55 protein-coding genes and 3 pseudogenes (1 of these 58 running past the window's edge) are annotated in these 57671 nt (G+C 44.9%); 31 read left to right on the plus strand and 27 right to left on the minus strand.

The annotated features are described in order from the left end of the window. The 11 genes and pseudogenes from QUA99_RS08560 to QUA99_RS08610 form a co-directional block, all read left to right on the plus strand. Nucleotides 1–180, plus strand: a pseudogene (locus QUA99_RS08560) (IS630 family transposase); the annotation flags it as partial. Between the two features lie 422 nt (nt 181–602). Beyond that, a pseudogene (locus QUA99_RS08565) lies at nt 603–1127 on the plus strand (CHAT domain-containing protein); the annotation flags it as partial. A gap of 347 nt (nt 1128–1474) precedes the next feature. Then, entirely contained in the window at nt 1475–3478 is a 2004-nt protein-coding gene (locus QUA99_RS08570) for an FHA domain-containing protein (RefSeq protein WP_333235747.1), read from the plus strand. Between the two features lie 59 nt (nt 3479–3537). Next, nucleotides 3538–3966 (plus strand): hypothetical protein, encoded by a 429-nt coding sequence (locus QUA99_RS08575; protein ID WP_333235746.1) that lies wholly within the window; start codon nt 3538–3540, stop codon nt 3964–3966. Nucleotides 3967–4061: 95 nt separating this feature from the next. Beyond that, nucleotides 4062–5213 (plus strand): DNA cytosine methyltransferase, encoded by a 1152-nt coding sequence (locus QUA99_RS08580; protein WP_333235744.1) that lies wholly within the window; start codon nt 4062–4064, stop codon nt 5211–5213. Nucleotides 5214–5408: 195 nt separating this feature from the next. Next, nucleotides 5409–6752 (plus strand): tRNA (N6-isopentenyl adenosine(37)-C2)-methylthiotransferase MiaB, encoded by a 1344-nt coding sequence (miaB, locus tag QUA99_RS08585; RefSeq protein WP_333235743.1) that lies wholly within the window; start codon nt 5409–5411, stop codon nt 6750–6752. 264 nt (nt 6753–7016) lie between these two features. Next, nucleotides 7017–7244, plus strand: a complete 228-nt coding sequence (locus QUA99_RS08590; RefSeq protein WP_333235742.1) for a hypothetical protein — start codon at nt 7017–7019, stop codon at nt 7242–7244. Between the two features lie 186 nt (nt 7245–7430). Next, complete coding sequence (locus tag QUA99_RS08595) at nt 7431–8501, plus strand: D-alanine--D-alanine ligase family protein (protein WP_333235741.1); 1071 nt, start codon at nt 7431–7433, stop codon at nt 8499–8501. Nucleotides 8502–8762: 261 nt separating this feature from the next. Beyond that, nucleotides 8763–9845 carry an AI-2E family transporter gene (locus QUA99_RS08600; RefSeq protein WP_333235740.1) on the plus strand — a complete coding sequence of 361 codons (1083 nt, stop codon included), beginning with the start codon at nt 8763–8765 and terminating at the stop codon, nt 9843–9845. A gap of 572 nt (nt 9846–10417) precedes the next feature. Then, nucleotides 10418–11653 carry an HhoA/HhoB/HtrA family serine endopeptidase gene (locus tag QUA99_RS08605; RefSeq protein WP_333235739.1) on the plus strand — a complete coding sequence of 412 codons (1236 nt, stop codon included), beginning with the start codon at nt 10418–10420 and terminating at the stop codon, nt 11651–11653. Between the two features lie 248 nt (nt 11654–11901). Then, nucleotides 11902–12774, plus strand: a complete 873-nt coding sequence (locus tag QUA99_RS08610) for an MBL fold metallo-hydrolase (RefSeq protein ID WP_333235738.1) — start codon at nt 11902–11904, stop codon at nt 12772–12774. A gap of 11 nt (nt 12775–12785) precedes the next feature. Here QUA99_RS08610 and QUA99_RS08615 read toward each other — a convergent pair whose 3' ends face one another. The 6 genes from QUA99_RS08615 to acsF form a co-directional block, all read right to left on the minus strand. Then, entirely contained in the window at nt 12786–13421 is a 636-nt protein-coding gene (locus QUA99_RS08615; RefSeq protein WP_333235737.1) for a 4Fe-4S single cluster domain-containing protein, read from the minus strand. Beyond that, a complete protein-coding gene (locus QUA99_RS08620; RefSeq protein ID WP_333235736.1) occupies nt 13418–14233 on the minus strand; it encodes a radical SAM protein in 816 nt (271 codons plus the stop codon). The genes QUA99_RS08615 and QUA99_RS08620 overlap by 4 nt, the downstream gene beginning before the upstream one ends. Before the next feature lie 140 nt (nt 14234–14373). Then, nucleotides 14374–15204, minus strand: coding sequence for a fatty acid desaturase (locus QUA99_RS08625; RefSeq protein WP_333235735.1), 831 nt, complete (start codon nt 15202–15204; stop codon nt 14374–14376). Nucleotides 15205–15213: 9 nt separating this feature from the next. Further along, on the minus strand, nt 15214–16623 hold the full coding sequence (gene hemN, locus QUA99_RS08630) for an oxygen-independent coproporphyrinogen III oxidase (RefSeq protein WP_333235734.1): 1410 nt from the start codon (nt 16621–16623) through the stop codon (nt 15214–15216). Between the two features lie 86 nt (nt 16624–16709). Then, nucleotides 16710–17456, minus strand: a complete 747-nt coding sequence (locus QUA99_RS08635; RefSeq protein WP_333235733.1) for a heme oxygenase (biliverdin-producing) — start codon at nt 17454–17456, stop codon at nt 16710–16712. Nucleotides 17457–17467: 11 nt separating this feature from the next. Next, entirely contained in the window at nt 17468–18544 is a 1077-nt protein-coding gene (gene acsF / locus QUA99_RS08640) for a magnesium-protoporphyrin IX monomethyl ester (oxidative) cyclase (protein ID WP_333235732.1), read from the minus strand. 265 nt (nt 18545–18809) lie between these two features. On the opposite strand from acsF, the gene QUA99_RS08645 reads away from it, so the two are divergent. Continuing rightward, nucleotides 18810–19211, plus strand: a complete 402-nt coding sequence (locus QUA99_RS08645; protein WP_333235731.1) for a helix-turn-helix domain-containing protein — start codon at nt 18810–18812, stop codon at nt 19209–19211. Nucleotides 19212–19320: 109 nt separating this feature from the next. On the opposite strand, the gene QUA99_RS08650 is transcribed toward QUA99_RS08645, so the two are convergent. The 7 genes from QUA99_RS08650 to QUA99_RS08680 form a co-directional block, all read right to left on the minus strand. Then, on the minus strand, nt 19321–19572 hold the full coding sequence (locus QUA99_RS08650) for a hypothetical protein (protein WP_333343225.1): 252 nt from the start codon (nt 19570–19572) through the stop codon (nt 19321–19323). Nucleotides 19573–19721: 149 nt separating this feature from the next. Next, nucleotides 19722–20342: an RloB family protein gene (locus QUA99_RS08655; RefSeq protein WP_333235729.1), complete on the minus strand. Its 621-nt coding sequence runs from the start codon at nt 20340–20342 to the stop codon at nt 19722–19724. A gap of 5 nt (nt 20343–20347) precedes the next feature. After that, nucleotides 20348–21745 carry an ATP/GTP-binding protein gene (locus tag QUA99_RS08660; RefSeq protein WP_333235728.1) on the minus strand — a complete coding sequence of 466 codons (1398 nt, stop codon included), beginning with the start codon at nt 21743–21745 and terminating at the stop codon, nt 20348–20350. Nucleotides 21746–21931: 186 nt separating this feature from the next. Beyond that, nucleotides 21932–24931 (minus strand): aminomethyl-transferring glycine dehydrogenase, encoded by a 3000-nt coding sequence (gene gcvP, locus QUA99_RS08665; protein WP_333343224.1) that lies wholly within the window; start codon nt 24929–24931, stop codon nt 21932–21934. Between the two features lie 343 nt (nt 24932–25274). Then, complete coding sequence (gene gcvH, locus QUA99_RS08670) at nt 25275–25670, minus strand: glycine cleavage system protein GcvH (protein ID WP_333235727.1); 396 nt, start codon at nt 25668–25670, stop codon at nt 25275–25277. Between the two features lie 143 nt (nt 25671–25813). Beyond that, the gene (gene gcvT, locus QUA99_RS08675) at nt 25814–26968 is read right to left on the minus strand and encodes a glycine cleavage system aminomethyltransferase GcvT (RefSeq protein ID WP_333235725.1); all 1155 of its coding nucleotides are present in this window, start codon (nt 26966–26968) and stop codon (nt 25814–25816) included. Nucleotides 26969–27266: 298 nt separating this feature from the next. Further along, nucleotides 27267–27497 (minus strand): hypothetical protein, encoded by a 231-nt coding sequence (locus QUA99_RS08680; protein WP_333235724.1) that lies wholly within the window; start codon nt 27495–27497, stop codon nt 27267–27269. Nucleotides 27498–27663: 166 nt separating this feature from the next. Between QUA99_RS08680 and QUA99_RS08685 the strand changes: the two genes are divergently transcribed. The 15 genes from QUA99_RS08685 (at nt 27664) to QUA99_RS08750 (ending at nt 36037) form a co-directional block, all read left to right on the plus strand. After that, on the plus strand, nt 27664–27903 hold the full coding sequence (locus QUA99_RS08685; RefSeq protein WP_333235723.1) for a hypothetical protein: 240 nt from the start codon (nt 27664–27666) through the stop codon (nt 27901–27903). Between the two features lie 106 nt (nt 27904–28009). Beyond that, a complete protein-coding gene (locus QUA99_RS08690; RefSeq protein ID WP_333235721.1) occupies nt 28010–28378 on the plus strand; it encodes a hypothetical protein in 369 nt (122 codons plus the stop codon). Further along, nucleotides 28326–28895, plus strand: coding sequence for a hypothetical protein (locus tag QUA99_RS08695; protein ID WP_333235720.1), 570 nt, complete (start codon nt 28326–28328; stop codon nt 28893–28895). Before QUA99_RS08690 ends, QUA99_RS08695 begins: the two co-directional genes overlap by 53 nt. A 601-nt stretch (nt 28896–29496) precedes the next feature. Further along, nucleotides 29497–29709 (plus strand): hypothetical protein, encoded by a 213-nt coding sequence (locus tag QUA99_RS08700; RefSeq protein WP_333235719.1) that lies wholly within the window; start codon nt 29497–29499, stop codon nt 29707–29709. Between the two features lie 2 nt (nt 29710–29711). Continuing rightward, nucleotides 29712–29966 carry a hypothetical protein gene (locus QUA99_RS08705; RefSeq protein WP_333235717.1) on the plus strand — a complete coding sequence of 85 codons (255 nt, stop codon included), beginning with the start codon at nt 29712–29714 and terminating at the stop codon, nt 29964–29966. 5 nt (nt 29967–29971) lie between these two features. Beyond that, a complete protein-coding gene (locus QUA99_RS08710) occupies nt 29972–30433 on the plus strand; it encodes a hypothetical protein (protein WP_333235715.1) in 462 nt (153 codons plus the stop codon). Continuing rightward, nucleotides 30420–30860 (plus strand): GIY-YIG nuclease family protein, encoded by a 441-nt coding sequence (locus tag QUA99_RS33085; protein WP_445250992.1) that lies wholly within the window; start codon nt 30420–30422, stop codon nt 30858–30860. The genes QUA99_RS08710 and QUA99_RS33085 overlap by 14 nt, the downstream gene beginning before the upstream one ends. 2 nt (nt 30861–30862) lie before the next feature. Continuing rightward, nucleotides 30863–31216, plus strand: a complete 354-nt coding sequence (locus tag QUA99_RS08715) for a hypothetical protein (protein ID WP_333235714.1) — start codon at nt 30863–30865, stop codon at nt 31214–31216. Continuing rightward, on the plus strand, nt 31217–31444 hold the full coding sequence (locus tag QUA99_RS08720) for a hypothetical protein (RefSeq protein WP_333235713.1): 228 nt from the start codon (nt 31217–31219) through the stop codon (nt 31442–31444). Beyond that, nucleotides 31437–31802 carry a hypothetical protein gene (locus QUA99_RS08725; RefSeq protein ID WP_333235712.1) on the plus strand — a complete coding sequence of 122 codons (366 nt, stop codon included), beginning with the start codon at nt 31437–31439 and terminating at the stop codon, nt 31800–31802. The genes QUA99_RS08720 and QUA99_RS08725 overlap by 8 nt, the downstream gene beginning before the upstream one ends. 294 nt (nt 31803–32096) lie before the next feature. Continuing rightward, nucleotides 32097–32966, plus strand: a complete 870-nt coding sequence (locus tag QUA99_RS08730; RefSeq protein ID WP_333235711.1) for a hypothetical protein — start codon at nt 32097–32099, stop codon at nt 32964–32966. After that, nucleotides 32963–33280 (plus strand): hypothetical protein, encoded by a 318-nt coding sequence (locus QUA99_RS08735; RefSeq protein ID WP_333343222.1) that lies wholly within the window; start codon nt 32963–32965, stop codon nt 33278–33280. Before QUA99_RS08730 ends, QUA99_RS08735 begins: the two co-directional genes overlap by 4 nt. Further along, nucleotides 33198–33620 carry a hypothetical protein gene (locus QUA99_RS08740; RefSeq protein ID WP_333235710.1) on the plus strand — a complete coding sequence of 141 codons (423 nt, stop codon included), beginning with the start codon at nt 33198–33200 and terminating at the stop codon, nt 33618–33620. The genes QUA99_RS08735 and QUA99_RS08740 overlap by 83 nt, the downstream gene beginning before the upstream one ends. A 247-nt stretch (nt 33621–33867) precedes the next feature. Then, on the plus strand, nt 33868–35727 hold the full coding sequence (locus tag QUA99_RS08745) for a hypothetical protein (protein ID WP_333235709.1): 1860 nt from the start codon (nt 33868–33870) through the stop codon (nt 35725–35727). A 58-nt stretch (nt 35728–35785) separates the two neighbouring features. Continuing rightward, a complete protein-coding gene (locus tag QUA99_RS08750) occupies nt 35786–36037 on the plus strand; it encodes a hypothetical protein (protein WP_333235708.1) in 252 nt (83 codons plus the stop codon). A gap of 146 nt (nt 36038–36183) precedes the next feature. On the opposite strand, the gene QUA99_RS08755 is transcribed toward QUA99_RS08750, so the two are convergent. Then, nucleotides 36184–36429, minus strand: coding sequence for a hypothetical protein (locus QUA99_RS08755; RefSeq protein ID WP_333235707.1), 246 nt, complete (start codon nt 36427–36429; stop codon nt 36184–36186). A gap of 18 nt (nt 36430–36447) precedes the next feature. Next, nucleotides 36448–36870 carry a hypothetical protein gene (locus tag QUA99_RS08760; RefSeq protein ID WP_333235706.1) on the minus strand — a complete coding sequence of 141 codons (423 nt, stop codon included), beginning with the start codon at nt 36868–36870 and terminating at the stop codon, nt 36448–36450. Here QUA99_RS08760 and QUA99_RS08765 point away from each other — a divergent pair. Then, the gene (locus QUA99_RS08765) at nt 36869–37426 is read left to right on the plus strand and encodes an HNH endonuclease (protein ID WP_333235705.1); all 558 of its coding nucleotides are present in this window, start codon (nt 36869–36871) and stop codon (nt 37424–37426) included. The two genes, QUA99_RS08760 and QUA99_RS08765, sit on opposite strands and share 2 nt — an antisense overlap. On the opposite strand, the gene QUA99_RS08770 is transcribed toward QUA99_RS08765, so the two are convergent. The 3 genes from QUA99_RS08770 to QUA99_RS08780 form a co-directional block, all read right to left on the minus strand. Beyond that, nucleotides 37392–38012 (minus strand): hypothetical protein, encoded by a 621-nt coding sequence (locus tag QUA99_RS08770; protein WP_333235704.1) that lies wholly within the window; start codon nt 38010–38012, stop codon nt 37392–37394. The genes QUA99_RS08765 and QUA99_RS08770 overlap by 35 nt on opposite strands. Before the next feature lie 6 nt (nt 38013–38018). After that, the gene (locus tag QUA99_RS08775) at nt 38019–38531 is read right to left on the minus strand and encodes a thermonuclease family protein (RefSeq protein WP_333235703.1); all 513 of its coding nucleotides are present in this window, start codon (nt 38529–38531) and stop codon (nt 38019–38021) included. Between the two features lie 231 nt (nt 38532–38762). Continuing rightward, the gene (locus QUA99_RS08780; protein ID WP_333235701.1) at nt 38763–39578 is read right to left on the minus strand and encodes a hypothetical protein; all 816 of its coding nucleotides are present in this window, start codon (nt 39576–39578) and stop codon (nt 38763–38765) included. 107 nt (nt 39579–39685) lie between these two features. Here QUA99_RS08780 and QUA99_RS33090 point away from each other — a divergent pair, with 107 nt between their 5' ends. Continuing rightward, a complete protein-coding gene (locus QUA99_RS33090) occupies nt 39686–39829 on the plus strand; it encodes a DUF4346 domain-containing protein (protein WP_445250993.1) in 144 nt (47 codons plus the stop codon). A 471-nt stretch (nt 39830–40300) separates the two neighbouring features. Then, entirely contained in the window at nt 40301–40585 is a 285-nt protein-coding gene (locus QUA99_RS08785) for a hypothetical protein (protein ID WP_333235700.1), read from the plus strand. Nucleotides 40586–40594: 9 nt separating this feature from the next. On the opposite strand, the gene QUA99_RS08790 is transcribed toward QUA99_RS08785, so the two are convergent. Beyond that, on the minus strand, nt 40595–41065 hold the full coding sequence (locus QUA99_RS08790; RefSeq protein ID WP_333441850.1) for a transposase: 471 nt from the start codon (nt 41063–41065) through the stop codon (nt 40595–40597). A 32-nt stretch (nt 41066–41097) separates the two neighbouring features. On the opposite strand from QUA99_RS08790, the pseudogene QUA99_RS08795 reads away from it, so the two are divergent. After that, nucleotides 41098–41477, plus strand: a pseudogene (locus QUA99_RS08795) (transposase); the annotation flags it as partial. A gap of 21 nt (nt 41478–41498) precedes the next feature. On the opposite strand, the gene QUA99_RS08800 reads toward QUA99_RS08795, so the two are convergent. From QUA99_RS08800 to QUA99_RS08835, 8 genes are all read right to left on the minus strand, one after another. Beyond that, entirely contained in the window at nt 41499–44927 is a 3429-nt protein-coding gene (locus QUA99_RS08800) for a Tc toxin subunit A-related protein (protein ID WP_333235699.1), read from the minus strand. A 17-nt stretch (nt 44928–44944) separates the two neighbouring features. Then, a complete protein-coding gene (locus QUA99_RS08805) occupies nt 44945–53020 on the minus strand; it encodes a neuraminidase-like domain-containing protein (protein ID WP_333235698.1) in 8076 nt (2691 codons plus the stop codon). 33 nt (nt 53021–53053) lie between these two features. Continuing rightward, nucleotides 53054–53689, minus strand: a complete 636-nt coding sequence (locus QUA99_RS08810) for a Uma2 family endonuclease (protein ID WP_333235697.1) — start codon at nt 53687–53689, stop codon at nt 53054–53056. A 72-nt stretch (nt 53690–53761) separates the two neighbouring features. After that, on the minus strand, nt 53762–54115 hold the full coding sequence (locus QUA99_RS08815) for a DUF86 domain-containing protein (protein WP_333235695.1): 354 nt from the start codon (nt 54113–54115) through the stop codon (nt 53762–53764). Continuing rightward, on the minus strand, nt 54102–54449 hold the full coding sequence (locus QUA99_RS08820) for a nucleotidyltransferase domain-containing protein (RefSeq protein WP_333235694.1): 348 nt from the start codon (nt 54447–54449) through the stop codon (nt 54102–54104). The genes QUA99_RS08815 and QUA99_RS08820 overlap by 14 nt, the downstream gene beginning before the upstream one ends. A 47-nt stretch (nt 54450–54496) precedes the next feature. Then, a complete protein-coding gene (locus QUA99_RS08825) occupies nt 54497–54832 on the minus strand; it encodes a XisI protein (protein ID WP_333235693.1) in 336 nt (111 codons plus the stop codon). Nucleotides 54833–54946: 114 nt separating this feature from the next. Beyond that, complete coding sequence (locus QUA99_RS08830) at nt 54947–55081, minus strand: GxxExxY protein (protein WP_333235692.1); 135 nt, start codon at nt 55079–55081, stop codon at nt 54947–54949. A 244-nt stretch (nt 55082–55325) separates the two neighbouring features. Continuing rightward, nucleotides 55326–57671, minus strand: the 3' end of a protein-coding gene (locus QUA99_RS08835; protein ID WP_333235691.1) for a SpvB/TcaC N-terminal domain-containing protein. Its footprint extends 5157 nt past the window's final position; the window shows 2346 of its 7503 coding nt (coding positions 5158–7503); its start codon lies off the right edge, out of view; its stop codon occupies nt 55326–55328.

The raw sequence follows: 57671 nt of genomic DNA on the forward strand, positions 1-57671 counted from the left end.
AATTTGATTGAATTGGTCTGGCATTCAGCGAAAGAATATATAGCACATCGACTGTTTAAGTCAGTAGAAGAATTGTCAGAATTACTACATAGATTATTAAATGAAGGAGAAATGGTTATTAAATGGGAGCGAAAAATCAAAAATAAAGGCAATGCTATTTTATCCGGTTTAGCTGCGTAGCAGCTTACCTGTGATTTCCTGGAAACAGCTTTAATTGCTCAGCATAATAAAACCGATACAGTCCTAGAAATTGCCGCAGCGGAAAGGGCGATAGCTTTGGAAGCATCTCAATGAAAGCATCCCAGCTATAAATAGGACTTTTGAGACTCTATTGCTGCCAGGAAAGAGTCAGAAGCAAGGAGCCAGAAGAAGTGTTTTTACAAATATGAGATGCTCCCGCCGAGGCAAAATACTTAATAGCCCAACAAACTAATTGATAACACCAGCGATTCAAATATTGCAACTAACCCGAAAACCGAAACAGCGTACAGGATAAATTTATCAATTGCACTGATAAGTAAAAAAAATACTGATAGTAAGAAATCCGGCAATATCTCAGATTGGCAACTGGCGTCGGCAGTTAGTGGCAGCCAGGATCGGAAAAAGAAGCGATCGCAATTGCCCAAATTTTCAACACTCTATTCCTAATTGGCCGACAAGCAACAGAATCCGCGATTAAGCAACAGATGTTGAATGCTAAAATTATTCACCTAGCAACTCACGGGTTGCTCAATGAATTAAAAGAGAGCGAACTACCCGGGGCGATTGCCCAGGCTGCATCTCAAACGGATGACGGCTTGCTGACTTCCAATCAAATCCTCGATTGGCGACTGCAAGCTGAATTAGTAGTGCTGAGTGCCTGTAATACTGGTAGAGGTATCATTACTGGCGACGGCGTGATTGGATCGTCTGCTTCTGTGATGACCGCAGGTGTTACAAGTGTTGTTCTCTCACTTTGGTCTGTTCCAGATGCGCCAACCTGTTTGTTAATGATGGAGTTCGATCGCCAAATGCAGGCAAATCCTGACAAGGCGCAGGCACTGGGCCAAGCAATGCTGACAGTGGCGAAGGAATATCTTAACCGTACCAACAGGGCTGCATTTACTTTAAGGGGAAAATGCGAGTAAGCAATAGGCGAGTTTTTTGCAATTGAACGAGCAAAATACATTCACCAGTCCTGGACGCATCGGAACCGAGAAACCGGATTTTTTAGGTTGGGTGCGGTCTACAACGAGTCTGTTCGTAAAAAAAACCCGGTTTCTAAAGAATCGTGCGTCCAGGACTATTCACCTTAGGAATGAGAATTAAATAACTTACAATTTATTGTTCTTGTGGGATGGGCGTCCCGCCCGTCCCACAAATATGTGTAAATTATTTAATTCGCGATCCTTAAAAACGTTTTTTACAAAATCGGTCTCCTACCTAAAATCCTTAAAGCTAATAACTGATAGCTTAAAGCTTCGCGCTCAACGACATGAATCCTCAACCATTGCGCCTGCGACTGACTTGGACAGATACAGCTACGGGGGATTGTCGATCCCCGATACTCGACTTACCCATCGCTTTGGGACGAATTTTTGAAGCTATGCCCGCCACAATCAACGGGGAACGAGTTTCTCGAATTGCCCTCAGCAGCAGTCAAGTTTCTCGCTTCCATGCAGTGATTGGCACCGAAGGCAACAGTATTGTACTTACTGACACGGGCAGCCGCAACGGTACTTTTGTCAACGGCATTCGCCAAAACCGGTGCGTGCTGGCAAACGGGGATATGCTGCAAGTTGGGCCCTACGCGATCGGCATTTCATTTGCTGTTAATTCCCCTGAAACGCCGTCTGTCAATTCTCACATTTTCTTTAACCCGCAGACCAATGGGCCAGACCCCGCATTTGGCCGGCCTCCGGTGTCGCCGCTTCCTCAAACAGGTAGTAGGGGAGAATTTCCGCCGATCGCATTTTTGCACGCTTCTCAAGTGACAATGCGATCGCTCCAATCTATGGGACTCCCTGTGGCAGAAGTTGATTGGGCTGCCGTTGGCGGGGGTTTAGGCAGCTTGATGTGGGTGGATTTGCTGAGAATTTCCGGGGTGAAAACCGATCGAATTGCGGTTTTGGGCATGGAAGAGCAACCTTACGCCCGCTATCGCCGTTTGTGCCAGAATTCTCAAATTCCGCTGCGGGAACGCCTGCGATCGAATTCTGACTCTTGTCCAGACAACATTTGGGGGTGGCCTCCCTATGCTTTGCGGGAAGCTTGGCAGGAATTGCTGAAAGGGCGTTTGGGGATGTCGTTGAAGTTGATGTGGCAGGTGTTTGCCGAACCGACTTTTGCCGAAACTTATACGCCTCGCGCGGGGAATGTGTTTGATTCTATTGACAGGGAAGTCGATCGAATTGGGTGGAATCAGATGTTTCGCTACGGTAGAGTGCGGGGGATTCGCAAAACAGATGACGGCAGGTACGCGATCGCTTATTCTCGATCGAATGCCGAGTACCGCGACCACGCTTTTTTAATCGCCAAATACGTGCACTTGGCCACCGGCTATCCCGCCATTCAATTTCTGCCGGACTTGCAAGCTTACCGCGAAAAAACCCAGGATTTTGAGTCGGTTGTCAACGCTTACGAAAAGCACGACGGCGTTTACGAAAAATTGGAGGCCAGCGGCGGCAGCGTGTTAATTAGAGGCCGGGGAATTGTGGCTTCGCGGGTGGTGCAGCGAATTTACGAAGCGCGGCAGCGGAACCGCAACATTCAAGTATTGCATTTGATGCGATCGCCCAAACCTCAAGGTAACAAATTTAAACTCGCTCAGCGCAGCGTGGAAAATCACTACGAATTTCAACCTTTTAACTGGCCGAAAGCTTGCTGGGGCGGGGAACTCCGCGTACTTTTGGAAAAAGCCGCCCCCGAATTTCGCCCGCAGTTGCTCACAGACTGGGGCGGCACTACTACAGCGCAGCGCAGGGACTGGCGGCGGATTGTCAAAGAAGGTTTAAGTCAAGGATGGTATCAAATTACCTTCGGCGAAGTCGAGCGAGTCGAGCGCGACAGTCAAAACCGCACGGTGACGTACATTCAGGAGAAGGAACTCAAGGGGCAAATTAAGTTAGAAGCTGATTTTATTATTGATGCTACGGGTTTGGACGCTAAGGTAAAAACCAGTCCCCTATTAAACGATTTGGTAGCTCAATACAATCTTCCCCTCAACGGTTTGGGCCGGCTGAGTGTTAACAACGATTTTGAAGTGCCCGAATTGCGGAATTCTTCTGCTAGCAACACAGAAGGCCGGGTATACGCAGCAGGCGCGATTACTTTGGGAGGGCCTTACGCGCCAGTAGACAGTTTTTTGGGCTTGCAATACGCCGCCTTGCGTTCCGTTGAAAGTCTGGCCGCCAACCGAGCGGCTGGTGTGCGGAAATTGAGCGTTTGGCGATCGTTTGTGCAATGGTTGAAGTGGATTTTTAATAAATCTCCAGATTGATTAGAAACAAAACCGTTTCGCATTCAATCTCAAATCCAAAATCTCAAATCCAAAATCGAATGACTCCCACCTTATTTGGCCGATGGCAAACTCGAATATTATTATTTGCAACTGTAGGCGTTTTAGTAACACTGCCATTTTTTCTAGGTTTAATAACTTCTCAATCAGGCTCAATCTTTTTCTGGATTTTAGGGTATATAGCGATTTTGGGCCTCGGCTGGGATGCTTTATATATCTACATCCAGCAGTTTCGCTGGGATCGAGATTGGCCCGGCGCGTTTCAATTACTCGCTGGAATTTGGGAAGCACTTTTTGTGCTATTTTTAATCAAAATTATCGGTTTGCCGGGGATACCTGCACAAGATTTTGACTTGGGAGCTTTTGCTTTGCATTATAGTTTAGTGTGGCTGGCTATTTATCTGGCATCCCAAACACTGATGCGGATTTTGTTTCCCCACTGGCGTTTCCGTGGCGGCCAATGGTTGTAATAATACCTGTAGCGGTGGGTTTGACCCACAATAATCGCCTCAAACCCAAAATCTAATAAACCCGCCCCGGCTATTCTACCAATTACCAATTCCTCATGCTCAATTCCCAATTCCCAATCCCCTGTATATTCTCATTTTTTTCGGGTGCAGGCTTTCTCGATCTGGGTTTTGAGTCGATCGGCTTTAATATAGCGTATGTCAATGAAATTTTTCCACCTTTCATGCAAGCATACCGCTATTCTCGGCAGTGCCTGAATTTGCCACTACCAGAATACGGATATTGCGAAGGAGAGGAAGCAGATGTAACTCGACTTGTAGGGGGAGAACCAGCTTTTCGCCTGCGGGAATTGATGCAGGATGCCCGCAAGCATCACGATATTGTAGGATTTATCGCGGGGCCGCCTTGTCCTGACTTTTCTATTGGTGGCAAAAACCGGGGTGGGGAAGGAGATAAAGGTCAACTTTCAGCTTCATACATTGAATTGATTTGTCAGCAGCAGCCAGATTTCTTTTTATTTGAAAATGTCAAAGGTTTGTGGAGAACCAAAAAACATAAAGCTTTTTACGACGCACTCAAAAATCAGTTGGCTGATTCGGGATACGTTTTTGCCGAACGTTTAATTAATGCGATAGAATACGGTGTCCCGCAAGATAGGGATAGAATTATTTTGATTGGGCTTAGAAAAAACCTTGTCAAAAACCTGGGCATTTCCATAGAGGAAAAAAGCCAAATGTTACCCGAAAGTTTATTTCCTTGGCAAAGTCAGGTATTATATTCCAAATCAGAAATTTTTTCTCATCCTTGGCCGGAGAGAACTGCCTTTGCAGGTGATGCTTTCGTGCCTTGTCCTGATGACATTCCCCAAAATTTAACGGTAGAATTTTGGTTCCAAAAAAATGACGTTCTCAACCATCCCAATGCCAAACACTATTTCCAACCCAAAGCAGGGCTTAAGCGGTTTGCTTCCGTTGATGAAGGAGATGATTCAAAAAAATCTTTCAAGCGATTGCACCGATGGCGTTATTCGCCAACAGCTTGTTACGGCAATAACGAAGTTCACTTGCACCCTTACAAACTTCGCCGGCTTTCTGTTGCAGAAACACTGGCTATTCAGTCACTGCCAAAAGAGTTTGCACTGCCGCCCAAGATGACGTTGACTAATATGTTTAAAACTGTTGGCAATGGGGTTCCTTATTTGGCTGCACAAGGTATTGCCAAAACAATTTTACATTTTTTATCTCACTAAAAAAACAGAATAGGCAGATACCAGACTTCGCAGATTTTGTCGGTATCTAAAACTATTTGTAGGGATAAGGGGCGCATTGCACAGCCTATAATTATTAAAATTCCCAATTGCCAGACCTATGTCGTTTAACAGAGAAGTGTTATAATAAAGTGTTAAGGTTGAAAACCTATATTTTTTATTTGCCTGCAATTCGCCATGACCGTTAAACCCCGCCGCTATCACATCACTACTTTCGGATGCCAGATGAATAAAGCCGACTCGGAACGGATGGCCGGCATTCTCGAAAATATGGGCTTTGAGTTCTCGGAAGACCCGAACGAAGCTAGCTTGATTCTCTACAATACTTGCACGATTCGCGACAATGCCGAACAAAGAGTTTATTCTAACCTCGGAAGGCAAGCTCATCGCAAGCGCCAAGAACCGGGTTTAACTTTAATTGTAGCTGGATGCGTGGCGCAGCAAGAAGGTGAAGCGCTGCTGCGGAGAGTGCCGGAATTAGACTTAGTAATGGGGCCGCAACACGCTAACCGACTTGAAGATTTGCTGGAACAAGTTTTTGAGGGCAATCAAGTTGTGGCGACTGAAGCTGTTGAGATTATGGAGGATATTACTAAGCCGCGCCGCGATAGCAAGGTGACTGCTTGGGTGAATGTAATTTACGGCTGCAATGAACGCTGCACTTATTGTGTTGTGCCGAATGTTCGCGGGGTTGAACAGTCGCGAATGCCGGAGGCAATTCGCGCGGAAATGGAGGATTTGGGCCGTCAAGGTTACAAGGAAGTAACTTTGTTGGGGCAAAATATTGATGCTTACGGGCGCGATTTGCCGGGAACAAAACCGGACGGCAGCAACCAGCATACTTTGACGGATTTGCTTTATTTTTTGCAGGATGTGCCTGGTGTCGATCGCCTCAGATTTGCTACTAGCCACCCGCGCTATTTTACGGAGAGATTGATTAAGGCTTGTGCGGAATTACCGCAGGTTTGCGAACATTTTCACATTCCTTTTCAGTCGGGAGATAATGATATTTTGAAAGCGATGTCGCGAGGCTATACTCAGGAAAAATATCGCCGGATTATTGATACAATTCGCCGTTATATGCCGGATGCGTCGATTACTGCGGATGCGATTGTCGGTTTTCCTGGGGAGACGGAAGCGCAGTTTGAGAAGACTTTGAAGTTAATCGAAGATGTTGGTTTCGATTTGGTGAATACTGCGGCTTATTCGCCGCGCCCTGGGACACCGGCGGCTTTGTGGGAAAATCAGTTGAGTGAGGAGGTGAAAGCCGATCGCCTGCAGCGAATCAATCATGTAGTCACAACAACGGCGATGGAACGATCGCAGCGCTATTTCGGACGCACTGAAGAGGTTTTGGTGGAAGCCCAAAATCTTAAAGATTCAACTCAGGTGATGGGACGCACTGGCGGCAATCGCCTCACCTTTTTTAAGGGCGATATTGCTGAATTGGCGGGTAAAATGGTGCGGGTTAAAATTACAGATATTCGCGCTTTTAGTTTGACAGGAGAAATAGTGCAATAGTTTTGAGTTTTGGGTTTAATTACAAAAAATAATGTTGGCAAACTCAATACTCAAAACAAAAATTTTAGGGTGTCAAATTGCAACTAGATTTGTGGAAATAAGTAATATCAAATCCGGTAGCATCGGCATTAATATTACCCACAGCTTTCGAGACGGCAGTGCCGTTTCCCTACAATTAATCCCGGTAGGGAAACGGCACTGCCGTGTCCTCTATATAATTCCGGTGCAACCGGAAACGATATAATTGAATATCGGCAGCAAATTATGAATAAACCAATTCGCATTTTGCTGCAAATAGCTATTCCTACAACTGAGGAGGACTGGAGTATTGAGCGTTTATGTTTACTCCGGGAATATCGGGATGCGCGGAAAGACGATGAAGGAAATAAACTGTTTCAAGTCAGGGGAAGAAACCGGAAGCGAATGCGGATGGAAATGATGCAATTTTGGATTAAATGTGGCTGTTTGCTGTGGATTGTGGCGACGGTTTAACTGAAAATGACCGGGGGTGAATTCAGGCTTTTGACAGGCGGGAGGGGGGATTTTAACCGCAGAGAGCGCAGAGAACACAGAGGAAGAGTGGGAGGGAGGAGATAAGTAGTTTTAAGGCGGTTCGTTTCTGCGTTGGCTGCGCTAACTGCGTGTATATTTGTCAAAAAGTGCTAGGAGTATTGAAAAATGACAACGATGCGGATCGGGCTATTGTTCGGGGGGCGATCGGGCGAACACGAAGTCTCAATTAGTTCGGCGCGGGCGATCGCCCGTGCCCTCGCTGCTGACGAAAATGCCTCTAAATACGAAGTTCTGCCCTTTTACATCCAAAAAAACGGCCGCTGGCTGTCGGGAACATTACCTCAAGAAGTCTTAGCCACCGGAAAACCTCTGGAAATAGAGGAACAAATAGGACAAAACGACTCTCCCGCTGGACAGTTTCCTAATTTTAATTCCGTAGATGTTTGGTTCCCTGTTTTGCACGGACCAAACGGCGAAGACGGTACGGTGCAAGGGTTGCTGAAATTAATGCAAATTCCTTTTGTCGGTTCCGGGGTTTTAGGTTCGGCGCTGGGAATGGATAAAATTGCGATGAAAATGGCTTTTGCTCAGGCTGGTTTGCCGCAGGTAAAATACATCGCTGTCAACCGTTCCGAAATCTGGTCTAATCCTTGCGTTTTCCCCAAACTGTGCGATAAAATTGAAGCAACTTTGGGCTATCCTTGCTTTGTTAAACCGGCGAATTTGGGTTCGTCTGTGGGAATTTCTAAAGCTCGATCGCGCGCTGAGTTAGAAGCAGCTCTCGATAGCGCCGCCAGCTACGACAGGCGGATAATTGTCGAAGCGGGTGTGGTTGCTAGAGAATTAGAATGTGCAGTTTTGGGTAACGACAATCCCAAAGCTTCAACGGTGGGAGAAATTACTTTTCAAAGCGATTTCTACGACTACGAAACTAAATATACCCTGGGACAAGCCGACTGCTCAATCCCGGCAAAAGTCAGCGGTGCGATCGTCTCGCAAATCCAAGAAATGGCAGTACAAGCATTTTTGGCTGTAGACGCGGCAGGTTTAGCCCGAGTAGACTTTTTCTACATTGAATCAACCGGAGAAGTTTTGATTAATGAAATCAACACTTTCCCCGGATTTACAGCTACCAGTATGTATCCGCAAATGTGGGCAGCGGACGGCATTTCTTTCCCGGAATTAGTAGACCGTTTAATTCAATTAGCTCTCGAACGGCACGGGGAAAAAGATTGAATCGCGCGCTGCAAAATGCTGCCTTGCCAACAGCAAAAAATATTTTTTTCGCAGGTGATATATCCATAGCAGCGGAAACGATATAACATGGTTGTGGCAGGCACTGCCTGCCAGCAACCCAATTTCCGCTGCTGGTCGAGCAACTGGGAATTTTCAGCGGTCGGGTATAAATAAATGCAACATAAAATGGTTAACGGAGAAGGGCGAATAGCAGTGTCAATCTCACATCTTGCATCTCAAATTTTAGCTCGATTAACTTAGATGAGACGTTTCACTCAACTGCCGCAGTGGTGGACTTACGGACTGGTATTTCCCCTAGCGGTACTCAACTGCTGGTTAGCCCTCCTAGTCTTTGAATATTTTCGCGCCCTGATTACAGTTTTGGTCGTCGCTACAGTGCTGTCTTTTTTGCTAGATTATCCAGTGCGCTTTCTGCACAGATACGGCCTGAAGCGCGATCGAGCAGTTTTGTCGGTATTGTTTTTGACTTTACTGCTATTGGTGGTTTTAGGTGTCACTCTCGCCCCGATTCTGCTAAACCAAATTACTGAACTTGCCACCCGACTGCCGACTTGGATAGTTTCTGGCACAGAACAGATTGAAGCGTTCCACAAGTGGGCTGAGAATCGCAATCTCCGCATTGATGTTAGCGGTTTGACTACCAAATTGAGCGATCGACTTTCATCTCAATTGCAGTCACTCACTGGCGAAGTTCTCAAATTTGGCTTGGGTGCTGCAGACGGCCTGTTGAATTTCCTCCTCACAATAGTCGTGACATTCTACTTGCTTTTGCACGGCGATCGCGTGTGGGAAGGCTTGTTTAAATGGTTTCCCTCCAAGCTGAGCCTTCAATTGCGACATTTGCTGGCGCGCAGCTTCCACAACTACTTCGTCGGGCAAGCAACTTTGGCGGGTTTGATGGGACTGTCGATGACTGTTGCTTTCTTAATTTTGCGAGTTCCCTTCGGACTGCTGTTCGGTTTGGGTGTGGGTGTAATGACCATAATTCCCTTCGGAGCACCTTTAAGTATTTGTATTGTCAGTTTGCTGATCGCATTAAACAACTTTTGGCTCGGTGTCACAGTTTTAGCTGTCGCTACAGTAATTGAGCAAATAATTGAAAGCGGGGTTGCTCCTCGGTTATTAGGCGGTTTTATCGGTCTCAATCCCGTGTGGATTTTAGTGGCGCTGCTGGTGGGGGTTAAGGTGGCGGGAGTAGCCGGTTTGTTAGTTGCTGTGCCGATGGCTGGTTTTATTAAGAATACTGTTGATATTTTGGAAATTTCGAGGCACAAGTCGAGGGAAATCGATTCGGTTAGTTCCATTGAACCTATGGAGCAATAAAATTGCCAACTCTGTTAAAATCTAAAATTTTAACAGAGTTTTTCCGGTTATTTTGACTTATGTTTAGTTAATACTTTAGCTTGAGGATTTACAGGTTTTTTACTTCCTGCTTGAGGCTTAGGCTTTCCGGGTGCTTTAGCTCCTGTGGTGGATGCAGCCGGAGTGAAAAACCGGGTTTATACGTTAACGCCGATCGCTCGCAACGAAGATTTTGACTCTTAACCGGGTTTTTGTGAGTCCATGACTGTTGTAGAGTTCGGATATCAATCCTGTGAATATTTCATGCCAATGCGGAATATCCTGGTCTGCGATCGTAGTCTTGATTATGGAAGTGTGAGGTAATTCGCCAGTGCTACCTGAGTTCGATCGCTCTCAAAAGCTGGAATCAACAAATTGCCTGCGGCTGTCCGGTTTCTACCCCACCTTGTAGGGTAAACCCCACCACTCAAGCAGACATCACAAATGCTTGAATTAAAATTAAAGAGCCTGTACTTCTAACTTAATTACAGTAGGTGCTAAAAATGCAAAACCATAATTATAACTCTCGCTCTAACTCCCACCAAATCAATACTATGTCAACCCAAAATATGCCTGCATCTCAGCGTTCTAGCAGTTTTGCTTTCCCGAAAAAAATTGCTTTTTTATCTCTCCTTTTACTCGGCTCCACTGCAACTGTTGGGTGCAATGCCCTAACTTCTCAAGTTCCTGGAAGTTCTAACGCGATTCAAGCTCAACCTTCAACTCCAGCGCCAATCTCAGCATTGCCTGCAAATATATTACCCTCTCAAGACTCTAATTTTGTCACTAAAGTTGTCCAGGAAGTCGGCCCGGCAGTGGTGCGGATTAATTCTTCTCGCACGGTGAGGAACCAAGTTCCAGATGAGATCCCCGAGCAATTCCGCCGTTTCTTCGGCCCGGAATCTCCGATTGAGCCAGGAAATCGAGTAGAAAGGGGTTCGGGTTCGGGTTTTGTTTTTGGTTCCGACGGCCGCATTTTGACTAACGCTCACGTTGTTGATGGCGCGGATACGGTGACGGTAAAACTGAAGGATGGCCGCGAATTTGTCGGCAAAGTTTTAGGCGTCGATACAGTTACTGATGTGGCTGTTGTTAAAATAGAAGCTAACAATTTGCCTGTGGTGAATTTGGGCAAATCAGAAGAACTACAGCCGGGAGAATGGGCGATCGCGATCGGCAATCCCCTCGGTTTGGACAATACTGTGACTGTGGGCATTATTAGCGCTACAGGCCGTTCTAGCGCCGATGTCGGCGTTCCCGACAAGCGCGTCAGCTTTATTCAAACCGACGCTGCGATCAATCCCGGTAATTCCGGCGGGCCGCTGCTGAACCAGCGCGGCCAAGTTATCGGGATGAATACGGCGATTATTCAAGGTGCTCAAGGATTGGGTTTTGCTATTCCGATCGATCGAGCACAACAAATTGCCGACCAATTAGTAACAGCAGGAAAAGCCGAACATCCTTATCTCGGCGTTCGGATGTTGAGCATTACTCCCGAAATCAAGAGAGAATTTAATCAAAATCCCAACACCAAATTGAGGCTGACTGAAGATAAAGGCGTGTTAGTTTTGGGAGTTGCGAAAAATTCTCCGGCGGCACAAGCTGGAGTTCGCCTTGCCGATGTCATCAAGAAAATCAACGGTACAGAAGTAACTGATGCTGGCAGCGTACAGCAAATTGTTGAGAAAAGTACAGTGGGCAGCGATCTGCAGCTTGAATTGAGCCGCGGCGGACAACCTGTTACTGTGGCGGTGAAAGCGGGTGCTTTTCCAGCGGATCAGCAGCGGTAGAATTGTTGATTGCAACTTAGATCTTACACCATTGTCAATAATCCTTTTAGGAACAGGCTTTCCGGCCTGTTCCACAAGAAAATTAATCTCTTGTGGAACGGGCCGGAGAGCCCGTTCTTGAGAATGGTGCAAGAGGTGAGTTTTAACCGGATTGGTCTGTGAGAAGGGTTTAAACCTCCGGCGGGATGTCGGGGGTAGTCATTATAGTAAGTTACCATAATTTATATGGGTTATTAAGAGGTAGAAAAATGGCTAACATTAATCGGAGGCGTAGTGAAAATATTAACGGTAACTTTTATGTAGACAATACCTGCATTGACTGTGATACTTGTCGGTGGATGGCACCTGAAGTATTTACTCAAGCAGGAGAACAGTCTGCTGTTTACCACCAGCCAACTAATGAAACTGAAGAAATGCGATCGCTCGCGGCTCTTTTGTCTTGTCCCACAAGTTCGATCGGCACTGTAGAAAAACCCAAAAGCATCAAACAAGCCCAGCAACTGTTGCCCGCACTCGTAGCAGAAAATGTCTATCACTGCGGCTACCACTCAGAGAAATCCTACGCCGCAGCCAGCTATTTAATTGTCCGCCCCGAAGGAAATATTTTAGTTGATTCTCCCCGTTTTGTGCCGCCGCTAGTCAAAAACATAGAAGCAATGGGCGGCATTCGCTATATGTACTTGACTCACCGCGATGATGTGGCAGATCATCAACAATACCACGACCATTTTGGGTGCGATCGCATTCTCCATGCTGACGAAATTAACGCGGATACTCGCAGTGTTGAAATTCAATTGTCGGGCAGCAAACCGCATCAAATAGCCGATGATTTGTTGATTGTACCTGTTCCCGGCCACACGAAAGGTCACACAGTTTTGCTTTACAATAACAAGTTTTTGTTCAGTGGCGACCATCTTGCTTGGTCGGAAAGTTTGCAGCAGCTAGTTGGCTTTCACGATGTCTGTTGGTATTCTTGGCCGGAACAAATCAAATCTATGCAGAATTTGGCTAATTACTCGTTTGAATGGGTGTTGCCGGGACACGGCCGCAGGTATAATGCCGATCGACAAACAATGAGCAATCAAATGCAAAAGTGTATTGCTTGGATGCTCGATGCTTAATGCGATCGGGTTCATAACTCCGACTCAGCCAGATTCATTTGACCCCGGTAGCCTGTGAAAATCCGACTGCCATCTTTGAGAATATGAATCTCAATCCGATCGCTCGCCCAAGTGAGTCGATTCCCAAAAGCAGGATTGAAAAGATGTACGCGCTGGTTGCTGGAAGAAACGAGAGAATCGGGTGAGTGGACTGCCAAAGACTGCACGTAGGCACCATCGATTAAAATATCGAGTTGTTCCAGCAACTCCTCAGCACCGGCGGGCCCCTGTTCCGATCGCAATTGTTCTAACGTGAAGCCAGTAAACGACATGACATTTAATCCCGCTGCTTTGACTTGGCGTGCCAAATCTGCCAAAGCAGGAACTTGCCAAAAAGGTTCTCCGCCCGAAAAAGTGACGCCTTGATTGCGAGGATTGCTGAGAATCTGCTGGACAAGGGCATCAACGCTGATTAGCCGATCGATCTCAAAAGACCAAGAAGCCGGATTAAAGCAGCCCGGACACTCCCGCAGACATCCTTGCACCCAGATGACGGCTCGACGACCCGGCCCATTCACTTCCGACTCGTCTACATATCCCATGATGTTGAGATAGCCAGGGAGAAATTCTAAAAGCTGAAAATATGGGTTTGTTTTCTGAGGTTTCATCGGTTCTTTGCCTCTTGTTTTAATAATGGGTAACGCACTGGAATTCCTGTGACACGTTCAATACGATCGCCAAAAACCTGTAGCACTTCAGGATGGACTTGCTTGAGTTGCCTTGTCGGATATAAACAGGCCTTGGGCGGATCGTTCCCTCGTGCTTCTAGCTGATGCGTCAGGGGGCAAAGTCGCGTCGGCGTGTTGAGTTGGATTTCGTCCGGTAATAATGCTTGCATCCGCCGGATGTACTCTGCCCGATCCTGTTCGTTCCAGTCGGTGAGTAGCATCGTCTGAATTGCCAGGTGTCCTGAATAGAGTTGGCGAAATTGAAGTAAACCGGCCCAAATGTCCTGGAGGTTGATGCTTGGCATGGGGCGATTGATGCGACAGAATGATTCAGCAGCAATGGCATCAACTTTGACAGCTACCCAATCGGCGATCGCCAGTTCGTCACACACGGCGCGATCGCCCAGCAAACTGCCGTTGGTCAATACCCCAACCGGCTTCCCGGTCATCTGCTTCGCCACAACCAGAATTTCGCCTAAATTCAGCGCCAGAGTTGGCTCACCGCTACCGCTGAGGGTGATGGTGTTCGCATCGCCGACAGGGAAGGATTGCAGATCCTGTTGAATTTTCTGAGTCGGGACAAAAACCTGGCGGTTGCAACTCTGGTGTTCAATCTCACCTAACTGGCAATACACACAGTTAAACGAGCAAGTAGAATCAGGCCCGATCGGATCGATCCCTAGCGATCGCCCAAAGCGCCAGGATTGCACTGGGCCGTAAACAGAAGTAAAGGGTGTAGTGACTGTAGACATCGCTTCAGCTCGAGCTCCTATATTTTTATTAGAACTTACGCACAAAACCCGGTTTCTCTGAAAAATCGTCGATATTCCTGTGAGATATTGACGCAGAAACCGGGTTTTTGGTCTCTCATGCGTAAATCCTGTTGGTGATTCTAAGGTGTGCCATTTTGAGTCGGTGGCATCACCACTTTTCGGGCAATACCCAATCTCTTTAACAGCCAAATTGCCCACCAGGTAGGATCGTACTCCCACCAGCGCCAGCCTGCTTTGGCCACGTTAGGATGGGCGTGGTGGTTATTGTGCCAACCTTCGCCGTAGGTGAGAATGGCCGCCCACCAAAGATTGCGGGAGTTGTCGTTTGTGTCAAAGGTACGGTATCCCCACAGGTGAGTGACCGAGTTAATAAACCAGGTGCTATGCCACAGTAAAACAGCTCGGACAAACATACCCCAGATGACAAATGACCATCCCCCCAGTGCATACAGCAGTAGCCCCAAGGGGATTTGCAGCAGCAAAAAGTTTCGATTCAGCCAGCAATAAAATCGATCGCGTGTCAGATCGGGGGCAAACCGCTGGTACTGTTCATAATCGAAGAATTCTGAATGCGGGTAGAAAATCCACAGCATATGGCTCCACCAGAACCCCCGACGGGCTGAGTAGGGATCTTTATCGATATCCTCGGTATAGGCGTGGTGTAGCCTATGACCCGCCACCCAGAAAATTGGCCCTCCTTGTAAAGCAGTGGCACCGATCAGGGCGATCGCATATTCCAGCCATTTAGGCACCTGAAAACTGCGATGGCTCAATAGGCGGTGATAGCCCAAACAAATGCCAATACTGCCAAATAACCAGTGCAAAAAGAGGGTCATCCCCAAGGCTGACCAGGAAAAGCACCAGGGGGCTAAGAGAGCGAGGGCATGAACAGTCGTGAAAAAGAAGACCGCAGTCCAATCCAGCGGAGCTCGAGTCGGAGTTGTTTGCATTACAAAATTTCAAATGGCTTTGGAAAAGGTTGTGGTTGTACGATCGCCTGTACGATCGCCGAGGTAAGCATCAAACACCGATGCAATATTCCGAATTAGCAAGCGCCCGATCGCAGTTACTTCAATCCCATCGCCCCAACGTTTGATTAACCCATCGGCTTCTAAGGCATCAAGTTGGGGCAAAACCCGAGCGAAATAGTCATTGAAATCGAGATCGAAACCGAGATGATATTTTTCTTCCAAATCTTGCACTGACAGTTGGAATTGACACATTAATTCCATGATTACCGTGCGCCGAATCAGATCGTCCTGGCTCAGTCGAACGCCTTTTTCGATTGCTAATTCACCCGCATCGATCGCCCGATAAAAGTCTTTCAATCGCTTGTGGTTTTGGGTATATACATCCTGCAACATACTGATGGAAGTCATGCCAAAGCCCAACAGATCCGATTCGGGCTTGGTTGTATACCCCTGAAAATTCCGATGTAGTTGCCCAGCTTGTTGCGCGATCGCTAGTTCATCATTGGGCTTGGCAAAGTGATCCATACCAATAAACACATAGCCATTTTGGGTCAGTTGGGCGATCGTACGTTGCATAATTTTCAGCTTTTCGCCAGCAGTCGGCAAAGCAGATTCCGGCATCCGTTTCTGAACCGGTTTGAGCCAGGGAACATAGGCAAAATTAAAGACGGCAATGCGATCGGGATTTAATTGCAAGGTCTTCTTTACCGTTTCTTGGAACGTTGCTTGTGTCTGGAAAGGTAAGCCGTAAATCAAATCTACATTGACACTTTCAAACCCAGCTTCCCGAATCCAATCCATCACATCAAACAACATCGCTTCGGGCTGCACCCGATTGATTGCTTCCTGCACGGTGGGATTAAAGTCTTGAATGCCAAAGCTAATCCGATTGAATCCTAATTGTCGCAAAAAGAGAATGTATTCGCGATCGATATAGCTAGGATTGACTTCGATCGATATTTCTGCAGCGTCATCGAACCGAAAATATCGATTTAACTGGTTCCAGAGACACTCTACCTGACTTCGATCGAGATAGTTGGGCGTGCCGCCTCCCCAGTGCAACTGATGCACCAGCCGATCGGCATCCACCAAACTGGCAACTTGGTGAATTTGGCGAGCGAGATAGCCTAAATAGGGTTCTGCTAACTCCTTGCGCTGGGTGATGATGGTATTGCAGCCGCAGAAATAACAGGGCGTTTCACAAAACGGAATGTGGCAGTAAAGCGATAAGGGGGTTTGTTTGTGATTCCCGACGGCGATCGCGGTTTTAAATGCGTTGCGATCGAAGTCAGTAGTTAATTCAGTGGCGGGTGGATAGCTGGTATAGCGGGGTAAAGGCTGGTTGTATGTATTCAACAATGCAGCATCAAATTCAACCGTTTGTGATAACTGTTTCATTAACTAATGTGTCCTTCTGTTGTTGTGTAAGTTCAGAGCCCCGGCATATTTTAGAGATACGATCGATCTTGTTTTCCTTGGGCGAGTTATTTCGCGACAGATTCTCGCTTGGCATGAGGGCTGCGGCCTTCTGTGCTACCGGGGCGATCTTGCCGAGTCAGCAAATCAAAGGTATGTTCTCCGATCGCAGCTTTTACATCGGCTTCGAGTTCGTGCATCACCTCCCGGTTGAGGGCAAATGCCGTATTTGCTTCTGCGACAATTCGCTCGATCGTGTCAGCATCCACCGGAAACTCATCAAAGGTTTGGCGATAGCGTTCCTTAAATACTCGCCTTGCTTCTGGTGTCGAGATTTGGGAAAATTCATAGAAATTTGTTCCTTGATCCGGCGGCAGAGACAACGCCGATCGAATTACGTTTTTCAAGCTTTGTCCGCCGGATAAATCACCCATGTAGCGGGTGTAGGCATGGGCAATCAGCAGGACTGGATCGGTTTTTGAGAGGCTTTGAATGCGATCGCGATACACGCAACCCGCTGGCGAAGCCGTAATTTCCTCCAGCCAATTTTCACCGTAATAAAAAGCTAGATCGCAAGCCAGATTCTCAGTGCGATTTAACTCGGGGAAATAGAGAGTCCCCATAATCGGGTGGTTGACATGGTTTTGCAAAGCCGTTTCTAGGGCGCTGTAAACAAAGTACAAATCGGCAAATAGTTTACGCAAAGGTTCCGGTTCCACAATGCCTTTGAGAAAGCATTTCATAAATGCCGTATTTTCGGCTGTGGTGTGGGATTGCATCGTGCCTTCTCGGAGGCGTGTCGATAGATTAGTCATGGCAATATCTCCTAATTAATCGCGGTTCTGGACGATTCAGCATTAATCGACGGCAGTAAATAAAGGCGCAACAACTGCCAGACGATCGCAGCAATCCAAGGTAATTTTTGGCAAAATTGGATGGCGGCAGGGCGCTGGTTACTTGAGATTTCTGCTAGCTTCTGATTGGCGATCGCGCATCGATCCAAACGGGGAAAGAATTCTGGATGGTGAGTATCTAAAATACTGGGAAACGCCCGTTTTGCCGTTTCATTGGTGTGATGAATCACCTGCTTGTTATATTCATCGGGGTCGATGCCGATCGAGTCATAAAATGTGGATCGTTCCAACACCGTCATAGTGTGGGTGGCAAACACCGTCAGTAGGAAAAAGCGCGCCCAGAGTCTTGCCTTCCAGTTATTCCAAAGCTGAGGCTGCGATCGCAACAAAGCCTTAAAGAAATCCCCATGCCGATTTTCGTCCTGACACCAATTCTCGAAGTAGCGAAACAGGGGATAAATTTGATGTTCGGGATGTTGTTCGAGATGGCGATACACCAAAATATAGCGCCAGTAGCCAATCTTTTCTGACAGATAAACCGTATAAATTACCCATTCAGGAGGGAAGAATGTGTAGGTACGATTTTTTGTTAAATAGCCCAGATCGAGAGACAACCCAAAATCGGCCATAGCCTTATTCAAGAAACCGGCATGGCGCGCTTCATCCCGTGCCAGTAGGTTAAAGGCTTCCGATAACAACGGTTGGCGATTCTTGAGTTTGCGGGAGAGTTCTTTGAACAACAGAAAACCCGAAAATTCCGAGGTACAGGAGCGCTCTAGAAAGTCAATAAATGCCTTTCGCGTTTCGCCATCAATGTTGTCCCAGGATTGCTCAAACTCCTGATTGCGGACAAAATGGTAGCGGTTATAGTCCGCGCGCAATTCTGCTACAACTGCTTCTAATTCCGCTTGTTGCCCGGACAGATCCAGTTCGGCAACGGCATCAAAATTGGTGGTGTAAAAGCGGGGGGTTAACAGGGTTTCTTGAACGGGTGCTTTAATGCCGGATGGCAGACCAGCAGACTCCGATTTACTAATTGAACTGACCATAGGAGTGGATGATTCAGGATTGATGACTGTCTAGCAATTGTTCCTTAATCCGCGATCGCCCACAAGTCAGTTACCAGTGCTATCCTATAGTTACTTGAGGTAAAGCATTGAAGCCAATAGGAGGCTTGAGCCATTTCTAAAGAAATATTAATTTTCGGGTTTTGCAGATCGAAAAAACGTTACAAACATTTTAGAAGTCCAACCCAGCTTGAGATTGCGATCGCGCAGTTATCTACCCCTGGAATATCCATTGTGAATGGAGTTTATGGTGGAACCCAGTCAGTGCATAGAAATTAAATGTCCGATTCAATTTGTGCTGGATTTGTTGGACAATAAATGGTCAATTTTGGTTCTACGCGAACTGTTTGGAGGCGCGAGGCGTACCCACGAATTACTCGCGGCACTTCCTGGCATCAGCACCAAAACCCTCACCCAACGCCTCCGAGAGTTGGAATCTCAAGGGTTAGTCGATCGGCGTGTTTATGCCGAGATTCCACCCCGTGTAGAATATTCCCTCACGCCCAAGGGTCGCCAAATTCAACCGGTGATGGCAGCCCTGCATCAAGTAGGATCGCAGTGGCTGGGACAGGAAAGTTGTATTTGTCCCCTAACACACTCGGATGCTGAGGACGATCGCATGGACGCTTCAGGTCTAATTTCAAATTAAAAATGTCAGAATTATTCATCTCTCTCTTCTCCTCAGTCTCCTCTGCGTCCTCTGCGGTTTAATCATTCCGGTTCTGGGAGGTGAATTCCGTGGGTTAAGTTAACTCCCGCTAAGAATTAGCCTTGGGAATAGCCACCAAAGTCATAGAATTAGCCGGGTATGTTGCCATAAAACCATATTTACATACTCTCAAGCCCCAGTTACCCGTGCTAATTTTATTTACACCGTAGATGTCGGGGCTGATGGAATGTCGATCGGCTGTAACATCAACAGACAAAGCCGGGCCGATAGTTTGGGCGATCGCCATTTTGATGTAAGCTGTTGCTGCCACTATCCCCAAAGCAGCCACAAAACCTAACAATAATATGATAATCCAACTCGATTTATTTTAGGGGGATCGCCACACAAATCCTGCATTCATTTGGATAAAGTCTGAAAACTGCTTGTGCGATCCAAAAATGTTAATTAAATTATCCTAATCTCTTATTCACATTATAGAAGATGTTGAAGTCAGCAGTCACTACCCAAGCTTTTCAGCAGAATCTCAACAAGTCTATACACATGGGTTCCTAGTGTTGGTGGCCAATCTTGCTGAGCACTTGGATGTAGATTTTTTGCTCGATTTACTGCATCTTTTGTCTTGGGCTTGTAAGCAGAGATATCCAGATTGCTACCATTGTAACTTCCTAAAATTATTCGTAGTCTTTTCTTGAATTCATCGCACTTGCAAGTCTGATCCTCCTGAGTATTAATATCTTCAAAGTGTAAAGTTAACCATACTTCAAAACAAGGATTGCTAATAGCTAAATAATAACCTCTTTGCCTAGCTTGACTACAGACAGAACTCAATTTTTTGTCCCCCCAACGATCCCTATCAGAAACCAGCCAAAGCATATCATCCTTACTTAGATCGTATCGTTCTTTGAATTTATCTAAACGTTCTAAAACATATTCAGGTGCAGACTTACCATCTTCTGTAGTTGCTAATATCTCGACTTTGATTCTGGTGCTCTTAAACATCCCAAAATATTGCTTTTCAGTTTCCTTACCTTCCGTAGCAACTATAAATAGTTTTGTATCTCTCCGGTCGTGTTCGCGATCTAATAATTTTGTTCGCTTAATTTTTGCCATTGCTATTACTTAGTTATCACGGATAGATCGGTTTCACAATTAAGCCAGCCTAAACTTTGTGGATTTCCAAAGAAGGGAATAGCTCCAAAACGTCCATTCAAATAACCTTTCTCAATTTTCAGATCTGGTCTCATTTTGAATTCGGCTAAAGAGTAAAGATTAGACACACCTTGTTCGCTCTTTTCAACAAACCAAATTTCATCCCGTCGGAGTAAATCTAAGTCTAGCAAATTGGTATCATGGGTTGTAAAAATGAGTTGGTTTTTTTTGTCTCTACAATTGATTGCTACTTGTACAAAATTCCGAGAAAGCAGAGGATGCAAACGTCTATCAAGTTCATCCAGAAAAATCACTTTTTCTTCTTCTTGCTTTAAAATAAAAAGAGCAGGAATCAAATTAATGAGACGTTGAGTTCCTTCTGATTCCTCTTCTATTGAAAAGTCAATAAATTCTCCCTCTTCACTGCGATGACGAGTTCTGAGTTGAATCAAGGTTAATTGACTCCGATCGTCCTTAAAGAGTAGAAATCTTGTACCTTCTAAGTTTTCAATCATTGCAATTGAATTTTTTTCTGCTTTATTCAGCTCTTGAATAAGATTATCTCTTAAAACTTTAGGCAGAGTTGGCAAGTGTCGCTCAAAATCCAACTCTACTTTCTCTGTTACTATTGAATCAATTCCTGTTCCTGCAAACTTCAGAAACTCACTGAGAAAGTCCGTAAATGATTCATCACTGAGTATACTAATTTCCAATGGTGTGTAATCTGCTTCTGCGGGAATAATAGTTAATACTTTTAGAAACCAGTCAAAAATATGTTGTAAAGAAGTAACATTTCGCTCAAGAGATTCTGTCAAAAAAAGTTGATTGGGGCGAGTTCCTTGTGCAATAAAATCGAGAAACTGTTGATGTTTCTTACTTCGACCTTTAAGTTTTAAACCATATTCTACTGTAGTTTCTTTTTTTGATGACGTGACCCGCTCAAAGTACATCACTTCCCGCTTTTTGCCCTGAGGGATTCCATAAAGCCATTCTTCAAAAATTTGCTCTCTATTTAATTTAAACCCGTAGGAGTATCGATCGCCTTGGTGCGTAAAAATAAACTCAAACTTGCTAGGTTGCTTACTATAATCACCCAGTTTGAATGGAGAAACAGGGATAGTTTGACTGGTGCGAGTTCCCTGTACAACTAAGTTTTTGGCAAAACTTATAGCCTCGATCAGATTTGACTTGCCTGCTGCGTTTGCTCCGTAGATTGCTCCAATTGGCAATATCGATCGCCCTTTTCCTGCTGCATCTTCAGCAAGGTGATCTATATGTTGTTGGTCACTATTAACTCCCACCATACTAAAAGTGACTTCATCCCTGAAGGATAAGAAATTTTGTATAGTAAGTTGAATTAACATTGTTTTTACCTATTAGGAGGCATTGGATTACACTACTTTCACCGATTATGGTAGCCTAAAACAGGTATTTAGGAGAAAAAATCTCCTAAATTACCTAGTTTTATGCAAAGTTCATCTATCTAGACGGAGATGTGGGGGATGCCAAGGGACTCTCAACTCAGAGCCAAACGAGATTTAGCATAAATTTCAGTCTTGACTGTAAGCCTCCATTGGCAAACAAGAACAGACAAAATTGCGATCGCCAAACGCATTATCTATCCTGCCCACCGCCGGCCAAAACTTATGTTCGCGAGTCCAAGGTGCCGGATAAGCCGCTTGCGCGCGAGTATAAGGACGATTCCACTCATCAACCATCAGAGATTCTGCGGTATGTGGCGCATTTTTCAAGACGTTATTTTGCGCGTCAACATTACCGTTTTCAATCTCCGCAATTTCCGATCGAATTGCCATCATTGCATCGCAAAAACGGTCTAATTCCTGCTTCGATTCGCTTTCCGTCGGTTCCACCATGACCGTACCAGCAACCGGCCAAGAAACCGTCGGCGCGTGATAGCCGTAATCCATCAACCGTTTAGCGATATCTTCGACTTCAATGCCTGCTGTCTTTTTGAGCGATCGCAAATCCAGAATACACTCGTGCGCCACCAAACCAGCTTTCCCTTTGTACAAAACCGGATAATAAGATGCTAACCGTTTTGCCATATAATTAGCATTAAGAATTGCTACTTTTGTCGCCTCAGTTAAACCCACTCCTCCCATCATCCGAATGTACATCCAAGAAATAGTCAAAATGCTAGCACTTCCCCAAGGTGCTGCGGAAACAGCACCAACTGATTGGGATATTTCGCCTTTAGGAAGGGAGGATTTGATGTTGCTCCCCCCCTTAGTAAGGGGGGGTTGGGGGGGGTAAGATTTTAATTCTTCATCAGTAGAAGGTAAGAAAGGCATCAAATGAGACATTACCCCAATAGGCCCCATACCAGGGCCGCCGCCGCCGTGGGGAATACAGAAAGTTTTGTGCAAATTCAAGTGACAAACATCAGCACCAAAATCACCGGGGCGGCACAAACCAACTTGAGCATTCATATTTGCGCCGTCCATATAAACTTGTCCGCCGCAGTTGTGGACAATCTCGCAAATATCTTTAATTTCTTCCTCAAAAACGCCGTGCGTTGATGGATATGTCACCATCAATGCCGCCAATTCATTTTTGTGCTTTTCGGCTTTTTTTCGCAAATCTGCGACATCAATATTGCCCTGGGAATCGCACTCGACAGCAACTACTTTCATCCCCGCCATCACCGCGCTAGCCGGATTTGTACCGTGGGCTGACTGGGGAATCAAACAGATATTTCGGTGAGATTCGCCTCGGTGTTCGTGGTATTGGCGAATAACTAACAAGCCCGCGTATTCGCCTTGGGAACCGGCGTTGGGCTGCAAAGAAATTCCCGCAAAACCGGTGATTTCTGCCAGCCACTGTTCGAGTTGCACGAACATCATTTGATAGCCGCGAGTTTGATCGCGGGGTGCAAAGGGATGTATCTTGCCAAATTCCGCCCAAGTCACCGGCACCATCTCCGCTGTTGCATTCAATTTCATTGTGCAAGAACCCAAGGGAATCATCGATGTATTTAGCGATAAGTCCTTGGCTTCTAAACGGTGCAAATAGCGCAAAAGTTCAGTTTCTGAATGGTAGCTGTTGAAAACTGGGTGGGCGAGATAGCTGCTGGTACGATCGCAAAAATCTGGTAAGGTCAAATAGGAACTCAATGCGTCTGCATCCAGCGGAATGTTGAGAGCATTCTCCCCGTCAGCCCTGATATAATCCTTATCCTGTGCAAAAATTTTCCACAAATCTTGCACATCTTCAGGGGTGACAGTTTCATCTAAAGTGATTCCCACTGTCGAATCATCAAAAACTCGCAGATTAATTTGGCGTTCTTTAGCAGCTTCTAGAAGTTCTGACAGCGGTTTGTCTCCCAATTCTACCCGCAAAGTATCGAAGAAAGGTTGAGAACCAATTTTGTATCCGAAACTTCTTAAACCGGATGCCAAAAGTGCTGTTAAACTCCATACTTTCTCAGCAATGTCTTTCAGTCCAGACGGGCCGTGATAAACAGCATACATACTCGCCATCACTGCCAGCAAAACTTGAGCAGTACAAATATTGCTGGTTGCTTTTTCGCGGCGGATGTGCTGTTCGCGAGTTTGCAAGGCCAAACGCAAAGCAGATTTGCCGTTGGCATCTTGAGAAACGCCGACGATTCTCCCGGGAACTTGCCGTTTAAACTCTTCTCGCGTGGCAAAATAGGCGGCGTGGGGTCCTCCGAATCCCATCGGCACTCCGAAGCGCTGAGTGCTTCCTACGGCTATATCCGCGCCGAATTCGCCGGGGGGTGTGAGCAAGCAAAGGCTCAAAATGTCGGCGGCTACTGTGACTAATGCGCCGACTTCGTGTGCCGATCGAATAAAATCCCTATAGTCGTAAATTGCGCCGTCTGTGGCGGGGTATTGCAGGAGAGCGCCGAAGATTGTACGATCGAACTCAAAGCTTTGATGGTCGCCGACAATTACCTCAATTCCCAACGGCTTAGCGCGAGTTTGCACCACTTCCACAGTTTGAGGGTGGCAATCCTGGGAAACAAAAAACGCTTTTGCCCCCTTTTTGCTGGCGCCGTAACTCACCGCCATCGCTTCCGCCGCCGCAGTCCCTTCATCCAGCAAAGAAGCGTTGGCAATTTCTAAACCCGTGAGGTCAATTATCATGGTTTGGAAGTTCAGTAAAGCTTCCAACCGCCCTTGAGCAATTTCGGCTTGGTAGGGAGTGTAAGCTGTATACCAGCCGGGATTTTCTAGGATATTCCGCTGGATGACGGGGGGAGTTATGCAGTCGTGATATCCAGTGCCGATGTACGATCGAAATACCTGATTTTTTGCAGCAATTTCTTTCAATTCTGCCAAAGCGCTGTACTCGCTTTGCGCTGCGGGAAGTTGTAGGGGTCCAGAAATGCGAATCGCCGCTGGAACCGTTTTGTCAATCAACTCATCGAGGCTGGAAATGCCCAAAAACTCGAGCATTTCCTGGATTTCGCTGGGTGTCGGGCCAATGTGCCGGCCCGCAAAACCATTGATGGATGAAAGGTTTTGCTGCTGGTTGGGTTCAAGTTGAGGGCTGTAGAGTACCAAGGCTGATTCTCCTGAATAGACTTTTGCTTCTTTGTTTGTAACATTTTGCAAAGGAAGAAGGGAGATTTTCTCCGTCTATCAAAGTCCAACAGGAGTTTCAACTCCTGTCTCATATCGTTTCCGGTTGCACCGGAATTATGAGTGCAACCGGAAACGATATGATATCATGTCCGCTCGATTACCCCTAATACGGTAGGGGCGGGTTCACGAAAAATATCTGCCAATAATTGACAATCTTAAAAACCCGCCCTTTTAATCGCGGTCACTCGATCGGAAACGATATGAACCCCTGGCGGATTGTGGAGGAATCAACGAGCCCTAGCCCCAAATTCCCAATCAAAACTCAAGACTGATCCGCTTCGGCGACCAGTGCACGGTATTTCTCGGCAGACATAGCGTCATCGAGTTCGCTGGGATTGTCAACGCGCATTTTCACCAGCCACCCATCGCAGTAAGAGTCCTGCCCCGCAACTTCAGGATCGTCTACAATGCCATCATTGCGTTCTACCACAGTGCCGGTAACGGGTGCGTATAAGGTTTCAACTGCTTTCACTGACTCGATTGAACCGAATTCATCGCCCTTTTCCAGCTTTGTACCGACCTCTGGCAATTCCACAAATACGATATCACCTAATTGATTCGCGGCAAACTCAGTGATGCCGATCGTGGCTATGTCGCCTTCGAGTCGGATGTATTCGTGGGTGTCTAGGTATTTCAAGTCATTTGGGTATTCTGCCATGTCTTTTCTCGCAATAAACAAAGTATCAAGTAAATTTTATTCAATAATGCACCCTACAACTTGGTGAAATTTTGCGGAAATTCGTAAAGTGCGTCAGTCAGAGTTTTTCGATGGGAGGCGAAGATGATTTGAGCTGACTCACCCTACAAGTTAGGTCGATTGGGCGATCGATAAAATGGTTTTTTTACCACACTAGCCTGATAGTTTTGGCCGCGAATTTCGACTTCTAACTGCTGACCGATTTTAGCTAATTTTGCCGGAACAACCGCCAGGGCTACTGCCCGATTCAAAGTAGGCGATAATGTACCGCTAGTAACTTCTCCTACAGTTTCGCCTTCAAATATTACCGGATAGCCGTGGCGCGCAATGTGCCGCCCCTGCATTTCTAACCCTACCAAGCGCTTCGACACTCCATTTGCTTTCTGCTGTTCCAAAACCTCGCGCCCAATAAAATCGCCTTTGGTGTCCAGGTGAACAACCCAACCCAATCCCGCTTCTAAAGGCGTAGTATGGTAATCGATATCTTGACCGTAAAGAGCCATTGCTGCTTCTAGACGCAAAGTATCTCTCGCACCCAAGCCGCAGGGTACAACGCCAGCAGTTAACAGTTTTTGCCAGAGTTCTTTTCCAACTTCGGCATCGACCATAATTTCAAATCCATCCTCTCCGGTGTAACCTGTTCTGGCGATAAAACTCGGCTGTCCCAACAGGTTTGTTTCTAAGTGACCGAAAGCCTTAATTTGTGCGAGGGTGTCGGCCACAAAAGGCTGGAGAAAATTAACAGCTTCTGGTCCTTGAATTGCGATCAAAACTTTGTTTTTGGAGATGTCTGCAAAACTAACTCCGCTCAACTCTAAGTGGGCGGCAATCCAAGCTTTATCTCTGATGCGAGTGGCGGCGTTGACAATGATTACTGCCCGTTCTTCGCTAGTAGTGGCATCGGGTTCTTGGCAGTAGAAAATAATGTCGTCTAAGATGCAGCCTTTGGCATTTAGCAAGACTGTATATTGAGCTTGACCGGGTTGCAATCGGCTCAAATCAGAGGGTACTAAGGATTGAAATTTTTCTCTTACTTGTTTCCCTCTCAAACCAAATTTGCCCATGTGGGAAATGTCGAACATTCCTGCTTGCTGGCGTACTGCTTGATGTTCGCTGCTGATGCCTGCGTACTGCACCGCCATCTCCCACCCGGAAAAGGGCACCATCCGAGCTTTGAGTTCTAATGATAGGTCGTATAGAGGCGTGCGGGCAAGTTGGCTCGTCCTCTCTGGATTGCTGGGTTCAGTTGACTTGGCCACAGGTAGCGCTTTGGTTGCGGGTAGAATGTTTTGATTTTACCAAAAATTGAGTTCGCATTTTTGGACGATCGACTTGGGGATAAATCGTCGATAAGTAAGTCCACCTGAAAAAACAGAATACCGATATTCCCGAGTTCTGTAAGAAGTCGAGTATTTAACATCTATCGCTGTTTGCGTTTTTTTAATGGAGAATAGCGGGCTCGAACCGCTGACCCCTACAATGCCATTGTGTGTCAAATATGGTTGAAATCCTTAATAAATATAGGGTTGAGGCATAGTCAATAATTGGTATATTAATTTAATCGCTTTTTTCAGATTCTTTAGATTCTTCAGATTCTTTATCTTGGACAGCTTCCCGTTCCTCCAGCCATTCGATCAGTGCCATGCGGACGATCGATGCCAGTGACTGATTCGGTTCGATCGCCTGAGCTCTAAGCCGATCGCGCAATCCGCCCACATCAAAGGTAAGGCGATCGCGAGAATCCCTACTTTTTCCTTTAATCTTTTCTGTAACGTCTTCTGTGCTCATTTTTTTAGCATATTCTATGAGCGCAACAAATCTTAGATTAAAGTTCTAAATTCTCTTGACATAACATCATTTGGATGTTACAGTGCAAAAACGCCTGGTAAACGTGTGTCACCACATTTACCAGACTTTCCACCAATGCCGCCACACGGCACTAGGAGACAGAATTATGTTACAGCAACAGCACCTGCTTAAACAGCATTTGCAATCACATCAGATTGTGGTTGAGCGTTCTTGCAACCCCCCCAGCATCGTTACAGGTTTTGGCAAGACTCCTCAAGAAGCAGTACAACAAGTCCTTGATAATGCAAGGGCTTATGGTTATTGGGATGTAACAATGGCTTATCCAAAAGCTCAAGCCCCAAGCGAACCAGGAACTGAAAAAGGAAGCCCACGGGACGATCGATAAGACGATGGCGGTTCGCGCCCCGCAAGCTACGATAATTTTTTTTTGAGTGCCGATGAGCTACTGGAAAGACAGCCCCAGCTATCCCTAAAGTAGCTCATACAAAGACATGAAACGCCGAAAGACAATAACAGCGCAAGTTACGGAAGAATCGGGTAGGCGCAATTTCTGGACGCGATCGGAGTTAAGGGCAGAACTGGGCAAGATTTCCAACAAAACGAATAAGCCAATGGCAGAAGCAACTTTTAAACGAAGATTGGCACTGCTTGAGGAAGAATGCCCAGAAATTGAGCGATCGCTTTATAGTCGCAAATTCTCAGATTTCTCGAAATGGTGTCTGGTTCAGCTAGAGGAAATCTTCTTGATCTGCGATCGAGATATCGACAAAACCCGCAATTACTTACAAAACATAGGAATCAACACAGATGAGTATTTCAAGAATCGAACTCAAAGCTCAACTCGGTCTGGGCAAAGTTAGCGACATCACCAATGTCCGAAAAGCTCTGGGTCAGAGAGATTGGCAAAACTCTCAGGTTGTAGACGCTGATGCTCTCGAAGTGACTGAATACTACCGACTGGTACGAGAACAAATGATGTCGCCAGCAGACGCACTGTTACAAATAGCTGGCAAACGGACAGGCACCGCAGCGGAAGCTCAAAATGATGATATTGACGAGACTGCGGTTGACCATAGTGAACACCGCGACGCGGAAGAAGAAACCAATGGAATGGTACTTGCTATTCGATCGATCACTCAAGAAGCCAGCTTAGCAATGACTGATGTTGCTGATGCAGCATCTGAGCAAATAGTTGATACTTTTTGCATTGCCCTGGGCGCAAATGTAGTGGACAAACTTCAAAATAGAGCAGCTAAAGTTCGAGCGAATTTTGGTTCGATCACTCAATCTGTTCGATCGACTCCTTTAGATTTGCGTGGCGGGAGTTTACCGGGAAAAAAACAGGAATCGAAACAGATTACTGGACTTTGGGGCTAATCGAATCTTGTAGAGAACTAGCTGAAGCTTATAGCGATCGCCTAGTTCTGGAGCATCAAGCTAGGCAAGCTCACAGAGAACAACTATTCACTGCTTTAGTTATCTATGCGAGCTTGCGTTCCCCTTCCTGTTCCTGTTCTTGTTCTTGTTCCTGTTTCTGTACCAAGAAATCTACACCTCAATCTAGACAAGAGGAAAGAGCAATGATTCAGTGGTTACTTTCGATTTTTACCGCTCCCGCCAATCCCTATCCTGTGAGTTCAGCTTCAGTATTTATGACGGGGGTTTGCTAAATGCTAGTCCCTATCACATCTAGAAAAATATTTGACTGGCACAGTCAGCAAAAAGTTTACGTCTACAGTGCTGATAAAAAGTGTTTGGAATTGTGCCGAGTTATCGATTTGAACTTGTGTACAGGTGATATGACACGATTTGTAGAGCCTGTTGATGAAAATCTACAACTGTGCCAGCCACGAAAAAGAATTTTACCGCCGAACTGTGTAGGAAGCAGAGAATGCCCTTATCCCGAAACCTGTTACAGGTTGGAGACAGATCAGCAGAACTATGAATGTACATTCCCGTCTCAAGATGATATGGAACTATGGAACTAACGGCTGATATGCAAGCCATTCTCGATTTCCTGAAAGGTTTTGAAGTAGGCAGTACAGCAGAAATTGCTTTCTGTACTTTAATCGCAGAATGGCGAGTAGAAATTGATGTTCAAGATATGGCAGATGAAGGCTTGATACGGATTTCAAAGGATAGTGCAAGCAATACGATCGCAAGAATTGTTAATCACAGCAAGGATTATTAACGATGAATGACCAATCGGCAGATTCAACACCAACAAGTAATAATTCTGAACCTGGATATCCTTGGATGAGTAGAGCTATCCCAGCATTGATGGTTGGTTTCGGTGCGCTCTGTTATCAAAGCGGGTATCAAGAAGCTCTGAAACAAACACCTCCGACGATCGTTCAGGGCAGTCAAACAGTCAATAACACCACAGTTTATCAAATTGCTCCTTCAGTAGGCATTGGCAGCAACAATAACCGTCAAACAGTCGAGTAATCATCATGGTAAAAATACTGACAAGCATGACTTATGACGAGCTTCAAGCTGAACGTGATGCGAACGAATTGCTCAAAAATAAGCTCAAAGCTCAAATAGGAAAAGTGACTGATACAAAAGCTTCTTTGAAATTAAGTCAAGAACTTTTGAAGCTATCGCAACGCAACGAAAAACTGGCAGAACGACAAGTGGTTTTGATGCGTAGAGTTAAAAAAACGATGGCGCGTTCGCGCCCCGCAAGCTACGAGATGTCGCAGCCCGAACTCGAAGCCGAAATCGCACAGAATAAAATCACTTTCGCCAAACTTGAAGATGATTTGAAATCCAGCGACTTTGACACGCGGTGTAATGCTACTCAAGAAATACGAACTTTGACACCACGACATAAGGCATTATGTAGTCAACAAGTCGCACTTTTATCTCATTCGATCGCCATTTTGAAGGCACAAATGAATGCGAAATCCTAAAGCAACTCTAATTCTTAGACACCAACGGCAACCTAAAAAACCCAAACCTAAGAGGAAAAGTGAATATGTCCCTGGGTTTAATTACATCTTTCAAGACGGTAATCTTTGCAAAGTTGGTTTGAGTGAAACACCAAAAACACGCCGATATTTTCTATCACAAGAATACCAAACAAACTTAGAAATTAGGGCGATCGTGTTCACAATGAACATGAGACTGACAGAAAAAATGATGCACAAAATCTTTGAGGGTAGCCACCAATTGCGAACTAAAGGATTAGATGGCTACACTGAATGGTTTCAGGTGAATCCTTGGAGAGTTCTAAGGATGCAAGTCACGTTATTTCTTCTCTGTTGGTTCGTTAATTTTGGTTACTTAGTTATTACAATTTTGGTTTTGATGCTTTTTTGCTCTCTACTTTTTAGATAATTATGCTCAGAGAATTGCTGCAACTACTTCCGAGTCTGTTCGTTTCTAAGAAGACGATCGCTCAGTTTTCCACAGAACTGATAAATAAAGGTTACCAAAACTTTAATCCTGATGCTCAACATTTACTGCCAGATTGCTATTTCTATGCAGGATTGCAAATTCAAGTCAAGCCTTTCTCTGCATATTCAACATTTTTGGGACAAGAACTCAATTACTGGGATTGGTTAGTCTATGACGGGTTTGGCAAAGTATTGTTAAAAACTGGGGTTGCAGATACTAGAGATGAAGGTGTTGCTCTAGCTCAAACTTGGGTAGTAGATTTTTTAGATGGCAAAATTGTACAGGAGAATAAATAGATGTTTGATTGGTTATTCGGAACAGTAAAAGTAGCGAATCAATATTCTCGAAAAGTTTACGTTAACAGCAGCCGTCACCCAACCAAAGTTTTTACAATTTACGGCGACACTGAAGTCTGTGCGATTCGGGCAATGAAAGAAGTCGAGCTTCAGCTCCCCAAACCGGAACCGGGAGAAACAGTCGAAATCAAAACTTATCTAGGACGGCAAGGGGAACGAAATGCGTAAGAATTTTAAACCAATACTGAGTCTGTTACCAGATTCGATCGTTCTCTCATTCACCAAACAGTTGTTAATCTACTTAAAACTTAGAGGTGCAATCACAGAATGGGTGATAGATCCACCAATATCAGATGAATATGAACATTGTGGATTGATTATTCGTTTGAGATGCTTTCACATTGATGGAGAGGAACGCTGGAGCGAACAATGGAACTGGTATGTCTACGACGGTATGTATCGGTTTCTTGATCAAGGCATGACCTACGACTCTGCTTCCTCCCTCCTAGAAGCCAAAAAGTGGATTAACGATTTTATGGAGTATGACGATGAAGAATTGGAGGAGGTAAGCAATAATGTTAGATAAATTTTTGAATTTGTTGTCCGATCGTACCGTCAGCAACTTAGCTATGAAACTCTTGCTTAATCTCCAAAGAAGAGGCGTTATAGAATCTGACTCTGATGCTGAATAATACGAACATTTAGGCTTAGTAATTACGCTTAAATCGGTTGAGTTAAACACAAAAGTGAATTGGTGTGTGTACGATCGACTAAAACAAGGAGTTGCTTACAACACAGAAACAGCTTTGGCTAATGCAAAAAACTGGATCGATAATCTAGATCCTAATGATCCAACACAATTTGATTAAGAGGAAGAACAATGCAACAACTACTCGACCAAGAACAAGATGTATTGACCTACCTTCTCACAACCCTAGTCGGGGGCGCTCTTGATGAAGACGGGGAGCAAATGTTAGCTGATGTTTTCAATATCACAACCGCTAACTTGAACGAACTCACTCCCCAGGGCTGGGCTGCGATCGGCGATCGGGCAATCCAAGCAAAATGGTTTCTTGACCACATCACCGAAATCAAAGAGAAGTTCAAGCTACTCATTGACGCACAAATCTGTTTCCGTGAGTTCCAAGGCTGGCTGATGGAAGCTGGCTATAAAGGTGCTGAGAAAATTAAGAAAGCTCAGATAGATGTTGCAGTTGCTCGGGCGAAATACGGCGCAACAGTTGAGCAGCAAGATTATCGGCTAACAAAAAATAAGGAACAATTTGCAGCAGAAACAGTACAAGAAAATCTTCTCTGGGACAACACAGTTATTGCAGCAATCGCTAAGAAAGTTGCTGAAGTTGATGCAGCCACTACAAGGATGCAAGGAAATCCAGAGTTTGCTGCTGAATTAGCAAAATGGAAAGAAGAAGAAACCAATATCTATAAGCAAGCTGCATACGGTTTGAAACACGGTACTCATGGCTTGAATCATCCAGCTCTTGGCGGTTCTGCTTCCTCTCCAGTCCAAATTAGTCAGTCCAATTTCTCTCAACCTCAATTTGTTTCAGCTTCAGGTTCAGCCACAGCACGATCGGCAACACAACGATCGGCAACAGCCAAAGCGAAGGATTCCATCAATGTGGCGGTTAACTGGTCAGGCGACATGGCAGGCAAAGTTAATGGTGTTGCTTCGCAGATAAATCGTGGTTTCTCAAGATTTAGTAGTTTCTTCAGAGGTGGAAATTGATTATTCCTAAAGGTCAAGTTTTCAAAGTCGTCAGTTCGATCGATTACAAGAACGGCGCTGCTGCTACGACAAACACAGGCTGGGTAACGACAGATGACCATCAACCGGGAATAAAAGTACCCAACCGTTACGGATATTTAGTAGTTGCTGAAGCTTCGGCAATACAGAATATCGAGATTTGCCCCAATTGTTGTCTGCTCTACGGCAAAACCTTCAATAAATGCACCAACCATGTTTTTACAAACTCCACAATTACCACAAAACCCGAAGCCTGCTGTACAACCACAGCCACCGAAAGAAGTACCCGTTTTTAAGCCGTCAGCGCAACTGAAACACCTCAAGAATGTCAACAACTGGCTATTTTTGGTAGTGAATTTCTCGATCGGCATTGGCATAGCGAATGTGTTTCGGTTCTTCCCGTCACATATTTTCTTAGGAATCGTGGCGATCGTCATCGGCTCTCTCAGTCTGTTTTTCGTGTCGCCAGCCGATCGCGCTTATGTCGGACTCTGGCGGACTGGCGGTGCAGCACTGGCGATCGGAGGCATTCTCTGCTTCTGGGATTTGTATTATCTCCTGACCTGGCAGCATGGTTTGGCGATCGCAATCTTTATCATCGTCGCCATGTGGATCATTGGTGCTGGTAGTAAATAACACTTACCTCCCTGTTGCTACGGCTGTACTGGTTTGAGTCAGCAACAGGGAGATTTAAGTCTTGGCATCACTCCTCACTCATCAGTCATTAGTCATCAGTCATTAGTCATCGGTCATCGGTCATCGGAAATCGCGCGGGTATCTCGCGCATCGGATTGGAAATCACGCGCATCGGGCATCGGGCATCGGGCATTGGGCATTGGATTTTGGGTATTGGGGATTGGGTAAAGGATAGGAGTCATGAGTCATGGGTAACAGGGTAACGGTCGGGTCATTTTTCGGAGCATTTTGCTCTTTGGCGTTGGCATTGATGCCGCTTCCTTTCGATCGCTGGGTGGGAGTTCGGCAAGCCAGCTCTCTGGCTGCGATCGGCTGCGGATATTTCGGCTGGCACGACAGCCAGAAAAAAAAGGAGCAGCTCGAACGGCAAGAGCTCTGGGAATTTGAGCAGCGACTGAAACAACTAGCTCTTGATGCTGCTGTTAATTCCGCCCTCACCGAGGTTCTAGTTGAGGAGGTAGTGGTCAAAGAGAAGCTTCGGGCTAATGCCTCTGTTGAGGTCTACAAAGCCGAGACTCAGCAAAATTATGTCCGGGTCATGGCTCACGATCACCCCACCATTCTTGAGCATCTTCTCAAAAGTTCACAACCCCCAACACCAGAAACAAAAACAGTTTTTGATTCTCAGTCAGAAACAGAAACAGATTCCATTTCTGATTCTGTTGTTAATAGTGTTCCGGGGGGTGCAGCCAGAGAGAAAACAGTAGAAGAGAAGAGAGCGGAGTATATAGCTGCTGCCCGATCGAAGCTGTTCAAATTGATTGAGGAGCATGAAGGCGGATGGATTGCACAACTGATGCACAAACCTATCCTAATTTATGGGGATATGGGTAGCTTTAAAAGTTACTTCGGAGCTTTTTTAGCACTGTGTCGGCATTATTTGTATGGTCACAAAATCATTTCGATCGCTGACCCTCACTTTCACCAGAATTATGATGAGTGCTGGAAAACTCTGGTTAAGCTAGGCGTTCCAGGCTACGGCGCAAATCAAAACTTTGAGGAAGTTGGCGCACAGCTTAATGCTATGTACGATCGATTCAAAGTCAGAACTCTAAAAGATGATTGGCTGACCTCTATCTTTGATGAAATGACACAATATGGCTTTGAAGAAGGTACGGCGGAACCTGCCAGTAAACTAACTAGAAAAGTTGTTGGTGACCCTCGCAAAGGTAAAGAAGCGCCTATCTTCATTGCTCACAATGATACTAACGCTGCTTTCGGCGGGGGTGACGGTTTCAGCAAATCTGTTAACTCAGGAGTTATCAAACTTCAGTTACGATCGGACAGCAAATATCAGCCACTTTTCAAAGGAACTATTTCGGGCATCAAAGATGAAGAGGGAGAGTGCATCAAAGATTTGCCTATTTCTATTTTGCCGTACTGGATACGTCCTGAATGGGTCTATGAGTTATTTAATGGCTTTAGTTCAGAAGTTGACCCGACACCTGATGCAAACCTTAGCTTACAAAACTCAGGGACTGAACTACAATCTCACACAAAATTTCAAGTAGAATCTCACACAGAATCTCAAGTAAAACCTGAAAAAGAAACGGACATAGACAAACTAAATCGGGCATTAAATCAGTCGGTCTCGTGGGATTATTGGTTAGCCGAATCAACCACTGAAGAACTCGATCAAAAAATAGAGTTACATCGATCGCAAGCCAGCCAAAACTCAGATAATTTACCAGATAATTCGGCAGATAACTCAGGTGAAGAATTATCCATGTCGGATAACCTTATCAAAGCCGAGATAACTCCGAAAGCCTTACCCAGAGAGGATTATCTAGTTATCTGGGATGCCGAAGATTTCTCAATATTACTGCCAAATGAGTCAGAAACAGCACTTTTTGAGCGCATTTTGAAATTATCCGATAAATATACAAGTGCCAGCAAACTCATACAAATCGGTTTGGGTTTCACCCAGGGGAGACGGAAGCCTCGAAGTTATTCAGATGTAGGTAAAAAGTGTTTTCAATACCTTGTAATGAAGCATGGCTCACCTTCTCTGATTGCTAAATACAAGGATTACTTGGAAAAGAAGTAAGTTTAAGTGTTCGTCAATTCGATCGTACTACATCAATCAAACAAAACCTGGAGACAAAATGCGTAAACCAACAGCAAGCGAATCAGTATTTTTGGCAGGAACATTGACAACAGCTTTGTTAACAACTGCTACAGTTGTACCCAATGTAATGCAAGAGTTACAAGAAGACGCGCATCAGGCAAGTGAAGAATTGAAGCGCAGAAACTTACCAAATCCAGCAGATGTTTTCACTTCTGGATTAGTTATAGGTTTGGTTACTGGAGCGATCGGAGCAACAAAGGTTATATCGGATAAACTGAATACTCCCTAATTTATAACCACAAATAAATCTCATAGTAAAATAACAACTTAAAATGATTGTACTATGAGATTTATGGATGAAAGTTACGGATGAAACTTATGAATCAGTTAACAGTTTTCCTGTTAGGTATTTGAGTCGGAGTTTTACTGATATTCTTACTCTGTCAGTTCATTGAGTAGATATTCAGGATGTGGTTGATACCTTCTAGGTTTCTCAACGCGAGGCTGTTTATTACTAAAGAAGCCCCAAACAATTAACGCTATTCCAGCGATAAGCTGACCTTTTTCGTTATCAATGTATTTACAAGCTACAAGTAATTCGGCAATGCCTGCAACAGCTCCTAAAAGACTGGAGATAAGATCTAACTGATCAACAGTTAGTTTTCTATATCTTAATTTCATAATTAGTAATTGATTGAGTTAGATAGTTGAGTCTGTATCTTCAAATTGTTGTTCGATCGTCTGAATAACATTGCAAGTAGGCATCTGTAACTGTCTTTCAATAGCTTCAAGTCTACAATCTACCGTAATCGCTCGAAGTTTATTCACATCTTGCCATCGTCGTATTTTGTACCCAGCAGTAAGTGCATCACTCTCTTGTTTCTTCATTAAATCATAAGCAAATCTTTCAATCTTATGAGTTAAACTATCCTTAATTTGTCTAGAAGCTAACCAGAAAATATAGGTTGAAGCAACTGTGATAACACCGATCGAAGCAGCAATATAGTCAAGAGTTTCTTGTTTCATTTGTGCATAAATTACAGTTTGTTGCCAGGAATGATGGTCAGTGAAAAATGATGCTTCGCTTTGAGATGTTGATTTTAGATTAGTTGAGGCTAACATGAACATCGAACAGACTTTTCGCAAAAATGACGCTCCTGATTGGATCGATCGTTTCATTGAAAAAGTTAAAGAAAATCCTGAAACTGGTTGTTGGGAGTGGCAAGCAGGCATTTGTAAAAATGGATATGGCTCTTTTGCAGTTAATCGAAAGTCGAAAAACGTGCATAGATTAGCGTGGCAGTTAATACATGGAGAAATATCAAGTAAGGACATTTTTGTTTGTCATCATTGTGATAACAGGAAGTGTGTAAATCCTAGCCATTTGTTTCTAGGAACTAATGCGGATAATGTAGCCGATATGGTTCAGAAACAACGTACTCGATCGGGCGAAAATCATCCTTATTGCGGTAAAAGTGTCAATAAGGGTGAAGCTAACGGCAATTCTGTCTTAAATTCCGAGAAGGTAAAACAGATTTGGAATCTTCGGGGACAGGGCTGGAGTCAGCAAAAAATTGCAACTCACTTAGGGATTGGTCAGATGACCGTTTGCCGTGTTTTACGAAAAGAAGCATGGTCGGAAATTAGTGACGAGCAAACAATTTATCACCCGGAATAATAGTTGTCGGAAAGATAAACTCGTGGTCATGTCTGTACCTTGGGTCAGACTTGACTCGATACATGAAGTCGATATGTTCGTCACACAATCGACCAACGAAGCAGCCAGCTCCGGCTGTATGAATATCATCGACCGGATGGTCAAAGCCCCAATGCTGGTTGATGCCGAAGTAACCCTCATCGATTGCATCACCGGTTCTCATCATGTCTCGATTCCAATCCCGGTGCACTTTGACAAGTCCGACCTGGATAAGAGCTTCGTGGGGGTTAGAGTAGCCATGAATTCCGACTTGCCATGCCCGATACTGCCCAAAGGCAATTCTGGCGGCTCCATTAGGGTTCATGGGGTTGTCGGTGTAGTAGTAGCCTGGTTCGGTTGTCGCTTCCCAAGCAGCTTCGATCGTTGGGATTCCTTTGTGAAACCCTAAAAGCAGTCGCGCATCGTTGAAATGATTTGGAGTATCGGCGTTAAGGGTTCCATCCGGGTCCATCCCTTCAACATAAATTATGTTTTTTTCTCCCGCTCCGGTAGCCAATTCATAGTCATTGGCTTCCATATACTTGACTATTTTTTCGACTAATTTCATTATTTTTCAGGAGAGGTTTAATTTTTTGAACTCGTAAGGAAGAATTAGGTCAGGCTCTGACCAAAGCCCTAGTTTTTTACGATTAGCGCTGGCAGTTTCAGTGATTACCCCTCTGAGTACAGCTAATTCTCGGGTGTTATAGGCAAATCGATTAAATGGCATATAAGTAACTGCCATTCCTGCTTTGCATAACAGAATTTGTATGTTGGTTGCTACCGAAATTTTGTCAAAGTAACAATCGCATAACCAGCGATCGTACTGATCTTTCTCGCTCGGAACCGTGATTATTGATTTTCCTGCTACATAATTCATCAATGCAATTTTTGCTTTTTGCGCCCATTCCCAGTGTTTAAGTATTCTGGGGTCTGTGCTATTTATTCCTGACCTTTGAGCTTCAGGAGTATCTATCCATCGTAGTCTTACTCGTAAATCAGCACCTCGAAAGTCTAAGGTTAAAGTATCGCCATCAAATATAAATTTTGAAAAACAGTTGTTATATGCAGTTCCTGGAGTAATCATTGGTTCAGCCTCAGAAGTATTTTATTTATTGTAATTTACTTTCGAGGCTGATTAACTGCTATTATGATTTAACCCAAACAGGTTGAATCCAAAGCCATTTACTATCTCTCCAGCGCTTACCCTGACCTGATTCTAACACCCTCCCATGCCCTTGTCTCCAGTGGCTATACGGAGACGAATGAGTTCCTTTTTCTGCGGAAAATACCGAGAAATTTTGATAGTTTTTACCCGTTATCCGGGATATATGACATTAGAAGAAGTCCGCTCGCTCGGCATAAGTTTCTTAGTTTTAATTTTGACTTTGGAGTCAGTTACTGGCATCAATAACGTTGGTGCAAATTCCAAAGTCAAGAGGACATTAATTTCCAAATTAGGGATGCGTTGAAGGAAAACTTTATTATCGATCGAAATAGTAGGTTTGCCGAATTTTTCGTTTTCATCGTAAATCAAAGTACCATCACTTTCAACACCAGTTCCTGAAGTCCACACAGTTTCATAAGAATCAACTGTGCAAATCTGAAAATATCGACCGTATTTCAAGGCAAATGGTTTAATTTCGATGTTACTCCACTTGCCATAATTCCAGCTTGGATAATCACAATCACTACACGAAACCGTCAGATAATCCACTTCAGCACCATCGGGCGTGTGAATTAAGCCTTTGGGTATGGCTAGCAGGAAACTAGGTAAGGATGGTTGCCAACCTCTCAGGATACCAGGTTTAGCAAGTGTATCTGTCTGATCGAATGCTGTAATTAGCTGCTGGGTCAAGCAATAAATAGGAGCATCTTTGATAAACCAGAGAGCTGTTCGGTAGCTATGGATGAATGCAGATAAATCAACTCTGAGATATTCAACTGTGCAACTTGACAGAGCTACCGAAATAATTCCGCTCAAAATATGCCAGTTGATGTAGTTGGGAGACATTTTGTAAGTGCGATCGCCCCTAATTTCTTTGAGTAAACCCTTATGGATATCCTCAAATATTTTCAGGCTGCGATCGCGATTAGGATTGTTTTCGTCAAAGATGATTGATTTTAGTTTCATGATTTGGCTTCAAATGTTAACGTAAATGATTCTAATTTTGTTCGCGGGCATCCATCTCAAGTTAGCCTTAACTCCGTAACTAAGTCCGTCGTAGACGGCAAACATATTTGCCTGCCATCAAAACCGAGCATATCGGTTATCTCGGAGTAGAATTACAAAAAGCTGCTCAGTGCTGGAAAACTCAAGCCACCTATACCCAAGATTTATCAAACCTTTTTCCTTTATTGCAAAACCCGAAGAAACCTTACTAATTGATGAAAGCCAGGGTAGAAAAGAGCCTAAGTCTTTTAACGCTAATCTGAACGCTACACCTCAACCCTTCGATTTTTGCCAGTTCAAGCCATTAAAGTCATCTATCGCCCCTAGCTCAAAGCAATCCCAGACAAGGGAATTTGAGGCAAAATTAAAAACTGAGGGCATCAACCTTCATTCTGATTAATTTTCTCAGCTTGCTTCTGACTCGCGTCCCGGTTCCGAACTGGGATGCGTTTTTTTTTCTAAAAACTGTCGTTTTGCCCAAGCACGAAGCTGGTTGTACGAGGAATAAACACAAAAAACTCGAAACTTCTCATGCTTTTTCTTGATTGCGTAGACGTTTCCTCTTCTATGTTCGTATCCGCTTGTCCCGGTCAGATTAACACGACACAATACGGGAGACGGCATCTGGCAAAACCTTTATCAATGAGCCAACCGACCAGAAAGCGATCGAAGGGACACAAGAAGTGATCGAATATCTGAGTCAAAAATTCACAATTATTGGTGTCACCAATCAAGGTGGCGTGGCAGCGGGACACAAGAGTTTGGCAGATGCGATCGAAGAACAGCGGATAACTTTGGATTTATTTCCGCAAATCTCAGAGATATTTTTTTGTCCAAATTCGGGAGAAAGCTGCTACCAGGTGTGCCGTGGCAATGAACCGCTCGAATTCAGTGCGCCGTTGTCCGGTGATGGCACAAAGATATCCTGCCGGAAACCGGGATACGGGGCTCTCTGGAATTTACGGTGATATCTTTATCTAATTAGAAAAGCAAGCTAATACACGATCGCGAAAGTTGTCAAAATTAGAAAAGCCATATCCTTGTCGCATAATCAACTTAATTCGATTATTTATGCCTTCCATAACTCCACTTGTGGTGCGATTAAGAAAGTAGTTACAAATTCCTTCAAAATGATTGACAATTGTCGAAGCTGATTCTTTGAAAAAGAGCGACGCATAATTCAGCCAAGTCTTAAACTTTTCCTGCGCCATTTTGACGGTCATATGGGTTTCGTATATTTCTCGAAACTCTTCTTTCATCTCATAAGCAATTCTTAAACCTTCTGATTTTTTTAAGGTAACAGCCAACCTTTGAATTTGCTCGACATTAAGGTTGCTTCGATTACTCAACAATAAGTAGGGCTTGCTGAATATATCGCTCGCACTTGACGTAGCCGGGGTTAAGAGATCGTGCGATCGAGAGTCATCGCCGTGAAAAACACGTAAAATAGGTCAAAAGCCGTGCATCACCACCTGCGAACGTGTACAGAAAAGCTGAGCTTGCTCCCCTCCAACTCTTAGACTTTGAACTAGCCAACGGGTCTAAATTGTCAGCCCTCAACCGTTGGGTAAAAATGGCCCAAATAATCCCGTGGTCTGAATTTGAATCAGAATATGCTGAAAAATTCCCTACAGAAATAGGCGCACCAGCTAAATCCTTTCGGATGGCGTTGGGAGCATTAATTATCAAAGAAAAACTGGGAATCAGCTCCGCGTGAAACAGTAGAACAGATCCGGGAAAACCCCTATCTACAATACTTTATCGGTCAATCAAGCTACAGTAACGAGCTGCCATTTGACCCATCACCCCGCCGTTCACTTCCGACAACGAATTAGTGCGAGTCTCATTAATAAAGTGAACGGCGGTTTTCAACCGTTGTATTCATTCTTGTTTGCCCCAAGTCACCGTCAGCCAGAGGTCTTCCATTAAGTTGGTGTTGAAACTCAATTTTAGATTAAGCCTAAATTTATTGGGCAATTGCGGAAGAGAAATGTTTGTCAACGCAGAGAACACTTGTGAAGAGGTTTTACCGTCTGGTTCCTGAGTAATGACCTCTACTTCACTACTACTGGGATTTTGGGGAACAATTCCCGTGGAGGTTTTGGCGTGAACCAGAATCTGCTTGAGCGAACCCAATCTGCCTTTGCTCCAGTAGGGGAAGTGTTCTTCTCCAATCTCTAAGTTTATCTCTGCCTTGGTTGTGGCACCCTCAATCTTAACGCTCTTGAATTTGGCCCATCCTGTGCAGAAATCATGTCGCATAGAAAAGAGACGCACTGAGCCAACAGTTTGAGCGGCATCGATCTGGTTTTTCAGGTGAGTGATCGCCCCATTCTTCAATAACCCGCCCCCCTCACGGGCGGTGTAGCGCAGATGTAGGATAACATCGGAGATGGTTTCGTAGTCGAATTGCAGGGGATCTTTATTACCTGGATTGGCAGGAAGTTCTAGCTGCCATTCACTAACTACTCCCGAACCTTCAAAAGGCAGATAGCGATCGTCCCGCAGGTTAGTTTCAAACAAACCACTATCATTTTGCCCGCTGCTAGTGACGATCGATTGCAAACTGCCAAAGTAATCGCTGAAACGACCATCTTCAGCATCGACACGGGCATAGTCATCACCAAGTAACGCGCTCTTCCGAATGCTACTCTTTGTTAAAGTCAACGTGCAATTAACGCTAGTATACGGCCCCGTGACACAGGGAATGCTCACAGCCACATTCTTGATGCGCCGGAAATAATGACCCGGACAATCCATGTCAAACAGTTCTTCAGGGAGAGTAATTGTACAGCGTCCAGTTGTGCGGAGTTTTAGCAACTCTAAGGGATTGACTTGCAGTAAGCTAACGTGTTTTGTGAGTTCATATTCACGCTGGTTGAGGTCATGATATGCCATTTCCATGCGCTTGATATCCAGGTATAGTTTTTCACCTGCTAACAAGCCTTCTTTGCCGGAAAGATAACCGAATTGGAGGAAGCTTAATTCGGGTTTGCCCAATTCATGTTGGAGAGCGCGTTCGGCTTTTTTGGCAGTATCAAAGGCAAATTGAAAGCACTGTCCATATAACCCTTTGACTTCTCGCTTCATCCAAGTGTAGAAAGCTTGAGTGCTGGCTTTTTTGTATTTTTTGCCCCCAAAGTGTGTTTCTTCTCCCTTGAGAAACTGTTGGATTTCTTCAGAGTTTTTGATTTGGGTTTGATGATTTTTCCATTCACGTTCGGCGATCGCTTCTCGAATCTGTGCGGCTCGAAGTTGTTTCAAGGTTTGAGTGATTTCTCCCGCGATCGTATTGCTTTGGAATGCCCACTCTCGTTCACGACGAGCAAACGAATCTATACGACCCGCCCTTCTAGCTTCAAAATTAAGCCTATCTGCAACGGCACGGGCAGCAGCAGCAGTAGCACCAACAGCATCTCCTACGTTATGCCCCCCATACCCAACTGAACTGCCAGCACCCATAGGCTGTACATTTATTTGAAAATCGGGAACATAATGAGATGCTGAACTAACAATATTCAAGATATTCGCGATATCACTTGCAAGTTGTGCACCTTCAAGAAAAAGAGATTCCCTAACTTCGTGAGAGCTGAGGAGCTTGCCACCGCTTAGAGCTTGGGCTGCCTGAGCAGCAGCATCGGCGGCAATATCTATATCAATCGGTCGCAGTCCAACTTGTGGTTCACTAGATTGGAACTTGAGTTTATTTAAACTATCGATATCTAGAGCATCCAGTTGAGGTATCTGAATTTCATTATCTTTTTTACCCAACTGACGTTCGTAATAGATATAGCGTTGGGCAGCATTCATTAGGGATTGTTCTAAACCTTCGCGGGTTTTGAGGGCTTCCTGCCATTGTGCGTATTTAACGGTTTCTGTCAATCCTAGAATAATCCGATCGTGGGTAGCGCGGAGCATGGCGATCGCCTCGTTATCTTCTTTTTCGATCGCCGACAGCAAGTTATTTCCCAATGACTTTACTTCCTGGCAAATTTCTGTCGCTTTTTGCGCCAGCACTTGGAAGCGAACCAGCGGTAAAGGTTGATTGATACCGCTAATCACGGCACCGACATCTAAGCCTGCTGCTGTTGCTCTTGCCAATAGTGCTGGCTCGATCGGCGGTTCAAACAGAGGTAATTGTCGGAAAATTCCTTGAATATTGAGGCTATTGCGAATTTTGAACAGGCGATCGGCGACAGTATCCCAATAGCTAAGTAGCTTATCGTTGCGGGGAATGCAAAAATAGAGTGCTTTACCAATTCCATTCAACATAATGGATTGATCGCTGTTACTCGCAGCAGTGGGATGAGGAGTCAGATCGAAGGGAATGTCCGTTTCAATTTCCCGCAGAACATTGCCAAATTCATCCAAATCAGCGCGAATCTTGGCATAGGTTTGGGGGCGAACCGATCCTTTTTTAGGAACTACCTGCGGGCGCGTTCCTAAAATATTGGCGGCTAAAACGTAGAGCATCGTAGCTTCATTAATGCTCTCGCCCGTATCTTGCCTAAACAGGTTGTCTCCCCAATCAATCAGATTATCTAAATAGGCCATTACTGCCTTAAACATATAAGCTGAATGACGGTAACGGGCTACAACATGGGGGCGAAAAGGGTTTTCCTTCAAGTTGTTGATACTATTAACTGTATCTTCTTGAAGTTTGGGATCTGCACCCGTAGCAAGATTGACTAAAATATCCTCAATCAGCTTGACATCTGTGTACTGAAAGGGTTTGACTTTCCAGAATCGTTCGGGTGTAGGGCCATCGCTATCATCTGTGGGATCGAAGATGTAATGAAACCAGCGCTGAGCTTCTTCAAAGCGTTGGTTTTTACTTAAATGAATTGCGATCGTAATAGGTACGTGATAAAACAGTTCCCAATTATAAACCGAGTAGGCTCCGCTGGAGGTGAAATCTAAATCTTTGACGGGATGCGGTTGCTGAACGAGATCGGAGGGATTGTACGCAGCAAAAAAATCTGCATCATATAACTTAGGAAAGGGTTTATTTCGTAACGCTTCGTTGGGGTAATTAGCCGGAAACGTTTTAAGCGATCCATCAGGATTTTGGCGGTATTCGGTATCTGTAGCTTGCAATCCCGCTACAGATTTTTCAATCAGCTTTTGTACAAGTTCGCCCACATAAGGATGGAAATGCGAGTAAAACTGGTAGCTGAGTTTGCGTTCTTGAATGGTGGTGTGTTTGCGAGGAACTTTTGCCGTCCAACCCTGTGCGCTATCGTATCCTAAATAAGGACGAATTCGAGCATCATAATAACCGTGAAATTGTCTTGTTTCTGTAGGTTTCATGTTGTGATTCTCCTCGTTTAGCGGTTCATAAAGCGATCGCGTATTCTAGAATTAAGATTCTGGATATTCAAGTTTGTGCTCAGGTTTTCTAATAAAGCTGAATTCAATCCACTACTGTCAATTACATTGAGTGAAATATTGGGGTCTATCGAGGCTAGTTCACTTTCAAGTTGAGCGTTGGCGTAGCCTCTCCCTTGGAGAATCGCCCCACTCATGCCTCTGACATTGCCGATCGCAGGTAGTGTTGCGCGATCGACTCTTCCCGTCTGTCCGATTAAGGTTTCACCAAATTGCAGAACAGTGCTAGAATTTATTACCCAATCTTGCTTCTGTTGAGCCTGAAATTTGGCGATCGGGTCAATAGGATCGGTAACTTGCAACGGTTTGCGAGGTACTACGGATTCGACAGGAATCTGCTTCCACCAGTCGTCATCCAATTTTAGTGCTGGTTTTGGTTTAGCTACAACCCATCCTTGATAGCGAGGGATGGTAGTTTCCGTTAAGCTGGGTTCTACAAAGAAAGTGTGCAGGTTATCTTGGTAGAAAAACGGACTGACGAGCGACCCGATTTCAGCAGTCCACTGTTGACTTGGATTACTACGCATCAGAAGTGAAAAATTGCCACTTTTATGAAGAATGTCTTTGGTTGATGGAGTTGCCTTCCGTTGCCCACCATTAACAGTTTCAATGCGTTCCACAAAACTGACTTGTAGTGAGCCTGAACCTTGATGAAGAGTGGCTCTTTTTTCCATTTTTGAATAGGGCAATTGTTGAGGAAGGTGTGTTTCCATAATTTCTGGTTGACTATTCTTACTGACTACTCGGAATGCTTTCGTGCTAATCGGTTCAGGAGGAGGAGCAAAGCCCTCTCCAGCAGCAATCCATTTAAAAAACTCCTTACTATCAAGGCTGATTCTTACAGCACGTTCTTCACCAGCTTCGTATTCTTTGGTAACGTAAATAAAAGTTTTTTGGCTGGTGAAACTATTGCCTACACTAACACTTATTGAATTACCAAAACCTCCTGACTCGCGAGTCGTCCATTTGCCCTGAAAGTATTCGCTCCAATTCAATTGGACTTCCACCTGTCGTTGGAGTGCCTGATTTGATGCTGCCACAATCTTGTTAAAGCTCGCACTGGCAAGTTTCTCATTGCCAGCAGTTCCTGCACCACTAGAATTTGCGCTTGCTTTCTCCAAAAACGTCACCCAGAATAAGTGCAGCCGATCGCGCCATACCACCGCAACAAGATGATCGCCCTCAATCTCGGTAGTGACAGGTTCCCAAGGTGTCCACATTTGGTGAGCGTAGCGACGGTAAAAATATTTGTGGGGCAGGCTGTAGGTGCGCCCAATTACGTGCAGAGTATTGGATGCTGGATCGAGAGGTTTCTCCTCTAAGTACATGGTTACGATTTCTAGCCGAGCCAATTCTTCCAGTTTCTTCAAGTAGTTGAAAAAGGCATCTTCGGCTAAGTCATTTGAGATGTCACTTTGCAGCAATGTACTTTCAAGTTCCTCGAAGAGATGGGTTTTATCGTCGCGAAATTCTGGTTCTAGCCAGTTTTCTGGATAAAGGAAGATTTTACGATTGGCTTCCCAGACACGATAACGCTTCATCCACTGCCAGTGTTTGGAGTTAATGGCGGTGGGTTGTACTTGCGGTTCCAAATTCAGCAGACAACGCTGGATAAATAGCTGCACCGAGGAAATTGCTAACCGGATGCGCGACGTTTGCACGACAGGTTCCATGCCCGGATCGATGAGGAAATACTCGAACAATTGCTCTAGTCGATCGAATCCATTTCGAGGCATAATGTATGCCACCAATGCGTCGCGCTGGCGTTGGCGTAATTTATCGAAAATGGGTTGAGCAATCTGTTGCCAGGTTTCTGTCTCGTATCGTGATTTGACAGCATTTCTTAAGTCACGGGCGATCGCAAAGTCGGGAGATGGAGTTGCCCAGCGGGAGATCGATCCTACCGGAGCACCAATTTTTTCAACCATTTGTAGCACTTCCCATAACCGCCCAATGCCTTTTTCTTGAGCAAAATTGGGAGACTCAATTTGTAATTCATCTCCTACTAACGAGGACTGAACTGCGAACTCTAAATGCTCAGAAACTGCCTTGACAATCGCTTTTTCTCGGCGTGTCAGTTCGGCAATACGTTGATAAAGGCGATCGAGATGAGCAGTTGTAGTCTCGGCTGGATTTGCCGCTCCAGGATAGCGGCGGCGGGCATTCTCGAAGAGAGCGATTAGATCGTCTGAGACAATGGCTAAATTGCGCTTCAACTGAGCATAGTCAGCGAGACGGAGGAATTGCCGGAATATGGCTGTGGCGATCGCTGGCGAGTTATCATTTACGCTAGTAGGTATTTGACTGAGATTCAGATTGTCAAAGTCGGCTGGATGTGTCAGCAAGTAGCGTATTTCTCGATCGCTAAATCCAAACCCCTGAATCAGTTGGAATGTTTTTGATAGCAGTATATAGGCACGCTGGATGCGATCGATCGTTGTTTGGGGATATAGCGTCAACTGGCTAAGGCTGTCTTTGGGTAAAGTCTCTCCTTGAATTAGCAGAGTAGCATTGCCATCATTAAGATTGCGGACATCTAAGGTGAATTGATAAGGTACACCAGGCTTGAGTTCTGTGAACTGGCTAATTTCTGCTTTGCCAGCGACAGCTTTGCCTCGCACAAGTGGATCGGGCAGGTGGGTAAAGCGTAATTCGGTTTCAGCATTTTGCTTGTCGAATACAACAAAGAAACGATAATCTCCCGCAGTCGGAACCTCAAAATAGCCTTCTAATCGAGCGCTGTTTGTACCAGTTGGCTTGGCAGTAGTATCGACAGCAGAGATGAGTTTCGTTGTGGGTGTACCCGTTTCATCATTTGAAGTAAAAAACGATGCACTAATGCCCGATAAACCTGCTGTCGTAAACCCATCTAGCAGTGGCTTGCTAGAGTCTGTTGGATCTGTCAGTAACTCAGTATTAGTCAGTAATGCTTCAGTGAGATTGAGGTCGGTATTCAGATTAGTGCTAAGGGTTCCTACAACAAACTGACGAATGAGCTTTGTTTGCAGGAAAGGGAAAAATGCCTGTACTAACTTTTCCCGTTTTGACCGCATCTGATTTTGCTTTTCGGCATCGGTTAGCGTATCTGCAATCGGGGTGAATAATAAATCAAAGTCACCTGGATCTTGCAGAAAACCAGCAAACTGTTTGTTAAAAAATTCCTTTGCTGTTGCTGTTGCTTTGATTTGGACGGCATTGAGCAAATTGGCGAAGAGGGGCGATGGATTTGCCGTTGTCAGTTGTGTTTTCTTGGCATCTAGCAAAACTACTCCCCGACAAGCCAGCCGTTGGACTTGGTGAACGGAATCGTAGGTGACGCGAATGGTAGAATCGGAAATTGCATTCGGATCGAGTTTGTTCGCAAGTAATACCTTCTCTTGGCTTAGCACTTCATATTCGATCGTACCTGTCCACATTGCCATAAATGTTTCTGCGACATCGGCTGGCAGCACTAAAGCTAGCTTTTGCCGCAACATATCATCCGTGACGCTAATAGCATCAGCAGGAATAGGGTGTTCGGCATGGATGCGAGTGATTTCAGTTGCGAGTGTTTTGACTAAACCCAGAACGACATCTGAATTAACGCGATATTTGCCAACTGGATCGAAGTTATGGCGCAATAGATAATCCAAATCTTCGGGTTTGAATCCACTCTGCTTAACTTTCTCGACAATCTCAATAAACTTGATGGTTTGAGTAAAAGGATAATCATCATCAATGATGGTGAGTCCATCAGTTTTCAGCGGTTTAAAGGGATCGAGTCCTGATATTTTTTTGAGTGAGATCAAATCGCTAATCGATAGCTTCAGTGCTTTTGCTAGTAGTCGATAGCGATACAGCATAGAAACATTCTCCAGCGATAGTGCTGCGGTTTTAAGAGTTCGATCGGTGGCATTAAGAATGCGGCTGATATCCTCTGCGGTAAGATTCAGTGCGCCTTGTAGAGCTGGCAAGTGATCTTTAAGCAAAATGCTAGCATTAGACAAATAATTGCCTAACGGATTGTCAAAAATTGGATCGTTTTTGAGAATGCTAGGCTTGAGTAAAAGTTGGGCATAAAGAGAGTTATTACCCGTCGTTGATAGATTCGACCAAAGTGTCAGTAATTTGATGCGACTATTTTTACCAAGATTGAGGCGGTCGCCGATTTTTTTCAGGTGGGCTAGATAAACCAATGCAGTTTTGAGTGCCCCACCGATATTCATTCCAGTTAATGGCAGGATTGTCGCGGGGATGAAAACTTGCAAGGCGCGATCGGTTTCGGCGATCGTCCACCCCAGTTTTCGCCACAATCGCACGAAAAGATTTAACTTCAGAAATACCAAATCGTCGGCTGGATTTCCATTGGCATAACGTGGAATTGTTAAATCAAAATTACAGCTAGCATTGGGATCGAATAGTACAAAAATTTGGTTAAATTTACCATCATTCCAAGCATCATCCAGCCAAGTTTCCGCATTAAAACCAGAGCCAGCAAAGTTTGCAGTCAGTTTTTGCAGTCGCTGTTGAAAAGCTGCTAGTTCGTCTGAAGTTAAAGCTGAATAACCTGCTTGACCTTTATAGCGCAGAACATCGTCGATATCGATACCCGAATCGTTGGTATCGAGTCGCAGTTTCCGCAGGATAACCAGTTGTTCCAGTTCGGGATTGACAAACTCAGTTCGCACTAACTCGACCAATTCTTTATAGCTGACTCCCAACCGCCGGGATAGGGATTTAGCTGAGTTTAAATCGAGCCGCTGACCATTTTCATCTTCAGCTTCGGCTGTGGCATCATTTGCAGTCGCGTAGCCATATAATTCATACCATTTGAGAACATCGAACTTGGTAAAAATGCCGTACTCGGAGGGCGAAATACTTAAAGATTCTGCCCAAATTGCATTGCGATAATAGGGTTTAGGTTCAGTTGTCGGCGGGAAGAGTTCATCTGTCGGACGAAAAACTTCCAGAACTTCGGTAAGAGGGGTTTCAAAGTAGTTAAAAAATCGGCGGACGGTTTCCAACCATAAATCGAAGGGGAGAGTAAGTGGGTATTTAGCCTCTTGAAGTTTGGTATAAGCAGCCGCCAAGACATTTTGTGGCTCAGCTAAGAGTTCGGGTGTAGTTGCTAAACCTGTATCGTGTCCGCTATCTGCCGCTAGCCGATCGTTCGCAACGTAATATTCCAAAATCTCATTGACAACATCAATGTAAGGTAAAACGGTGTGGGTATTCTCGCAAGTTAGAGGTAAGTTGGGCAGATCGGGACGACGTTCAATTAGAACTTCGTAAGGAGTTTTTTCAGTATTGGGATCGGGTTGTCCCGGATGCTTGCTACGCCATTTATTCAGGAAGTTAGTTTGCTCGGTTGGATTCTTAAATGGATAGGATGCGGTTCCGTGCTTTGCTTTCCAATCTTTGAGGAAGTTCTGCCAAACTAGAGATTCTGGGTTTCGGGACTTAATCAAATCGACTTTATAATCAAGGAAATCTAGCAAATCGACAAAATAGGCAGCGGGACTAAGCACGGAACGGCAGTGTTCGCACTCACAAAAATCAAGAGATCCGAATAGGGTTTCCATTGTGGGATAGTGCTTAATCAGTTCATTTTTGGCAGCTTCGCGGAGCTTAATAGACGGCGAGGTGACATGAGTGGATGGTGCGCGATCTATTTGTTTGGCTGCTGTGAAAAAGTTGAAGGTGACGGTAGTGACTTGCTCCGCTTTGCGATACACCAATCGGGCTTCGTCTAGAGAAGGAAACAATTTGCCAAAGCGATCGAGAAATGTTTCATAAGGGAACGCCACAACATCCTGGGCTGAGGTAAACTCCTGAGCCACCAGAACTTTGAGTGATTCATCCGTTGGAGTAATTTGATAGAGGCGTTGCAGTTGCTTGATGCTTTCTGTGGTGCTTTGCACCTGGCTAGATTCAATACCATTTAAGACAGTTTGATTCTGCTTAATGAATGCTGCGATCGGAGTTCGCCCTAGCTCAAAGCCAAGTGATTGAGCATTTTGCAGAAACTGGCGGACAGGAGCTTTGATCTCACTGTGTTGATTTCCGAGCTGCAACTCATCTTTTTCAATCATTCGATCGATAACTTGTGTGGGAAAAGATAGACGCACCTTACGAGCAAGATCGGCAGCATAGGCATCCAATCGATCGCCAATTTTCTCACCTGCATAAATTGGGGGAATCAGGGTTTGTAGAATTTTCTCGTTATTGTCAGCCAGATTATTCAGTCGAGTTTTCCACGCCTCTGCTTGATACAGGTTTTTATCTACTAATTGAGCAAGACTATCGATCGACTGAAGTTCCTGTTTCAGAGATTCTGCGAGATTAGCGTTATTGAGGGTGAGATAAGCGAGTTTGCCTTGTAGCTGGAGACTATTGATTTTCTCTGAAGCAATGCCACTCTCCTCTGCTTTCTGCCAGAGTTCGGCTCCCTGATGGGCAAAATGAAGGTCTTCAAAAATTATTTGCTCGCTGTCAGCCAAGCCAGATTTGCTCAGAAAATCACCCATGTTCGATACAGCACCCGGTGCGATCGCAGCACGACGACTCTGACGGGCAAAGGTATCAACGGCGGCTTTTGTTCCAGCAACTTGCTGATCGCTCAGGTTGACAATGCCAGACTCCCGTGCTTTGGCGATCGCCTGTTCGATAACTTGTCCACTCACCTGCGCCAGTTGGTCTTTATCGGTTGGCAATCCGACTCGAAACATAGCGTAGAGAGCATCCTGGGGAATGCCTGTCTCGGCACTGAGTTTGACAGCGGAGGATGCCAGGGCAATCAAACGAGCATCCCATCCAGTTGCCTGGTGCAGTAAGGTAAGGTCTTGGCGATCGGCATTTTCCTGAGCGCTTCCCAATTGCTGCAAGCCGTCAAGTTGTTGGCTGAGGTCGCGGGTGAGGCGTTGATACTCCGCAGCTAATGGCTGGACAGCGATAGGCGCAACCAAGTTTAAAACCTCGTTTTTGCTGGCATTTCGCTTGGTATCAGATAGAGAGATTTCTTTGCCCTGAGGATCGATCGCCCGGATTTCCAGATTCACTGCTTTACCATTAACTGGGTAGGGCAGGGCATAGAAGCCTTGATTGTCTGTTTTGACTTCGCCCAGAGAAACTTCTTGACCGCCAAAACCTCGGTTGTAGAGCTTCAGAGTTACGCCATCAGCGGGTAAGCCATGCTCGAAGATGATCCGTCCTTCAAGGCGATGGGTGGGCACGTTGAGGGCTGCGATCGCTCGTTCTAAGGCGACTTTTGAGGCATCATCAAAGATGCCTGTGCGATCGAGTTTGTAGTTTGCTTGCAGTTGCATCAGCGCATCGCGGGTTCCCACGCCAAAGACTTGCTCGTTCAGTTCATTTTGAGGAATCGCAAAGTTTAGTTTATTTAGATTAACTTGCAGTGCTTGGATTTCAGCACCGCGATCGTTGAGAGTGAGAAATTTATTAGTATTGCGATCCCCCCCTAAGTTCCCCAGCTTGGAATCAATGCTATTCAATTTGCTGGTGTGATCCCCCAATTTGGAGTCAATACTGCCCAATCGAGTGGTTTGTTCGCCGACTTTAGAATCTATGCTGCCTAATTGATTATTTTGATTGCTGAGATTCCCTTCGATTTTACCAAGTTGAGCCAGTTGGTTGTCAATGCTGCCTAATCGTTCAGTGCTACCGGCGATCGCATCGAGTTTTTTGTTAATTTCTAGCAATACTTCATCAGAAATATCCGAAAAAGCACCCAGTTCTCTCAATACTTGATTGAGTGCTTCTGCGGTAGCGCGATCGACACCCTCTATTTCCGGTTGGACTCCTGTCTGTTCCCAAAAGCGTTTGAGTAACTGATAAGTGGCATTGTCTGAAAAGAATTGGCGCTGTTGTTCTTCGAGCAAAACAGTTTCTAGTTTTTGTTGCTCTTGTGGGTCGAGTTTAAACCATTGGCGGCGCAACAGAAACAGTAAGCCGTTTTGCAAATTAACGATGGCAGAACCTTTTTCGCCGATGAAGAGAGGGAAGGTGATAGGGGACATAAGAGAGACTCCTTGGGAAATTTTAATATTGGATTAGTTTGAGGTTAAAGGGCGATCGGCATCATCTTCTAGATTATCTTCAGGAAAAACAACATCTTCATACAGCAGAGAAATCGGACAGCGGAAATCAACGCTAGTTAACTCAACTTCTAGTTCTGTGTCGCTGGTTGCAGTTGTTTCCAGTGAATAAGCCGTGAGTTCCCATTTGCCTTTCTCATTGATGCGGTAACATTCCACATTCAGGCGATCGGCTTCAATCAGAACGTATTCTTTTAAAGTTTCAATTTGACGGTAATGTTTGAATTTTTTGCCGCGATCGAATGCTTCTGTACCGGGAGATAGCACTTCGACAATTAAACAGGGATGATAAATAACTTTGCGGGCAGTGCGATCGCGCAAATCGCAACTTACCATAACATCTGGATAGTGAAATGGTCCGTTTTCCGAAACTCCCACTTTGGCATCTGCCATGAAGACTTTACAGCCTTTACCCCGCAAGTGATTTTTGAGTCCGGAGGCTAGGTTCAATGCAATAGAGTTATGGGGCAGAATTCCCCCAGTCATAGCAAAGACTTCCCCATTCATGTATTCATATTTAATGGGTTGTTTTTCTTCCCATTCCAAATACTCTTGGGGAGTCATGAATTGAAATTTAGCTTGAGCGATCATGTGAAATATCTCCTATTAACTGAGAAATTAAGTTGATGCTTTTTTAGAGAAATGAGCGATCGCACTTTTAAACTATTCATTTTCCCTTTCATTAGAATGAGGGAGTAATGGTTCAAGCAATGCGAGGAGTTCTGGAATATCACTTTGAATCACATCCCATAGGGTGTCGAGGTTAACTCGATCGTAATGATGGGTGAGAATATCTCTCATTCCAGCAATATCTCGCCAGGGAACTTCAGGATGCTGGTTCCGAAATTCGGCTGAGAGTCGCTTAACAGCTTCTCCCATGACAATGACTTGATAAAAGATAGGAAATTGCTTTTCTTCATCGATCGCCAATGCAGATTTATAGAGTCCCTCAGCAAATCGCAAAACTCGTCGTACAGCGTTGGCGATATCTAGTAATGAAGCCTTATCCCTGCTCATAAATCACCTGTGCTGTGTCAATAATTTCGTGGCGGCGAATCCAATTTTCACTGGTTTCGATCGATTGTTTGAGAGCAATATCCACTGGTCGCCCAAAGCGTGTTTCCAGTTCGTGTTTAATTTTGGCAAGAGTTAACAATCCCTGGCGGGCATTGGGTGCAAATTTTACGAGAATGTCAATGTCGCTATCGACTTGAAAGTCTTCGCGCAAAACCGAACCAAATAGCGCCATTTCTACAATTTGCCACTGCTGACAAAATGTAGAAATTTCGATTAGGGAGAGTCCTAAGCGTTGTTTGATTTTGGGATTGCGATCGGCTAGTATTTTTGGCATTACTCTTATTTGGTTATTTTTCGGTAATTTGGTGTGTAACGCATTTCTCAAGCAACTCCATACCCTGTATATGGACGCTTGTAAGGTGGATGCAATCCAAGTATAATGTCTTCTTTAGCAACGCCCATTTCCAGCAATTCTTGACCGATATCGATGCCAGTTGCATTGTGCTGAAGCCAGATTGGGTCATCTTTGATATCGAAGTGCAGAACGGTATAATAAATTCGCTCTAGTCCTTTCCAACCCACTCGCATGAGTTGATAGCGATCGCGTACAGGACCGAAAAATAGCTCGTTTTCTACATCTTCGTTGCGGGATTTAAATTGACTGTGCTTTTCCAACAGGGTTTGGATGCAAGACCGATAGCGCTCTAATTTATCCATTGGATGACCTCCTCGGTTATGGGTTCGTAAACAATAAGTTTGAGTTGATGTCGGGCGATCGCTCATGATGTCAGTACCTCATCTAAAATATCGATCGCCTGCCCAAAATATCGGCTATCGCACTAATTGTTCTAGCTCGATCGCTAAACAACGTTGGTAGATAACTTCCTGAAATCCGGGTCCCATTTTGTTGTGAACTTTCATGGAGCATCCAATGATTTTGTAGGTGAGTTCGTTTCCGGGAGGCATAGAGGTTATTTCTTTTCGTCTGTATCAGGATTAGTGGGATTTCAGAATTTTCAGGATGGGCGTTCTAGTTTTCCTCCGGTTCTCGAAATCCTGATTCATCCTAAAATTCTGAAAATCCTGAGACTCTTGGGGAGTCATGAATTAAGATTGTAGTTGAGCAATCATTTGAAATGTCTCCTATTAATAGTCTCCTTGAATTAAATATAAGCACTACCTACCCTCACTAGCTATCATAAAAATCTAATTAGTTACTCTTTTTCTCTTCCTTCCCTGACTGGGTTTGTAAATACAACAGTACTGAGGCTGCAAGCGATGTTACAGCAGTTTTTGCAGTACCTGCGCCAAGAACAGTAACGGTGGCACCTGTTCCAGCAGTAGTAGCGGCAGTAGGCGCAATTGCAGCCGTCGTTGTTCCTGCTACTCCCAAGCCTAGTGCAGATTCCAACATTAACGATGCTCCTATGGCACCACCTGCAAATCCAACACTAAATGCAGCGTTCTTGGCGATTTTCATCGCTATATCAAGTCGATTTTCCATTATAAGTTGTGATCCTGCCGTCTGATAGGGTTTTGTGCTCAAGAGGTTTTTTGTATTTTGCACTTGTTCCTGCTCTTCGTTCGGGCGTCTTCTTCGACCACTTAAATCGTAGACAATTAGTCCAGGGATGCTTGCCCCATTATTATCTTTCGCTAAAGAGATGTTAATTGTGGCTTCATACTCTCCATTTCTGATTGTAATAGGATCGAAAAGCTGCGGAGTCAACTTATCTGCACTATTAAGTACAGTTCCAATTTTGGGTTGGGATACAACGTAATCGCCCACTTTTTTTGGAAAATGTTCTGTATAATGATCGACTTCCGAAACATATTCCTGATACTTACTTGGGTTTCGTGGTTTCAGCTCATAAAGATGAGCTTGATTTGCACCTTTCACTTTAGGATCGGGAATAAACAATGCGAGATCTACACTTCCTGGATTTTGGCTGTTAGGATTTTTGGAACCATCGGGCAATGTTTCTACTTCCGTAGCATTGGAAATGCCTAATGCTTGCAGACGCGCTGACATAGTTTTCAACACAATAGAATGAATCAACGTACCAAAATCGCTTCGATTTGGCGGCATGAAAGAGCCTCCCGGTGGTGGTGTTTTTTTTTCATCTGTCCCATCTGGATCAATAAGTCTGCATGGATTATTCAGCACGTATGAGTAGAGGTTTCGTGGTTGGGGTAAGTCTACTGGATCGCAACTCGTCCACTTCCCCAACCACGGCGCATAATACCGCGCCCCATGATAATAAAGCCCCGTTTCCTCATCCCGTTCTTTCCCCGTATATCGATACCGCTTTGCTGCCGCTTTAATACTCTTATTCACCGCCTGATACGACGTACTACCGTAGGGATAATACTCCTCATAGGAAATGACATTAGCCTTATCATCCAATTCCAAACTAGCCGAACCAAGATGATTACCAAACTGACACCGAATCAATTGTGCAGGCGATTCATCATCGGGATTAGTAATAGTCTTAGTCTCCACCAACGCAATCCGCTGCCGATCATCCATAACGTGCAGCGTCTCGCGCTCTAATTTAATGTCATTCCCATTACTCTCAAACTCCCGATAAACCTCAAACCCACCCAGATAAATCCGCTCATTTTTGGGCCTCCCATTTTGCCGTTCAGTAACTTTACGAACCCTCTCTCCACTAACATCATAAACATAGAAAGTCGTCTCCGGCACTTTCTCAGGTGGCGGTATATCATTCACAGCCTGCCGCGAAGTCACACTCAACTCATCCTTGTAATTCCACTGCATCAGCATCAAGTGAGGCATACTCGTCATATTGCCGTGAGCATCGTAGGTGTAAGGTTCAGTCTTTACCCCCACATTCGTGCTACTCAAGCGATTGCTCGTTTTAGCAGGTTCAATTAAACTCGCTTCGTTATAAGCATAAACACGAGTCCAATTCCCATTCGCCGCCTGATGAATTAACTTCTCAAAATTACCAACAGCATCATAAAAATATTGTTCGGTATAGTTCCGCATCGCCTGTCCCTCATTAAGGTGCGGCAAACTCACACGAAACTCGTCATTCCAGGTGGTTTCTGGTTGCCCGATTTGTCCAATATGCTCCCGTCCCGTTGCCTCAATCAGTCGGTAAATTGCATCGTAAATATAATCGCATTGCGGCAATACAACCTGTCCCTTGAAAAAGATTATTTGCTGGGCATCATCCTGAATCCGGGTAATATTGCCAACAGGGTCATAAGTATAAAACAAGTCTTGGAATACCGCACCACCCCGCGTGGTTTTAAGATGAGTTAGACGGAAGGTTTTTTCGTCATAGGTATACTCAGTTTTTGCCCCATTTTCATATTCAATATTCGTGCGCTGTCCCTTGGCGTTGTAGTCGATATTCGTGACAGTATGAAAATTAGCTGATTGCGGAATGAGTAATGCTATTGGCTCAGCCGTTTCTCCCAGCCAAACATCCATCCGTTCCAATAAATTCGCCTCATTGTAACCAGGACGGATGATATTGAGTTTCGTATTCTGCTTGCTACTATGGGGTGCAACTAACTGAATTGG

It is taken from the genome of Microcoleus sp. F10-B2, assembly GCF_036704965.1.
Classification (GTDB): domain Bacteria; phylum Cyanobacteriota; class Cyanobacteriia; order Cyanobacteriales; family Microcoleaceae; genus Microcoleus.

Excerpts from the sequence above, each read along its gene's own strand:
- QUA99_RS08570 (WP_333235747.1), top strand. The coding sequence starts at position 1,475 with ATGAATCCTCAACCATTGCGCCTGCGACTGACTTGGACAGATACAGCT.
- QUA99_RS08575 (WP_333235746.1), top strand. The coding sequence starts at position 3,538 with ATGACTCCCACCTTATTTGGCCGATGGCAAACTCGAATATTATTATTT.
- QUA99_RS08580 (WP_333235744.1), top strand. The coding sequence starts at position 4,062 with ATGCTCAATTCCCAATTCCCAATCCCCTGTATATTCTCATTTTTTTCG.
- miaB (WP_333235743.1), top strand. The coding sequence starts at position 5,409 with ATGACCGTTAAACCCCGCCGCTATCACATCACTACTTTCGGATGCCAG.
- QUA99_RS08590 (WP_333235742.1), top strand. The coding sequence starts at position 7,017 with ATGAATAAACCAATTCGCATTTTGCTGCAAATAGCTATTCCTACAACT.
- QUA99_RS08595 (WP_333235741.1), top strand. The coding sequence starts at position 7,431 with ATGACAACGATGCGGATCGGGCTATTGTTCGGGGGGCGATCGGGCGAA.
- QUA99_RS08600 (WP_333235740.1), top strand. The coding sequence starts at position 8,763 with ATGAGACGTTTCACTCAACTGCCGCAGTGGTGGACTTACGGACTGGTA.
- QUA99_RS08605 (WP_333235739.1), top strand. The coding sequence starts at position 10,418 with ATGTCAACCCAAAATATGCCTGCATCTCAGCGTTCTAGCAGTTTTGCT.
- QUA99_RS08610 (WP_333235738.1), top strand. The coding sequence starts at position 11,902 with ATGGCTAACATTAATCGGAGGCGTAGTGAAAATATTAACGGTAACTTT.
- QUA99_RS08615 (WP_333235737.1), bottom strand. The coding sequence starts at position 13,421 with ATGAAACCTCAGAAAACAAACCCATATTTTCAGCTTTTAGAATTTCTC.
- QUA99_RS08620 (WP_333235736.1), bottom strand. The coding sequence starts at position 14,233 with ATGTCTACAGTCACTACACCCTTTACTTCTGTTTACGGCCCAGTGCAA.
- QUA99_RS08625 (WP_333235735.1), bottom strand. The coding sequence starts at position 15,204 with ATGCAAACAACTCCGACTCGAGCTCCGCTGGATTGGACTGCGGTCTTC.
- hemN (WP_333235734.1), bottom strand. The coding sequence starts at position 16,623 with ATGAAACAGTTATCACAAACGGTTGAATTTGATGCTGCATTGTTGAAT.
- QUA99_RS08635 (WP_333235733.1), bottom strand. The coding sequence starts at position 17,456 with ATGACTAATCTATCGACACGCCTCCGAGAAGGCACGATGCAATCCCAC.
- acsF (WP_333235732.1), bottom strand. The coding sequence starts at position 18,544 with ATGGTCAGTTCAATTAGTAAATCGGAGTCTGCTGGTCTGCCATCCGGC.
- QUA99_RS08645 (WP_333235731.1), top strand. The coding sequence starts at position 18,810 with ATGGTGGAACCCAGTCAGTGCATAGAAATTAAATGTCCGATTCAATTT.
- QUA99_RS08655 (WP_333235729.1), bottom strand. The coding sequence starts at position 20,342 with ATGGCAAAAATTAAGCGAACAAAATTATTAGATCGCGAACACGACCGG.
- QUA99_RS08660 (WP_333235728.1), bottom strand. The coding sequence starts at position 21,745 with ATGTTAATTCAACTTACTATACAAAATTTCTTATCCTTCAGGGATGAA.
- gcvH (WP_333235727.1), bottom strand. The coding sequence starts at position 25,670 with ATGGCAGAATACCCAAATGACTTGAAATACCTAGACACCCACGAATAC.
- QUA99_RS08680 (WP_333235724.1), bottom strand. The coding sequence starts at position 27,497 with ATGAGCACAGAAGACGTTACAGAAAAGATTAAAGGAAAAAGTAGGGAT.
- QUA99_RS08685 (WP_333235723.1), top strand. The coding sequence starts at position 27,664 with ATGTTACAGCAACAGCACCTGCTTAAACAGCATTTGCAATCACATCAG.
- QUA99_RS08690 (WP_333235721.1), top strand. The coding sequence starts at position 28,010 with ATGAAACGCCGAAAGACAATAACAGCGCAAGTTACGGAAGAATCGGGT.
- QUA99_RS08695 (WP_333235720.1), top strand. The coding sequence starts at position 28,326 with ATGAGTATTTCAAGAATCGAACTCAAAGCTCAACTCGGTCTGGGCAAA.
- QUA99_RS08700 (WP_333235719.1), top strand. The coding sequence starts at position 29,497 with ATGGAACTAACGGCTGATATGCAAGCCATTCTCGATTTCCTGAAAGGT.
- QUA99_RS08705 (WP_333235717.1), top strand. The coding sequence starts at position 29,712 with ATGAATGACCAATCGGCAGATTCAACACCAACAAGTAATAATTCTGAA.
- QUA99_RS08710 (WP_333235715.1), top strand. The coding sequence starts at position 29,972 with ATGGTAAAAATACTGACAAGCATGACTTATGACGAGCTTCAAGCTGAA.
- QUA99_RS33085 (WP_445250992.1), top strand. The coding sequence starts at position 30,420 with ATGCGAAATCCTAAAGCAACTCTAATTCTTAGACACCAACGGCAACCT.
- QUA99_RS08715 (WP_333235714.1), top strand. The coding sequence starts at position 30,863 with ATGCTCAGAGAATTGCTGCAACTACTTCCGAGTCTGTTCGTTTCTAAG.
- QUA99_RS08720 (WP_333235713.1), top strand. The coding sequence starts at position 31,217 with ATGTTTGATTGGTTATTCGGAACAGTAAAAGTAGCGAATCAATATTCT.
- QUA99_RS08725 (WP_333235712.1), top strand. The coding sequence starts at position 31,437 with ATGCGTAAGAATTTTAAACCAATACTGAGTCTGTTACCAGATTCGATC.
- QUA99_RS08730 (WP_333235711.1), top strand. The coding sequence starts at position 32,097 with ATGCAACAACTACTCGACCAAGAACAAGATGTATTGACCTACCTTCTC.
- QUA99_RS08740 (WP_333235710.1), top strand. The coding sequence starts at position 33,198 with ATGTTTTTACAAACTCCACAATTACCACAAAACCCGAAGCCTGCTGTA.
- QUA99_RS08745 (WP_333235709.1), top strand. The coding sequence starts at position 33,868 with ATGGGTAACAGGGTAACGGTCGGGTCATTTTTCGGAGCATTTTGCTCT.
- QUA99_RS08750 (WP_333235708.1), top strand. The coding sequence starts at position 35,786 with ATGCGTAAACCAACAGCAAGCGAATCAGTATTTTTGGCAGGAACATTG.
- QUA99_RS08755 (WP_333235707.1), bottom strand. The coding sequence starts at position 36,429 with ATGAAATTAAGATATAGAAAACTAACTGTTGATCAGTTAGATCTTATC.
- QUA99_RS08765 (WP_333235705.1), top strand. The coding sequence starts at position 36,869 with ATGAACATCGAACAGACTTTTCGCAAAAATGACGCTCCTGATTGGATC.
- QUA99_RS08760 (WP_333235706.1), bottom strand. The coding sequence starts at position 36,870 with ATGTTAGCCTCAACTAATCTAAAATCAACATCTCAAAGCGAAGCATCA.
- QUA99_RS08770 (WP_333235704.1), bottom strand. The coding sequence starts at position 38,012 with ATGAAATTAGTCGAAAAAATAGTCAAGTATATGGAAGCCAATGACTAT.
- QUA99_RS08775 (WP_333235703.1), bottom strand. The coding sequence starts at position 38,531 with ATGATTACTCCAGGAACTGCATATAACAACTGTTTTTCAAAATTTATA.
- QUA99_RS08780 (WP_333235701.1), bottom strand. The coding sequence starts at position 39,578 with ATGAAACTAAAATCAATCATCTTTGACGAAAACAATCCTAATCGCGAT.
- QUA99_RS08800 (WP_333235699.1), bottom strand. The coding sequence starts at position 44,927 with ATGAAACCTACAGAAACAAGACAATTTCACGGTTATTATGATGCTCGA.
- QUA99_RS08805 (WP_333235698.1), bottom strand. The coding sequence starts at position 53,020 with ATGTCCCCTATCACCTTCCCTCTCTTCATCGGCGAAAAAGGTTCTGCC.
- QUA99_RS08810 (WP_333235697.1), bottom strand. The coding sequence starts at position 53,689 with ATGATCGCTCAAGCTAAATTTCAATTCATGACTCCCCAAGAGTATTTG.
- QUA99_RS08815 (WP_333235695.1), bottom strand. The coding sequence starts at position 54,115 with ATGAGCAGGGATAAGGCTTCATTACTAGATATCGCCAACGCTGTACGA.
- QUA99_RS08820 (WP_333235694.1), bottom strand. The coding sequence starts at position 54,449 with ATGCCAAAAATACTAGCCGATCGCAATCCCAAAATCAAACAACGCTTA.
- QUA99_RS08825 (WP_333235693.1), bottom strand. The coding sequence starts at position 54,832 with ATGGATAAATTAGAGCGCTATCGGTCTTGCATCCAAACCCTGTTGGAA.
- QUA99_RS08830 (WP_333235692.1), bottom strand. The coding sequence starts at position 55,081 with ATGCCTCCCGGAAACGAACTCACCTACAAAATCATTGGATGCTCCATG.